We start from the raw sequence: 57671 nt of genomic DNA on the forward strand, positions 1-57671 counted from the left end.
AGTACAATTGACATTCCTTGCCTCTGCCCCTCGTAAATCGTCAGTCGTAACTCGTAAATCCCTTCATCATTGAAATTCGATATTACTTACCCTTCCCAAAAATCCCAGGTCCCTAATTTAATCAGCTACCTCTCCGAATTGCCCCTCGTAAATCGTCAATCGTAACTCGTCAATCCCTTCATCCCTTCCCTGTTTTTGGCGGACCCTATTTCTCACTCTTTGACATCCCTCGGCCAAAAACGATTTCAACGTTCTGGCTTATAACCCAGGGTTGAAACCCTGGGCTATTATATCATCCGCCCTTACAGGACTGAGGTTTCCCCCAACAAAGACAGACTGTCGACTTCTTCTTGATTCATTATTCATCATTTGAAATTCGATATTCATTTCCCTTCCAGAATTCACCTTTCCTAGTACAATTGACATCCCTTACCTCTGCCCCTCGTAAATCGTCAATCGTAACTCGTAAATCCCTTCATCCCTTCCCTGTTTTTGGCGGACCCTATTTCTCACTCTTTGACATCCCTCGTCCAAAAACAATTTCAACGTTCTGGCTCATAACCCAGGGTTGAAACCCTGGGCTATTATATCATCCGCCCTTACAGGGCTGAGGTTTCACCTAGCATAGACAGACTGTCGACTCCTTCTTGATTCATTATTCATCATTCGAAATTCGATATTCATTTCCCTTCCCAAAAATCCCGGGTCCCTAATTTAATCAGCTACCTCTCCGAATTCCCCCTCGTAAATCGTAATTCGTCATTCGTAAATCCCTTCATCCCTTCCCTGTTTTTGGCGGATACTATTTCTCACTCTTTGCCATCCCTCGGCCAAAAACGATTTCAACGTTCTGGCTTATAACCCAGGGTTGAAACCCTGGGCTATTATATCATCCGCCCTTACAGGGCTGAGGTTCCCCCTAGCATAGACAGACTGTCGACTCTGTCAATCCCTGATTAGTGTTGACCGTTTTAAGATTGATTTTCGTTGTTAAATATATTCATAACTCCTTCTTGATTCATTATTCATCATTCGAAATTCGATATTCATCACCATACCAAAAATCCCGGGTCCCTAATTTAATCAGCTACCTCTCCGAATTGCCCCTCGTAAATCGTCAATCGTAACTCGTCAATCCCTTCATCAGCTCTTCAATCTCCTCTGCTTCTATGGGGATATTGCGCATCAGGTCAAAATAGCCATTTTCTTGAATGACGATGTTGTTTTCCAACCTGATCCCTAAACCTTCTTCTTGGATATAAATCCCCGGCTCAACAGTGAATACCATTCCTGGCGTTATCGCCTCATACATCGTTCCCACATCATGCACATCCAAACCTAAGTGATGTGATGTGCCGTGCATAAAATATTTTTTGTACGCAGGCCATTTTGGATCTTGGTTTTTGATATCCGTTTGGTCTATCAAGCCTAAACTCACCAACTCAGCCTGCATGATCAAGCCTACTTCTTTATGATAGTCTTGTATATTGACTCCTGGTCTTAGAATATCCATAGCTAAGCGCTGAACCTTTAGCACTGCATCATATACCGCTCTTTGTCTTTTGGTAAATCGGCCATTCACCGGGATGGTTCTGGACATGTCAGCAGCATAATTGCCATATTCCGCCCCCACATCAAAAAGGATCAAGTCACCATCTTTGCAGACTTCTTTGTTTTCAATATAATGCAACACGCAGGCATTGGCGCCTGAAGCGATGATGGGTTCGTAAGCAAAGCCTTTGCTTCGGTTTCTGATAAATTCATGGATAAATTCCGCCTCGATCTCATACTCAGTCACTCCTGGCTTGACAAAAGAAAGAATCCTTCTGAACCCCTTTTCGGTAATGTCACAAGCCACCTGCATCTGATCGATTTCTTCCTTTTCCTTTACGGCTCGTAATTCATGCATCAATGGCGCCACCCTCTGATAAGTATGCAGCGGATACCTGTCTCGGCAACTTTTGATAAATCTGGCATCGCGTGTTTCCACCACCACACCAGCCCTCAGGTGTTCGTTGGTATTCAAAAATACATTTTCATTCAAAGCCATCAACTTGGAAAAGACACTTTCAAAATTGTCAACCCATTGGATATTTTCAATTCCTGAAGCCTCCATCGCTTCTTCTTTGGTGTATTTATGCCCCTCCCAAATGGCAATGTGTTCGTTGGTCTCCCTCAAAAAAAGTATTTCACGCAGATCAGGATCCGGAAAATCAGGACAAATCACCAAAATACTTTCTTCCTGATCTATACCAGAGAGATACAGAAGATCATTGTTTTGTCTGAATTTCATCGTTCCATCAGCATTGGTCGGCATGATGTCATTGGAATTGAAAATGGCCAAGGATTTTGGGGGGAGTTTGTCGGCCAGTTTTTTTCTGTTTTTGATATATACGGTATTAGAGATTGGGGTATATTTCATGGTTTTGATGGATATTTATCGATATTAAATGGATAATAGGTAGATATTGAAATATAGTAGAAATACATTGAAATAGTAGCCTACACCTTTCCGTCTAAGCTGGCCTTTTGTGGCAATGATATTCTCTATGGATATTAATTGAAATATGGTAGAAATAATTAGAAATATGTTGAAATAAAACCAATCTTCATTAGTGAAAATCAGTGCTATCTGTGGTTTTTATTCTTGTTAGTTCTTCATTTAAAAATACTTTGAACTGTATAGGGCCAATTTCCCCTCACTAAGCAAAGATAATTTAATCTAGTAAAAAGGAGGTGTAGTATCCTGTATATATGAGATATCTTGTAATCCCAGAAACACTTTTATTTTTGTATTTGAATCAGTTGCGCAAGCTGGGTGTTTATGTCAGAGGTCAACAAGGAATCCAGTTTATCGAAAAAAAGTTTGCATGCAGTATAACCTAAAGGAGTTGCCCAACGGCATCAGAATAGTACATCAGGAAATCACCCACACCCGAATGGTGCATTGTGGTTTTGTGCTCAATATTGGAAGCAGGGATGAGACGAAAGAAGAAGAGGGCTTGGCTCATTTTTGGGAACATATGGCCTTCAAAGGCACCCAAAAAAGAAAAGCTTACCACATCATCAATAGATTGGAGTCTCTTGGCGGAGAATTGAATGCTTACACCACCAAAGAAAAAATTTGTTTTTATTCCAGTACCTTGTGGGAACATTTTGGCAAAGCGGCTGAGCTGCTTTGTGACATTACTTTTAATAGTACTTTTCCCAAGAAACAGATTGAAAAAGAGCGTCAGGTAATTTTGGAGGAAATGTCCATGTACAGGGATTCCCCTGATGATTCTATCCAAGATGAATTTGATGAATTGGTCTTTGAGGGCCACGCTCTTGGGCGAAACATATTGGGTAGTGAAGAGACTGTGGGTTCATTTACGCAACAAGACTTCTTTGACTTTATTTCCTCCAGGTTGGATACCACTCAAATTGTATTTTCTGTCGTTGGCAATATCACTTTCAAAAAGGTTCTCCAAAAAGTTGAAGGATTTTTATCCAATATACCCATGAAAAGGAGCCTTTTTGTCCGAAATGATTTTTCCACCTACTTACCAAAATTCAAAGTAGTGGAAAAAGAAATCACCCAATCTCACTGCGCTATCGGAAAAACTGCATTTTCCATGCATGATTCAAGGAGGTTTAAGCTGTATCTGCTCAACAATATCCTAGGTGGTCCGAGTATGAATTCCCGCCTCAATTTGGCCCTAAGGGAGAAGCATGGCTATGTATACAGTGTCGAGTCTCATTATCAGACCTATTCTGACACAGGATTCTTTGGGGTCTTTTTTGGAACAGAACCAAACACACTCAACAGGGCAAAAAAAGCGGTACTCAAAGAGTTGGAGAAACTGAGAGAGAAAAAACTAGGAGTAATGCAACTTCACATGGCAAAGGAACAAGCCATAGGTCAAATGGCTATGGCCGAGGAAAATTACGCAGCACTCATGCTGGTTTTTGGTAAAAATCTCCTGGATAAAGGGAGAATTGATTCCTTGGACACTATCTTTGAGGTCATAAGAAAAGCCAGCGCCGAAGAGCTTCAGGATATTGCAAACGAAGTTTATGCAGCTGATCAACTTAGTTTCCTTACTTACCTACCTGTCTGATTATGGAGTTTATTGCACCGGAATTACTTAAATATTGTGAGGACCATTCAAGTCATGAGGATGAGGTGCTTTCTCATATTGCACGGGAAACCCAAGCGAAAGTAATGATGCCGAGAATGCTATCGGGGCATCTTCAAGGAAAAACTTTGGAACTGATGGTAAAAATGCTTCGCCCAAAAACCATCCTAGAAATCGGCACCTATACCGGCTACTCTGGGATCTGTATGGCGAGAGGTTTGAAAGAAAACGGTAAATTGATTACCCTCGATATCAACGATGAACTGGAAGCCATGGTCAGAGGTTTTTTTGAAATGGCAGGATTGACGGATAAAATCGACTACCAACTGGGCAATGCTTTGGACCTCATCCCTCAACTGCCAGGTACCTTTGATTTTGTGTTTATCGATGCAGATAAAGCCAATTATATCAACTATTATAATCTTGTCGTTGATCGGGTGAATCCCGGTGGCATCATTTTAGCGGACAATGTTTTATGGTCAGGCAAAGTGTTGGTAGAGGAAGGAAAAAAAATAGATAAAGACACCAAAATCATATTGGAATATAACCAAATGGTTCAAGAAGATCCCAGGGTAGAAAATGTGTTACTGCCCATTCGGGATGGATTAATGATGGCAAGAAAATTATGAAAAACGATACTACGCTAAAGCTTACCGGACTTTTAACTTTTCCATTACTCTTTGCATTGGTATTTTTGGCTTCCGCCCAGATCCCCCAGGTTCCAAGGGAAATTCAATTTGCAGACCTCCTTGTCAAGATCAATGAACAAGCCCGAAGGGAAATTCAATTGGATGTGGATGCGCTTTACAGAAACCCCTCTTACTTTCGTATTAAGGCGGAGCGTGCAAACCTTTTTATGCCTTATGTAGAAAGAGAACTCAGAAATGCAGGCGTCCCAGAGGACTTGAAATACTTGGTCATTCAGGAATCAGGTTTGATTTCAGATGCAGTCTCTTCATCTAATGCTGTCGGTTTTTGGCAGTTCAAGCAAGGGACAGCAGAAGAGGTCTTTTTGAGGGTAGACAACCAAGTGGATGAAAGAAAAAACATAGTCTCATCATCAAGAGGTGCTGCACTCTATTTAAAGAAGCATAACAATACATTCGACAATTGGATGTGTGCATTGGTGTCCTATCAAATGGGTCTTGGAGGGGCCAAATCTTATTTTGGCACTCAATATAATGGAAAAAGGGTTGTTGAATTGGACAGGAACTCTCACTGGTATTTCAAAAAATTTCTAGCACATAAAGTTGCTTTTGAAGGTCAATTGGGGATGCTTGTAAGCAATACCGGATACTTGGAGGAATTAAGAATCCAGGGACCTACCACGCTTAAAGCCATAGCACCAAGACTAGGTGTGACTGAAGCGCACTTAAAAGAATATAACAAATGGGCAGTCCGGGGAAATGTGCCCGGTGACAAGCCATATTCAATTGTATATGTCAAAGAAGGACTTCCACAGGCCAACCCAGCCGTGATACAGAGAGAAGTAAGCACTCAGAGTTCTCAACAAGTTCAACAAAATGTCGTGACCACTGCAAGTACTTTCCCAAGGGTCACAGGCAATACGCAAAGGGCATCGCAGCCGGATCAGATCCAAGTAAACAATATTGACGGAGTATTGGCTGAGAAAAATACGAGTCAAGAGGTCTTTACTGACAATATTGGCATCAGGGAGAGAAGATTTAGACGTATCAATGACCTAGATAAGAATGAACCTGTAGAAGCAGGCCAATATTATTATACCAAACCTAAAAAAGGAAAAGCCGAAGTTGAAGAGCACGTAGTACAACCAGGGGAAACACTTTGGTCTATCTCCCAAATGTATGGAATTAAACTATCGGCACTCAAATCCAAAAACCGAATCAGGGAAGACAGAGACTTGAGGGCAGGTATGATTTTAAACCTACAGCAACCTAGAAAACGAGGAGAAGAGATTCCTTTTGTTCCTGCTTCTGAATACCAAAAAATAATGGCTTCAAAAGAGGAAACGACTGTTGCTACTCAACCCAGACCTACTGTAAGCAGTTCCAACACTTCAAATCCAGCTGGCTCAGCGAACAACACTCCTTCCCAAACTTATAATAGCCCCGAAAAAATCGTTCACACAGTACTCCAAGGTGAAACGCTTTTCAGGTTGAGCCAAAAATACGGCGTATCTGTGGATGATATCAGAAAATGGAACAACCTTCCTGACAATACCATCAAAGTTGGACAAAGGATTACCATCAACAAACCTTAATCCACCTTCTCTATACATCATGAATATCAGAGTCTTTCTCCTATTTATTATACTTGGTTTTTCCCAAAAACAACTTGTCTTAGCTCAGGACAACCTACAGCTTGCCGATACCTTGTTGATAAGCGGTGATACCATCATTATGTTGGGAGATTCTATTATCATCAAACAAAAGGTCAAACCTGTCTATTGGGAAAAAGGAGGCAATTTTAACCTGAGCATCCAACAAGTTAGCCTTTCCAATTGGAATGCAGGCGGGGTAAGTAATATGGCTTTCAATACAGGACTTGTCATGTTTGCCAACTATAAAAAAGACAGGGTGATTTGGGACACAAAATTGACAGCCAATTTCGGTTATAACAGAATCTCCGAAAGGCGATTTAAGACACGAAAAACCAATGACAACTTTATTTTTATCACCAAGTACGGCAGGGAACTAACATCAGTATGGTACCTGTCAACACAAATAGATGCGAGAACGCAAATGTTAGCGGGTTATAGGTACTTTAGGCCTCCAGGAGCTGAAGAAGATGCAAGAAACAGGATCTCTGATTTACTGGCGCCCGCCTATATCCAATCATCTACCGGTCTCAATTACCGCAAAGAGTATGACAATAAAGACAAGATATCTTTGATTGCTTCCCCCTTTACGGGCAGGTTTACGGTAGTAATGGATGACTCACTAAGTAATGCTGGTGCATTTGGCGTGATTCCGGGAGAAATGGTGAGGGCAGAAGCAGGTATTTCATTTGGTTCTACCACAGACATTCAAATCCTGGAAAACATCAGATGGAGGGCAGATATGAACCTATTCTCTAATTTTGAGAAACTAGGCAACTTTGTAGTCAATTTCAACTCAGTCGTTTCCATGAAAGTAAACAGATTCATTACAACCAGAATTGAGACGGTGTTGATATATGATGAAAGTGTGTTTATCCAGCAGGAACAGGGACCTCCCCGGCAGGCGATTCAGTTGCAGAACATGATTAATTTTGGGATTGGGATTGACTTCTAGAAGTCTGTTTCAAGCCCAAATCTCTTCTGCAATTCTTTGAGCGCCGGAGACTTCTCAAGCAAAAAAGAGAATTTATCCGAATTGGTGTATAATTTTCTTACTGAAGGGTCTTCTGATTCTTCTGTGATTTCGGCATGCATGAGCAGAGAAGCATTGTTGAGCTTTTTTCTCAAGAACTTCAATACTTCTGGTTTGAATTTTTGAAAAACATCCTCCTGAATATCACCGATCAACTTGAATTTTATTTTTTTACCCTCTAGAACAAAAGGTTGTTTTAAAACAGTGATCTCAAGACTTTTCCCCTTCTTTTTATAATCCTCAATAATTTCTGAAAGAGCTTCCCTAATAGTACTTTCATCAAAATCATCTTCCCCTATTACCGCTACCTCTTGTTCCGGAGTTTGGTTGGCCACATTTTCGGCTGATATTGAAATACTCTTTTTATCCTCTACGTTTTTTCTGGCTGCAGAAATACTCGTTGGGATTGAAAGTGTTTTTAGTACTGGAGATTTTTTGGAAGCAAATGGATTGGCATCCTTAAATAAAGCGGGAGCAACGTCAGTACCTGGACTACTTTCTTTTGAATCAGTTAAGCTTTTTTTTTTGACTCTTCTTGAGCGAGTACTGCCAAGGAAATAGCTTGTGGTAATTTGGCCAGTTTCATCAAGGCCAACTCTACATGTAGTCTTTGGTTTTTACTAGCCTTGTATTGTATGTCACATTGATTGCAAATGTTAAGGGCTGAGAGTAAAAAGGACATACTGGACTCTTGCGACTGCTGCAAATAGCGTTCTTTAGCGCTATCAGAAACCTGAATAAGCTGTACTGTCGCTGCGTCTTTGCATACCATCAAGTCTCTCAAATGCTCAGTAAGCCCAACGATGAAATTATGCCCATCAAATCCTTTTTTTAGGATTTCATCAAAAATCAAGAGAACATTGGAAATACTTCCCGCAAGTAAAGCGTCGACAACCTTGAAGTAATAATCATAATCAAGTATGTGAAGATTGTCGATGGTCTCCTGATAGGTAAGCTTATTCCCTGCAGAATAAGTGACTATAAGGTCAAAAATAGAAAGTGCATCCCTAAGAGCTCCATCTGCCTTGGTAGCGATCAAGCGGAGTGCTTCGTCCTCATATTCGATTTTTTCCTCTTGCGCGATATACTTGAGGTGTTCTGTGATGTCGTTAATTTGAATTCTGTTGAAATCAAAAATCTGACACCTTGAAAGAATAGTTGGAATGATTTTATGCTTTTCTGTAGTGGCCAAAATGAATATGGCATACTTGGGAGGCTCCTCCAATGTCTTCAAAAAGGCATTGAATGCTTGGTTGGAGAGCATGTGCACCTCATCAATGATATATACTTTGTATTGTCCCTGCTGCGGTGCGTACCTTACTTGCTCCACCAAGTTGCGGATATCCTCCACAGAGTTGTTGGAAGCAGCATCAAGTTCGTGTACATTGAAAGACGCATTGTTATTGAATGCCTTACAGGAGTCACACTCGTTACAGGCCTCAAAATCAGCCGTAAGATGTTCACAGTTTATGGTTTTGGCCAATATTCTGGCACAAGTGGTCTTACCCACACCTCTAGGCCCGCAAAATAGAAATGCCTGAGCGAGGTGATTATTTTTGATGGCATTTTTCAAAGTCGTAGTGATATGCCCTTGGCCTACTACACTTTTGAAATTGGAAGGTCTATACTTTCTAGCTGAAACAACAAAATTTTCCATCACCGCAAGATATAAAATTATTATAATTTAGAACCCGCTCTTTGCGGCAATCTACTGATATTTTTCGCTAACAGCTTCATTTTGAACCGGATTAAAAATCAAATGAAATCCCTGTGTTGAAGGAAAAAATAAATGGAGTAATCGGCACGATAGGTTTATCCTCATAGCTGAAATTAAAACTATTGTTGAAAGAAAAACGGTCCGTGATTTTTGTATTCAAATTGAAGTTTCCATTTACCCTGTTTCGGAACGCTTCGATCTCCCTGTCACGGCCTACTTGATAATAAATCACGGTGTTGAAATCCACAAATTGATTGATTGTCCACCGCAGTGAAAAATAATTGGAGTTCTTCAAGAACTCCACATTGACAAAATTTTCTTCAACAGGGTGAAACCAAGTTTCATTTTCATACAATGCCCCAAGCCCTATTATAAAAGTGAGTCTTTTACTGTCTATGAGTTTTTTACGCAAAGTACCTCCTGTTATCCATCTTGGAGCCAATCCCCTGAAATTATCAAACGAATACTGTACAAAAGCTTCCAGGTTATTTTTCTTATCATAATTGAATACTGTTCGGCCATGAATAAGCCCGAAATTGAGGAAATCATTGTCATTGATCCTGAGGTAATCAAAATTTGAAACGAAAATATAAGCATGTTTGCCCGGATGATACATAGAGTTAATATCCCATTTGTACCCAAATAAATTCACGGGGGCATCTGCTGCTGCACTCCGGTTAAATACATTCAACCCGGCTGTCGTCTTTATTGAAAGGTTTTTTGCGGTATCACTTTTGATCCGATACCTTTCAATGTTTAGAATTTGAGAAAAGGCACTAGAAGAAATAAAAAAGAGAATTACAAAGGGAATCAGTTTCAAAACAATAGTTGATTTGGTTTCTGCAAAGGTTTTGATTTTTGGCTTGGTATCCAAAAATCCAAGAAGAAGAGAAAGGAATACTTGTATACTGTATTCCCTCTCTTTTCTCACTAATCTTCTAAATCACCTGAAAACCATGAACATAAGGATCATCATCATCTAATATAATGGTGTTGTACCCATAAATCTTAGCCCAACCTTCAATGCTTGGAATAATGGCTGGCTTACCAGCAATCTCAACTACCTCTTCTATCCTTCCTATAAACTTAGATCCAATAAAACTTTCGTGGATAAATTCATCTCCTGGTTTCAACAATCCTTTGGCAAACCACTGTGCCATACGGGCCGAAGTTCCCGTACCACAAGGAGAACGGTCGATGGCTTTTTCGCCATAAAAAACAGCATTTCTAGCTGTACTGGATTCATCTAGCGTTTTTCCCGTCCAAAGCACATGCGAAAGTCCTTTGATCTGAGGATATTCGGGATGAACAAAGTCGTATTTTTCATTCATTTTTTGCCGGAGATTTCTAGCCATTGAGACCAATTGTTCTGCCTTGAAATTCTCCAAGCCAGAAAAGTTCTCTTGGGGATCAACTATACAATAAAAATTGCCCCCATAGGCAACATCAACAGTAAGTTTACCCAGTTCCTCACTTTCAATTTCCAAGCCTTCGGCTGCCAAAAAACTTTTCACATTGGTCAATTTGACAGAAGTGACTTTCTTTCCTTCTTGCTTGTATTCTACCAAAACCAGTCCCGCAGGGGCTTCCATTCTTAGGAACCCGGGTGTTTTGGGTTCAATCAAACCTTCCTCTATGGCAATGGTAATCGTACCAATAGTCCCGTGACCACACATAGGCAGACAGCCTGAAGTTTCGATAAAGAGGACTGCAAAATCATTATCAGGGTCATGTGGTGGAAAAAGCATGGACCCAGACATCATATCATGTCCTCGGGGCTCAAACATCAATCCTGTCCTGATCCAATCAAGGTTTTCTAAAAAATATTGCCTTTTTTCGAGCATGTTATTTCCTTTCAAAAAAGGAACTCCCCCTGCCACCACCCGCACAGGGTTGCCACAGGTATGTGCATCAATACATTGGAAGGTTTTTCTCATATTTTAAATTGAAATACGGTAGAAATAAGATTGAAATAAAGTGGATATATGGTTGAAATACAGTTGAAATATGATGGAAATAGAGTGGATATATGATTGATCTAAATTGCTGGCCTATTTCAATAATATTTCGCGAACCTGTCTGCTGACAGGTAGAACATATTTCTATTGTATTTCGCAAAGCGTATCTCTACAATATCTCGCGAACCTGTCTGCCGACAGGTAGAGTATATTTATACAATATTTCAGCAATGCTATTTTTCTACATTATTTTCTAAAATCCCCATCCATCATTCTCCAAATACCTAAAGGGTTCTCATCTTTCAAGGCATCAGGAAGCAAATCTTGCGGCATATCCTGAAAGGCGATGGGTCTTGCAAAACGTTTGATGGCACCAGAACCTACTGAAGTATACCGACTGTCTGTAGTAGAAGGGTATGGTCCTCCGTGCTGCATTGCATGACCTACTTCAACTCCAGTTGGAACACCTTTAAACAGTAACCTGCCACATTTTTCTTCCAATAGGTTGATCAAGTCAATTTTATTGGACAATTCCGCATCCTCTCCCCAAAGAGTAATGGTCAATTGTCCATGAAGCCGCTGTGCAATAGCGTAGAGTTCATTGAAATTTTCATAGACAACCATGAGTGCAAAAGAGCCAAAAACCTCTTGTTGAAAATGGTCATCTTCCAGCCAATCTCCAGCTTTGATTTTGGCTAGTGCGGGATAGGCTTTGATCAAGTCTTTGGCCTTTGCCACCTGAACCCATTCCAATTCCTTCCGTTCTTTCATGCTCTCCAAGGACTTGTAGTAAGCTTCTGCAATACCTTCATTCAGCATAGGCGCCGCAGCGATTTCTTCTAGCTCATTTTTGACAGCCTCAGCAAAAGTCTCAGCATGCACACTTGGAACCATAATCAATCCAGGATTGGTGCAAAATTGCCCTGCTCCCAGTGTCAGAGAGCCCACAAAAGCTTTTGCCATGGATGCTACATTTGCTCCAAGCTTCTCCTTCAGTGCAATGATCGGATTGACAGAGCCCATTTCAGCAAAAACAGGAATGGGTTCCGGCCTTTGACTTGCAAGGTCAAACAATGCCTTCCCTCCCGTAAATGAACCTGTGAACGCCACTGCTTTGGCTATTGGGTGCTTCACCAAAGCCTGCCCCTCTGCGATCCCCCCTTCCACATGGGTGAAAACCCCTATCGGTAAATTAGAATCAATTACGGCTTTGTGAATCACCTGAGCCACCAATTTGGATGTCTCAGGGTGAGCCGGATGACCTTTGTAAATAACAGGGCAACCCGCTGCCAAGGCAGAAATGGTATCACCACCAGCCGTAGAAAAAGCCAAAGGAAAATTACTCGCTCCGAAAACAACAACAGGTCCTAGTGGCGTCAATATTCTACGAAGATCAGGTTTTGGCGCCGGCGTCCTTTCAGGATCTGCATGGTCAATCACTGCCTCTACCCAAGTCCCTTCTTCTACTAGCTTCGCAAATAGCCTAATCTGACCGGCAGTCCTGCCTAGTTCGCCAGTGATCCTACCTTCAGGAAGATTGGACTCCTCAGAAGCCAAGGGAATCAGACTTCCCTTTTCTGCTTCCAAACCATCAGCTATTCTTTTCAAAAAAGCAGCTTTTTCTTTTCCTGTTATCTTTTTATAGTATAAAAATGCTTCCTGAGCAGATTGGAATATTTTGTCGAAATTCATGGTGATTTTAGTTTAAAATTGAAAGTAATTGGTATTTCAAGTGTTTGAAATATAATTGTAATAAAGTAGATATAGGGTGGAAATACAATTGAAATAAGGCAGAAATACAGTGGAAATATTTCAATATATTTCACTGACGGCACATTTCTACCAAATTCCCTTTCCTTCCCCGATCAAATTTTCGGCCTATGCTCCAATCCTCTCTTGATTATATTCTCTACTTTCGCCCTTTCTTCTCCTACCAAGGTCAAGCGTGGTGCTCTTACCCACTCTGTTCCTATGCCTGCCATTTGTTCAGCGAGTTTGATATATTGTACAAGTTTTGGATGGATATCAAGTTCCAATAAAGGTAAAAACCAACGGTATATTTTCAAGGCCTCTTCATTTTTACCTTCCTTTACCAAGTTATAGACAGCCACAGTTTCATTAGGGAAAGCACAGACTAGACCAGCGACCCATCCATCTGCTCCCATCACAAGTTCTTCCATGGCAAGGGTATCTACGCCGCAGAGCAATTTGAAACGGTCTCCAAACCTGTTGCGCATACGGGTGACATTAGATATATCTCTCGTAGATTCCTTGATGGCTTGTATATTATCACATTCAGCCAATTCCTCAAACATAGAAATGGTCACCAAGGTCTTATAATCCACAGGATTGTTGTAGATCATAATTGGTAAATCAGTACTATTGGCTACAGCTTTGAAATAGGTCACCACTTCTCTATGGTCCGCAGCATATCGCATGGGAGGTAAAATCATCAAACCTGAAGCCCCTAGCTCCTTGGCCTTTTCTGCCCAAAAAATAGCATCTCTGGTTGCGCCTTCAGCAATATTAAGGATGACGGGAACCCTACCATTGATATACTTCACTGTTTCACTGGTGAGTTTGATTTTTTCTTCAAAAGAAAGTACAGAGGATTCCCCTAAAGTACCCCCGAGAATTATCCCGTTTACTCCTGCCTCTAATTGGGCATCAATGTTTTTGAAAAACATGTCCATATCCAAGCTACCGTCTTGATGGAATTTAGTCGTTACTGCCGGAAATACGCCTTTCCAATTCATATGTATACTGTTAAGGTTAAATTCAATATTTTACTCAAAGTTAAACATAAACCAAGCCTGATCTCCACACAGAATTAATCCAAATCAATACTATATTGATTATAATGGTAATATATATCTTAATTTTCATTAATATTATACCACTATAACCATAATATTAAGAACATCAGCATAAGTCCACAGTTGAAAAAATATGACCCGCAAAATCATATCCTTCCAAATACCTAAATCCAATAAGGAGTTTGTTCGCTATCAGGTGGATTCGGGAAGGTATTTTTATGACAAATTACACCAACACCCACAGTGGCAACTGACAATGATCAAAGAAGGAAGTGGTCAGCTAATGGTTGGAGATTACTTGGGCAGGTTTGAACCTGGAGATATTTTTCTCTTTTCTTCTAATATGCCTCATGTATTTCGTTCAGACAGTGCATACTTTGACGAAAATGGCGAAAAGCATTCTTTGGGCTATACCATATTTTTTGATTTTGACGCATTGGGCTCAGAGGTTATGGAGGTAGACGAATTAGCTGGCCTAAACCAATGGCTTCAACAAACTAAGGGGAGTTTTGCTATTCATGGTCAAAACAAAAAAACATTAGGTAATAGTATCGCTGATTTTGCCACTAAAGAGGGTTTGGATAAATTATTGTCTGCTTTTCAGATTTTGCGAATGCTTCAACAACCGGATATCTTATCATCGCTCAATCAAATTATCCTTCAAAAAAACTATACCGAAACTGAAGGAAAACGAATGGGGCAGGTGATGTCTTTTATACTTTCAAATAGTCATGAGACCATAAGTCTACAGGAGGTATCCAACAAAGCAAATTTGAGTAAGGAAGCATTTTGCCGGTTTTTCAAAGAAAGGACAGGTAAGACCTTCACAGAATTTCTGACCCAGGTCAGAATCCACCAAGCTTGCCAATTATTGCAGGAAAAAGACCTGAGTATTTCACAAATTGCCTATCAATGTGGCTTTCAGAATCTTTCTTATTTCAATAGGGCTTTCAAAAAAATTCAGGAAGAGACGCCCAAGGAGTTTAGAGGACGAGTATCTAAGCTTGGTTCGACGGTGTACTCAATTTAAATCATCCCTGCAAGTCTAAAAACATATTCTAGATTTGCAGGGATGATTAATGAGTTTTTATTTCAATAAAAGGTATCAGTTTTATCCAAAACCCTCCCCATGAATATCAGAATCTTAAAAAGACTTTCTCAATTAGTTAAATAGATGATTTACCAATCTTAAATTTCAACTTTTCATCTACTTTTATTTCCGCTATATTTCATTTTACTAACCACCAAGTACCTCAAACATGAAAAACCTCTTTCTACTTTTATTTGGCTTTTTGATCATTCAATCATCTTTCGCTACCGAATTGTATCCTGCCATCAGCAGCTATCAGGCTGACCGGGGAGCTTTGGCCAGAAAATACAACAATCCCTTATCAGATGAATATTTTCAGCGCTTTGACAAACTCTATAAGGACTGGCTTGACGCATTGAACAGAATGCCTTATGATTCCTACTCTTTGGATGGCAAAATGGATTACCAACTTTTTAAAAATCACCTGGAAAAAGAACTTTTCTTTCATGGTTTGGCCTATGAAGATTTCAAAAAAATAAGCCATGTGACAGACTTTAAAAATGACCTTGAAAAATTCTATCAAACCAGACGTATGGCGGTCAAGCCTGACGCCAAAGCATTGGCAGCTACTTTTACCAAAGTGGAGAATGACATCAAGCTCAAGTGGGCTACGATGAAAAAATCAAAGCCCTTTGACTCTTGGCAAAAAGCTGAATTGGCTTCACAAACTGTCGAGGCTTTAAGAAAAAGTACGGAAGAGGCTTATAATTTTTATTATGACTACGATCCTGAGTTTACCTGGTGGATGAAAAAGCCCATGGAAAGCTTGAATGAGGTTTTTAGAGCTTACGGTGCTTTTTTGAAAGAACACTTTGAAAATACACTTGTCAAAGACGACGGATCTGGAATCATCGGGAAACCTGTCGGTAAATTGGCGATCGAAAAAGAACTCACTTTCAATATGATCCCTTACTCAGCGGAAGAATTATTGGAAGAAGGTGAAAAACAATATGCTTGGTGTGAAGCGGAAATGATCAAGGCTTCAGAAGAATTGGGCTTTGGCAAAGACTGGAAAGAGGCTTTGGAACACGTGAAAAACACTTATGTTCCAGCTGGTGAATGGCCTCAGATGGTGGCTGAAATGTCAGAAGAAGCTATAAAATTTCTGGAAGACAGAGATTTGTTGACCATTCCTGACATGGCCAAGGAAACCTGGAGAACTACGATGATGTCCGCTGAAAGACAAAAGGTAAACCCTTTCTTCTTAGGTGGTGAAAGCATTATAATATCATATCCCACCTCTACAATGACTCAGGAAGAAAAAATGATGAGTATGCGCGGCAATAATCCTCATTTTTCAAGAGCCACAGTCCAGCACGAACTGATACCGGGCCATCACCTTCAGCAATTTATGAACCAAAGACACTTTCCTCACAGAAGGGTGTTCAATACTCCTTTTTGGGTGGAAGGTTGGACATTATACTGGGAATTCAACCTTTGGGACAAGGATTTCCCAAGAAATGCGGAAGACCGAATAGGCATGTTGTTTTGGAGGATGCACCGTGCCGCCAGAATTGTGTTTTCTTTGAACTACCACTTAGACAAATGGACGCCACAAGAGTGTATCGACTTCCTGGTGGATAGGGTTGGGCATGAGCGCGCCAATGCAGAAGCAGAAGTCAGAAGATCATTTGAAGGCAGCTATGGCCCACTGTATCAACTGGCTTACATGATCGGAGGACTACAAGTCTATAGTTTGAGAGATGAAATGGTGGAAAGCGGCCAAATGACCGAAAAGGAATTCCATGATTTTTTCATCACCCAAAATTACACCCCAATAGAGCTGTTAAGGGCAAGAATGAAAGAGGATTTGCCAAAAGATTTCAAAAGTACTTGGAGGTTCCTAGATTAATAAAATTTCAAGTTGGATATTTTGAACTTTAACAGAAAAGAAACAAAAACCTGACTCTGGGTCAATTCCGATATTAATAGATATTTAAGATACTATTGGAAATTCTTTCCACCTTTGTCGGGATTGGCTCAGAATAAGCTATGATTTAGAAAGAGGTCATTTTTGCAAGATGACAGCCCTATGGTCTTTAGTATAATAAGTGAAGCCAAACAATGTCTCGTTTACTTCTTTTACAATCCTTTTAACAGTGACCACTGTAATGAAAAGTGAATCCTTTTCAGTTGGTATTGACTGAGCATTATGGAACAAATCTTCCCCTCTGATTTCAAAAGTATTTCCTTGTGGCATCACAGGATAGCTAGTGGAAATGGAATTTCTTAAATTGTCCGGATTGAGATTGCGCTTAGGAATGATATTTAACTGAAGAAAAACAGAATCACTTTCATTATTCTTTTGAAACCGGATTAAATTACTGCCTTCCAATCTCAAAATCGGATCATATTCGGTTATAAATGCCGGCTTTGGGAGTTCATCGAATTTCAACACAAATTTCTTGGTTTTTTTTAAATCTATAAATTCCCACTCTAAATAACCTGGAATGCGTACTTCCCCAACAAAATTCCAAGCACCAGATAATCTATAATCCTCATAATCACACCCTTGATCATCGCTTCTGCACATGGCAACTCCGTTTACTTTAATGTTGGCAGCGGCATAATTTACAGTACTCCTAAACCTCTCTCTTCCTGAAAAAAAACGCGTCTCTCCATCCATACCCAGCAGGGCACCTTCCGTATAGGAAAAGCGAGCCTCAGTATGCATGTCCCACGCAAACGCAGGAGGCACTGAAATGTCCGATTCTCTCACATAAACTATCTCTTCACTAAGGTCTTCTAAATCAGGATAAAATGAATTTGGAGGTATCGTTACCTCCTCATCCGTATGATTACACGAGGCAAAAATGAATAAGCCTAAAAACAAAATCCAACAAATTCTCATAATAGGTATTTTCTCTCAAAAGTAATTATTTAAATTTATTTTTATAATTTTCGGATTTAATAATTCATTAATAAAATTATAAATGATTTAAATTAATAACCAATGGTTTTGATTCAGAGATTGATTTGTCTCTCTTGAAGCAATGAACTATATTAGTAAGGAAGTTAGATTTAAAATACAATCATGACAGGTGGAATAGGTTTTTCCAGACAGGGAAAAGATTCATTTAAGCAAAACCGTGATCTCCGGATTGCAAGACCCGGTCTGAAGGATAATCCGTATACGTCACACAAAAAAATATCTATTCAAGAGGCTGGCAATAAGTTCGATGAACTGAAAGCATGGAAAAAAGAGGAGGAAAAGAATAAGAAACACATGAGAAACATGGTTTATCTTGGCTTTTCCTTCCTATTTATTATTGTGCTGATTTTGGTTCTAATGTGAAAATCAATCTTTTCCCTGCCACTTACATTTCCAACTGCCTTCTATACATCTGAATGGTATTTTCCAATCCATAATACAATGCATCGCAGACCAATGCATGGCCAATAGATACCTCATCTAAAAAAGGGATCATTTTTTTGAGGTATTGGAGGTTATGAAGATCTAAATCATGTCCTGCATTTATACCAAGCCCGAGCTCTCTGGCTAAATTGGCTACTTCCACGTAAGGAGCTACTGCTTTTTCCCGATCTTGATGGTACTGAGACGCATAAGGCTCGGTGTATAGTTCGACCCTATCTGTACCCGTTTGCTTGGCAGGTTCGAAATACTTGCTTTCCGGATTGATAAAAATCGACACTCTAGTGCCGTACCCATGAAGTTCTGCTACTATATCCTTGAGCATTTCCAAGTGCTTGATGGTGTCCCAACCTGAGTTGGAGGTAATGGCATCCGGTGGATCAGGCACTAAGGTGGCTTGGGCAGGTTTGATGGTTTTGATGATCTCCATAAACCTTTTGTCAGGATAACCTTCAATATTGAATTCAGTTGTGACTACCTTGGCCAGATCCATAACATCTTGTCTGGTTATATGCCTTTCATCAGGTCGGGGGTGTACAGTGATCCCCTGTGATCCAAATCTTTCAGCATCCAAAGCTACCTTTACCACATCAGGATTATTTCCCCCTCTTGCATTTCTAAGGGTGGCTATTTTGTTAATATTTACACTTAGTTTGGTCATTTTCCTAAATTAAAAGATAATTTTGAGCAAATTTACACCTATAATACAAACAACAAGAGAATGAGTTTAAAGGCAAGTGTAGAAAGTGAAATAAAAAAAGCCATGTTGGCAAAAGACAAAGACAGACTGCGTGCATTGCGTGCCATCAAGTCTTTGATTTTATTGGAAGAAACAAAAGGAGGTGCTGCAGAACAACTTTCTGAGGAAGAAGAGTTGAAGCTATTGACCAAAGCTGCCAAGCAACGCAAAGACTCCGCTGATATTTATGAGCAGCAAAACAGAAAAGACCTGTATGAGGTTGAAATGGCTGAATTGACCATTATCAATGAGTTTTTGCCACAGCAATTGAGCGAAGAAGAATTGGAAGCTGAGCTCAAAAAAATAATCGCCCAAGTAGGTGCGGAAGGTCCCAAAGACATGGGAAAAGTAATGGGTGCTGCATCAAAAGCCTTGGCCGGAAAAGCAGACGGAAAAGCAATATCTACAAAAGTAAAGTCATTACTTTCCTAATTTAAATCCTTTGGGAGCTCTTGATATTATCATATTGGTCTTTTGCATCTTGGGAGCTTACAGTGGCTACAGACAGGGGCTGTTTATCAGCATCCTGTCCATTGTAGCATTCATTTTAGCGGTACTCCTGGCTTTCCATTTCATGGATTGGGGAGCCCAGGTTCTGGCTTCAAGGGTCGATGAAATGACATTTGCACTTCCATTTATCGCCTTTATAATGATTTTTTTAGGGGTGATCCTGATTATCAGGGGTCTTGCTTTTTTGGTAAAAAAAACACTCGATTTTACCATTTTCGGATCCGTTGACAGCATTGCTGGGGGGATTCTGGGAGTGGTGAAAACTGCATTTATCTTGAGCCTCTTTATTTGGATTGCAGATGCATTTGAATTTAGTGTGACTGAGGAAATGAAACTCGAATCCAAATCATACGCTTACGTACAGCCATTGGCGCCGGCTATTATTTCAGCAATGGACCAATACACCCCTATCATCAAAGATACTGTCGCCGGCATTCAGCAAATCGTAAAATCTTCTTCTGATGGTTTTATTGATTGATAATTTTGACTCTTTTTCCCATATCCTAGCAGACTATTTTCGACAATTGGGGCTTGAATTGAAAATTGTCAGAAATGACACACCATTAGAAAGTCTCAAAGAACAAACATTTGAGGCCTTGATTCTCTCGCCTGGCCCTGGCACCCCAATTCAATCCGCCAATTTGATGGAAATTTTAGATTTTTTTGCTGATCAAATCCCTGTATTGGGAATATGCCTGGGACATCAGGCAATTGGAGAGTATTTTGGAGGACAACTGGAAAAAGGAGAAAAGCCCGTGCATGGAAAAGTGCATACAATAATTCAAACAAGTGACCACCCTGTGCTCAATGAAATCCCTGAATCTTTTAATGTCACTAGGTATCATTCCCTGCAAATAGTGGACATTCCTGCCTGTTTGGAAGTCATTTTGGAAACAGAAGAGCATGAAGTAATGGCCTTTATACACAAGACCCTACCCATCATGGGAATCCAATACCATCCCGAAGCTCACCTCACAGAATTCGGCTTGAAAATTATCAATAACTGGCTTCACTTTTCAAATATAAATGTCAAAGGATCAAAAATTCAAGAGTATATTGATTCTGTAAATCACCAAAACTAAACCCTAGTTAACTTTTTGGGGTTTTATATTAAGATTCAATTTAATATCTTTAGAACATGCAGGCATACGAATTTATAAATAACTTGATCCCTCCCTTGAAAGTCAACGACAAAGCAAAAATGGCTTTGTCCTGGATGGAGGAAATCAGGACTAACATACTGCCTGTTGTAAAAGACGGTAGTTTTTTGGGTTTTTTATCCGACGAACTCATTTACACCCTCAACAATCCCGATATGCGTATCGGGGATTTCGAGTTTGATTCACCTACCTGTTTTGTCTATTTGGATAAACATATATATGATGTCATCAAGACTGCTTCTGAAAATGGAGTAAATATGGTGGCAGTAGTAGACAGAGAAAATCAATACTTAGGGGTGGTGACAATGGAAGATGCCATAGGAGCTTTTGCCGATACCCTATCTATTCAATCACATGGCGCTGTTGTAATTTTGTCAATGTTTATGACAGATTACAGTTTGTTTGAGATTGCCCGAATTATAGAAACTGAAAACGCTAAAATTCTTAGCAGTTTTATATCCAATGACCCATTGGATGACAGCAAAATAAAGTTAACCCTCAAGCTGGATAAGTCTGAATTGAGACATATTAAAGCCACACTGGAAAGGTTTGGTTACAAAATCATAGACCATTATCAAGAAGAAGCAGGCGTAAGTGAAGAAAAAGACAGGATAGGCAACCTGCTTAGATTTTTGGATATCTAAAATACAGCACATGAAAATCTGTCTACATGGAATCAATCTCCAAAAGGAGTTTATTCCATTTATAGAATTATTGATAGAAACAATGACCAGCCGGGGTATCCGGATTTTTTATACAGAGAAATTTGGTAAATCTCTTCAAAAACTGGTATTGAATATACATGGAGAAATCACTGAAATCGAAAAAAAACAAATCCAGGAAATGGATTTTTTGTTTTCTGTTGGCGGCGATGGAACCCTTCTGGACACTATTACTTTGATTGGCAAATCCGAAGTCCCTGTCTTGGGCATAAATACAGGTAGGCTGGGCTTTTTGGCTACAGTAGCCAAAGAAAATATAAAGGATGCTATAGATGACCTTCTGAAAAAAGAGTTCACAATCGAATCAAGGGCATTATTGGAAATGGAAGCTTCCAGACCTGTCTTCAACGGAGCTGATTTTGCATTAAACGAGTTTACAATCCACAAGCGGGACACCTCTTCGATGATTACTGTGCATACCTATATTGATGGTCAGTACCTCAATAGTTATTGGGCTGATGGTCTTATTGTAGCGACTCCAACAGGTTCGACCGGATACTCATTGAGTTGCGGTGGTCCGCTGATAACACCTGGGGCCAGAAACTTTGTCATCACGCCTGTCAGCCCGCACAACCTGAACGTCCGTCCAATAGTCGTCTCTGATGAAAGTGAAATCAGTTTCAGAATAGAAGGACGCTCCGAAAAGTTTTTGATTTCTTTGGATTCCAGGTCCACCGCAATAGATGCAAGCGTGGAACTCAAGGTGAGAAAAGCTGCTTTTGCAGCCAAACTTGTGAAATTTTCCAAATACAACTATTTTGATACCCTGAGACAGAAATTAAATTGGGGTTTTGATATGAGGAATAGATAGAATTTTCTGTGATAATTAACTATGTTTGAAGCGCTTTTATGTATTCTATTTGAGAAAGCATCAAAGCTTGTTAAACTTAACAAAAATTAACCCTACGAATACTAAAGACGGTTTTGATATCGTTTAGTACTTCATAAATTGCAACGTCTTGAAAAAAGTCAATTTCCTGTTTGGTCTAATTACTGCTCTCTTGATTCTTTCGGGATCAATCGCAGTTAACGAAGCAAAAGCGCAACAGTACGATTTCGGTGGAGGCCTAGGCGTCGCTGCCTATTCCGGTGAAATCGTCCGAAGGTTAGATCAGGGGAAATTGGGGCTTCAAGGAACGTTATTTGGCAGACGAAATTTTGACAATGTATGGTCTCTACGGGCCGGCCTTTCTTTTGGAAGGCTCACAGCAGCAGACAGTGTGACCCGATTAGATCCCGCTGCCATCTACAGAGATGCCGGCTTTAGGGGCAATGTCTTGGAAGCCTCCGCAGTGATGGAGTACCATTTCTTAGACTTTACCCATCCCCAAGCACAATTCAGGTTTTCACCTTATGGCTTCTTTGGTGTCGGAGTGAGCTATTTCAGTGCCGAAGGACAGGCCTATTTCGGGGATCCCGAGGCAGGAAGCTATTCCTTGACTACACCTATCATACCTTTTGGTGCAGGGGTAAAGTACCGATTAACCGACAGGTGGACACTTGCTGCAGAATTGGGATTCAGGGCGACGTTTACGGATCTTTTGGACAAAATAGACGGCACCCAGCCAAGTATACCAAGATTCCAGGACCCGGCAAATCCAAGCCGTCCCTTTGGAAATAACACGGGAAATTACAGTGACAACGATTGGTATTATTTTTTAGGCGTTACAATCAGTTATTCCTTCAGTTCGGTCAAATGTTACGCTTATTAATTAATTGAGCAATAGGCTAGATTATTGAAAAAGAAATAGCATTTTTGTACCTCCAAAATAGGAAATAAATCCTTAAATGAAGGAATGAAGGAATTATTAGACAGTAACAATATCCCTCAACATATAGCGATTATCATGGATGGAAATGGGCGTTGGGCCCAGAAAAAGGGAGCGATGAGAATCTTTGGGCATAGAAATGCACTTACCGCAGTCCGCGAATCCATTGAAATGGCAACAGAATTGGGAGTAAAACACCTTACACTTTACGCATTTTCCACTGAGAATTGGGCAAGACCAAAAGAAGAAATTAATGCTTTGATGGAAATCCTGGTCAATTCTATCATAAAGGAAGTACCTTCCATGATGGAAAATAACATTACCCTTTCCTCCATAGGTGATATTTCCAGTCTCCCAAAAGGTGCTCAGGAAAAACTCCAAGAAGCATACGAAACAACAAAAAACAATACCGGTCTGACAGTCTACCTTGCTTTGAGTTATTCAGGCCGATGGGAGATCCAGCAAGCTGTAAAAGATATTGTCAAAAAAGTAGTCGATGGCCAGATGGGCATTGAAGATATTACACAAGCGCAGATCGCTGCGCATTTGAATACAAAAAATATTCCTGACCCGGAACTCCTGATCAGGACTAGTGGAGAGTTGAGAATTAGCAATTTTCTACTCTGGCAACTGGCCTACTCAGAACTGTATTTTACAGATGTGCTGTGGCCGGATTTTAGAAAAGAACACCTGGTGGAAGCTATTTTGGATTACCAAAAAAGAGAGAGACGATTTGGCAAAACAGGTGCTCAAATTAAATCAAAAGGTTGATGAAAAGAAGTACGATTATCCTTTTTCTGTTGATGATATCTGGCATCGCTGAAGCTCAAATTCGTTTGGGTCAAAGTAGATTTTCCAGTTCCAAACCCGTTGATATTTTGGAACTCAACTATTCCAAACCTCAGAAATTCAGGATTGCAGAGATCAAAGCGGTTGGATTAGCCACCCTCGATGAAGTTGCTGTGGTATCCTTGTCAGGACTTAGGGTAGACGACCAAATATCTGTACCGGGTGACGCCATTTCCGGTGCGCTTAAAAGACTTTGGGGTCAAGGTATCATCGGTGATGTCAAAATCTTAGTCACCAAGATAGAAGGTGATGACATCTATCTATTGCTCGAACTTACAGAAAGACCTCGCTTTAGTCGAGTAGAATTCACTGGAGTCAACAAAACACAGGAAGGTGAACTAAAAGATAAAATCAAGATCCGTGGAAGGGTTGTCAGAGACGATGTATTGGCCACTTCTCAAAGGAATATCAGACAGTATTTCGTGGATAAAGGCTTTTTGAACACTGAAGTAAAAGTGATTCAAGAAAGAGACACAACGCTCCCAAACAGTGTCAAAATCAAATTTGACGTGGATCGCAAGTCTAAGGTGAAAATCAATGAAGTGCTTGTTTTTGGCAACGAAGAAATTTCTGACAAAAAGGTCAAAGGAAAACTGAAAAACACCAAGGAGCATCCTAGGCTACATTTTTTCAGAGAAATGGCCTCTCGTATCACCAACACAACTCCACAGTCAGCAAAAGAAGCAATCGTATACAGAAATCCTGTGACTGACGAGGAGATCAAAAGGTATATGAATAAGAATTTTAAGCTTAATTTCTTCAATGCTTCGAAGTACGTAGCCAAAGATTTTAGAGAAGACAAAGATAATCTCGTCAGCTTCTACAACTCCAGAGGTTACAGGGATGCTGAAATTTTAGCTGATTCCACATTTAGACATTCAGACAATACCATTAATGTGGTTGTCAGCTTGGAAGAAGGAAAAAAATATTATTACCGAAATATCACTTTTGTAGGCAATTACCTCCATGAGGATCAAATTTTGCAGAATAGATTAAACATCGAAAAAGGAGATGTTTATGATAAAGAAAAATTACAAAAAAGGCTGAATTACGATCCACAGAAAGGTGATGATGTCAGTTCACTTTATCAAGATGATGGCTATCTTTTCTTCAACATCGACCCTGTAGAAGTAATGGTACAAGGAGATTCCATCGATTTGGAAATGCGGATCTTTGAAGGCCCTCAGGTAACTGTAAACTCAGTCAGCATACAAGGAAATGAAAGAACTTCTGACCACGTAGTAATGCGTGAGATCAGGATTTTGCCAGGCCAGAAATTTAACAGAAGCCTTTTGGTAAGGACTATCCGTGAACTTTCTCAACTGGGTTATTTTGATCCGGAAAAAATCGAGCCTGACATGAGGCCAAACTTTGAAGATGCTACAGTGGATATCACTTTCATCTTGGAAGAAAGACCAAATGACCAGATAGAACTTTCTGGTGGTTGGGGTGGATTCTTCGGATTTGTCGGGACTGTAGGACTTGTATTCAACAACTTCTCCCTCAAAAACATAGGGGACTTCTCCAAATGGAGACCACTTCCTGTTGGAGATGGACAGAAGCTATCATTAAGGGTTCAGGCCAACGGTAGAACCTTCCAGAATTACAGCATATCCCTGACTGAACCATGGTTTGGAGGTAAGAAGCCAAATGCCCTGAGCTTTAGCTTTAATCACTCTGTCCAAAGATCTATTGACTTTAGAAATCCAGGACAGGATTTAGGAGCTTTTAGGATCACAGGAGCTACCTTAGGCCTTTCCAAGAGGGTAACATGGCCTGATGACTACTTCATGGTCAGTCATTCCTTGCAGTATCAGGTTTATGACTTTGATAGATTTGGAACTACCTTTGGTCTAAGTTTTCCTACAGGAAGAGCAAACAGCTTCACGTTCAACAATACCATTGCAAGGAATAACATTGACAACCCTATTTATCCTAGATTAGGATCCAATATCTCGCTGGCAACTTCATTTACACCACCTTATGCTACATTGAATCAAAATGTGGATAGAGAATCTCCAGATGAAGAGAGGTTTAAATGGTTAGAATATCACAAGTGGATGTTTGACGCTACCTTCTACACACCAGTATTCGGATCTTCCAAATGGGTAATCAGTGCAAGAACACATATGGGTTTCTTGGGCAGCTATGGTGACAGAATCGGTATGATTCCATTGGAAAGATTTGTTTTAGGGGGTGATGGTATGAACTTCAACAACTTTGCCCTTGGACAGGAAATCATAGGACTAAGAGGTTATGAAAACCAGGTAATCACACCAGGTGGAGGTCCTTTAAGGGGACAAGGACAACCTTTTGGAGGTGTTGTTTATAACAAACACGTAATGGAATTAAGATTCCTTGTTTCGCCTAATCCTTCCGCAACTATTTTCCTATTAGGATTTGCTGAAGCGGGTAATAACTGGGGAAGTTATGCAGATTATAACCCTTATAATTTGAAAAAGTCAGCAGGTGTCGGCGCGAGAATCTTTATGCCCGCCTTTGGTTTGCTAGGTCTTGATTGGGGTTATGGGTTTGATTCGATTTCGGAATTTGACAATCGTCAACAAGGTCCATCTGGCGCACAATTTCACTTTACAATTGGTCAGCAATTCAGATAATGATGCATAAATCATTTAAATTGTTAATTTTGTCCGTCCTGCTCGGAAGCCTGATGACATCGCATCATGCAGTGGCACAGACATTCGGCTATGTGGACTCAGAATTTCTTCTAAATAAACATCCTGACTATAAACTCGTACAGGATGAACTAGAGGCCTTAAAAGACGAATGGAAAAAAGAGGCACAAAATTTGGATCAAGCAATAAAAGAAATGAGATCCAGCCTCAAAGCTGAAGAAGTTCTTTTGACAGAAGAGATGTACCAAGAAAGATTGGAAGCCATCAAAGAAAAGGAAAAAGAGGCCGTGGCATTTAACAATAGGGTATTTGGACTGAATGGTCAATATTACCAAAAACAAATGGAGTTAATGCAACCACTTCAATCCATCATCTTTGATGCCATTGATAAGGTCTGCAAAAGATTCAGACTGGCAGTGCTGTTTGATAAAGCAGCAGGACCTACAATGATCTATACTGATCCCAGACATGATTATTCGGAGTTTGTCCTCCAAGAATTAGGTATTGAAAACTAAATATTAAAAATAGAACCAAAAATGATGAAAGTAAAAGTTGTCCTCTCCGCAATTGCTTTGTTTTGCATAGGATTTGTAGCTCAGGCACAAGATTTGAAAATTGGGTATACCAATGTAGAATTGATCATGGACCTAATGCCAGAAATGGAGCAGATAGGTGCTGATATCCAAGATTACCAATCTCAGCTTCAAACCAACATCCAAACAAAAGCTCAGGATTTCCAGAGAAAAGTACAGGCTTATGAGCAATCCGCTCAGACTATGACTGAAGAAGCCAGAAACCAAAAGGTAAATGAGCTTCAAAAATTACAACAAGAAGTTCAAAAGTATGAGCAAGACGCCCAAGTCTCTTACCAGAGAAAACTTGGTGAATTGTTGGAGCCAGTACAGGAAAAAGTATTCAATGCCATCAATGCAGTAGCCGCTGAAAACGATTATACTCACGTATTTTCAGAAGCAGCTGGTAATTCTCCAATCTTGCTTTACACAAGAGATGATGACAAATTTACCGAGTTGGTATTAGCCAAATTGGGCATTGAAGTTCCTGCAAGACAGAACTAGAAACCGAAATTCTAAAAAAGACTATAAACCTGCTTCTTTATTGAGGCAGGTTTTTTTGTGCTTTTGAGGTCCGAGCTGGCCTTTATGAAAATTTTTCAAAGACTCAAAATGAGCTAAAAGCCCTACACTCAAAGATCCGAAGGTACAACCTTCGGAAAACGCAGTCTTTCAGACCAGTATCTTCTATATCCTAGACCTCCAAGGTTCTAAAAACCACCACTATCTAAAGATAGTGGAAATTGTTTTGGGTTTGAGTTTGGTGATTACATTTAGGAGATGCCGCCGTTCGTGTCTTCACGAATGGCTAAAAATAGCTCTTTGGTGCTTGAGGTCAGGGGCTTCAGCTCACTTATTAAGATCTCTCCTGCGTACCAATGACGTATCAAACATTTCACGCAGCGATCGCAGCGAAATCGCAGCGGCCGCCGCGAGAAAAAAATTGTCATTCCCTTTCTGTAAATGCCAAATTTTAAATACTCGAAATGACAAGGTGAAGCCCACTTAATTTTAAACCTGAAAATGAGATTTGACGGGACTTTTTTCTTCTCGTCTCTCGTATCTCGCATCTCCTTATCACCCCTTTAACTCTTGGCTCTGCACTCACGTTCTTCATCCTTACTTCACATCTCTGTTTTTGGCGGAATGCATTCTTCTCTTTTGACCATTCTTCGGCCAAAAACATAAAAACATTAATATTTCAAAATCCTAGGGTTAAAACCCTAGGCTATTATATCAGTCGCCCCTATGGGGCTTGGCTAAAATTGCTTTTCTTCAAAAACAAGTATAGAAAAAATATGATTTAAGAAGGGTGATTTACATGGCTCATTTGTTAGTAGACCTCTACTCTGTATTTCTTGTATCTCGCTTCTTCTCCCCCGAAATACTTGGGGACAAGCTTTCATCCTTTCTACTCGCTCTCGCATACTCTCTTTTCTCCATCCAGACCTTCGGGGTTTTGGAAACCCCAAAGGTCAACATCACCCCATATTAATTCTTGTCTCTTACACACGATTTTCAATTCTTGTCTCTTGCATCTTGGCTCTTTTAAGGTAAGTTTAAACTTTCATTTAAACCCATGGCCAAAAAGAAATTCAAAGATGTCATCAAAGCCCCAGGCACAGCCATATTGGTTGATTTTTATGCTGATTGGTGTGCACCCTGCCAGACCATGACTCCGATCTTGGAAGAAGTGGTTGATCAATTGGAAGGAAAGGTGAGGTTGTATAAACTGAATGTGGATAAAAATCCCCAAGCCAGTCTTCAGTTTGGCGTAAGGTCAATTCCCCACTATATACTTTTCAAAAATGGCAAGATTCTTTGGAGAAAGGGTGGCTATATGACCAAAAGAGATTTGATTCAATCCCTCAAAGGATTTATTTGACATAAAAAAAGCCGTTGGCAATGCCAACGGCTTAATTGATTGTATTTATTCCATTTTTACTTTTTCCAGGTAGCTTTTCCGCCTTTTTCAGAGTCTACATTGATGGTATAATTACCACCACCGGAGACAATCCATCTTACTTTGACAACTCCCATTCCAGGGATATTGTCCACATGGATTTTTTCAGGCCCTACCTTTTGTTCCTTGTATTTTTTGAAGTCTGCATCTTCCACTACAAAACCAGCGACTACTTTCGCACCTGATATACTTACATAATCCGGTCTTGCGATTTTGTATTTAAGATCCTGACTGGAATGTGTTGGAATCAACCTTTCGTTGTAAATAGTGGCAACTACTTCTTTCAATCCACCACCCAAATCAGTTTCTTTCACATCAGATACAGAAAGTTTAGGGGTATGGTAACCATGAAGAATAGTAAAGGCAGAGTTTCTATGTGCATCTTGCTCCATCAAGAAGCCTGGATGCAACCTTCCAAAATTCTTTTTAAAACCACCAATTTCGATTCTTCCATACTGCGGGTGGTCATATTCCTCCCAGTTGACAAAAGCATCTCCAAAAGTCAGGTACCTGTCTACTTTCATTTGCTCGTCTTGGTTGTTTCTGCCTGCATTTTCATGGAAATACAAGTAAGAAGTCATCAACTCATTGGAGTAGGTAAAAATACCTCTACCTCCATAAAACCAGTCTAGCTGACCTCCAAATACAGAATATAGATCTTTGTAAACCACCAAGTATTTGTAGCCCGGCATAAATTCCTCACCTTTTTTGGCAATGGCATCATAAATACGGATATCAGTGGCATTGTAAGTGCCTAGGTCCTCTTCTGCACCCGGCCCTCTCAATATCATACCACCATAGTTGTGGTAACTTTGTGCGCCTGCAATATTTGGATGTTTCATGACAAACTCCATTACGGCCCTGTTTTCAGGTACTGCAAAAGGATACTTCCAAGCACCTCTCTGAACGTAATCCGGCTGCCAGTTCCAGCCCCAATCCCTATTTGGGTCATAGTAGCCTATACCATCTTCGTTGACTTGACCATCTCCATCTCTGTCAATGCCTTCATAACCCAGCATTTCATATTCTCCCTGCTCATCAGCAGCCACCATGATCAATTTTCTCGGATCCATCTGGTCCTTGACGAATCTTCCAGTAGGTGATTTCCTGATCATAAATGTGATATGCCCATCACCATTGAGATCATCAAATGGATCTTCGCCCGCTAAGCCATCTCCATCATTATCCAATACGATCATTCCAGATCTTGGAGAGTTTTGCGTGTTTGCCTCCTTGATAAAATAGTCATGCGCATCAGGGTTGATGGTAGGTGCGATGTAGAATGTTTTATCCTTAAGCAATTCTGTAATGAACTCTAGGTCGCCATACATTTCTGCAAGGTACCATGCTGTATAAAGCGTGAACTCCGTACCCTGAATTTCATTGGAGTGAATGTTTCCATCAATCCACATGGCTGGTTTTTCATCAGCCTTACCATGATTGAAATCGGTAACGGTAAGCACCCAAATGTCATTTCCTTGATAAGACTTGCCGATACTCTCCAACTTCACTAGGTTGGGATGTTTTTTGGCCATGTCCCTCATGATCTCTTCCAGCGCTAGGTTGGTATGATACCTGTTCCAAGACACCTGTACTTTAGGATCGTGGGGCGTTCCCAACGCTCTGAAGTACCTATCTTGTGATACTTGCGCTTCAGAAGTTTGTATAGAGGTGAAGCTCACTGCCGCACCAATAAATGCTGTATATATCCAGTTTTTAAATTTCATGATTTTGTCGGTTTTAAAGTTTCACATTCAAAGTTGCGATACCGGTATGTGCTGCACCTGCCTTGATTTCTACATTTCCTGAACCTTTGACGATCCAGCTCAAAGTAGTTTTTTCATATGCACCCAACTTGTCAATCAATTTTATCTTGTCACCTGACATGATGTCTTTGGTCTCTCTGTTGATATCCACTCGGACTTTTCTCAACCACCTTGATTTTTCACCCATTTCTGAATGCGTAGGAAGCTGAGAATTGTTAAAAAGGTCGGCTGTGATTCTAGTAAGGCCATTTCCTAATTTCTCAGTCTGGAGGTTGTGAAACTCTAACTTTGGACTTACTTCAGCCAATTTTAGAATAAAATCAGTATGTTCTTGCGCGATAGCGGCAACCTCAGAAAAAGGTGGATTGTACATCACAAAAGGCTTGATCCCCCCAACTTCCACAGTTTGGTTTGGCAAGTCAGGATGATTTACTTGTGTCCATGGAACAAAAGCATCTACGCTATTTTCAGATGCCCAAGCGAGAAAATTAACTTCAGGACTGGAGGATGATTTACCATCTTCACCTTTGACTTCAGGTACCCACCATCCTGGTGTGCTAAAGCTCAGTCTTCCAAAATGGAAATACGCCCATTGAAAGAAGTCCCCGTCTGTACCTTGATTATTTTGGTTAAATGCTTTTTGCGAAACCGTACTGTTGTACATCTCTGACACCATGCTATTGATGGCTACATCTTTTTCCAACATAGAAGTGATAATCCTTTTTTTAGCATCTCCGGCATTATACTTCAATGGAGCGGATAGGTTGTTTGCCGGACTGAATGTCACAAAAGCAAAAATATTCCATTGCTCAAACAAATAATCTAAAAGCGCCCTGCTTTCTGCCTGAGAAACTGCAAAATCACCTGCCAATGGCGTGAAAATCGGGAATTTGTATGTTTGGTTTCTATTGAAAGCAATGCCTTCCTCAAGGTCCTCTCCAAATTTACCGTCTTTGTCCATATCACGGCTTTCTGGATATACCATATAGCTTCCTTTTTGCCCTTTAGACGCGTTGGCTTTTACCATTACCCTTTCATCGTCTTCTGCTGGCATATAATCACCCATTGGGCTCTCTACCCTCATCATGGTAATAAGTCCATCATTATTCAGGTCCACATATCCATCTTCGGACAATCTGCCATCTCTATCATGATCTACTTTTGCAGCATTACCTCTTCTTTCATATTTCAAAGAAGCGTGGTATTGCTCATAAGCATCCGGAGACATATTTGGGAAGATATAGAACGTATTTCTGTCCAAAGCTGCATCATTTTCATTGACAAGTTTTTCGGCAAATTGTAATGCCAACTCGACACTCAATACATGAAAGCCTTCTGAACCGCCTACTACGGCAATACCCGGCTTGTTATCCATGTCACCTTTACCGATTTTCAATACCCATACATCCTTACCGCCTTCAGTTTTGGTGAGGGACTTTAAGGTAGCTGTGCCGTTACCGGCAACACCCTGAAGTCTCTGGGTCATCTGGTTGAGTGTGGGATAATCACTCTGAGCCAGACCGACCGATTGGAAAGAGAAAAGCATCCCTACTCCCACCACCAGTGATAAATACATTTTCTTCATAAAGTATATTTGATTTAGTTCTGATTGATTTAAAACCTTTAAATAAGTTAAATCTAAAGGCTAATGATACAAAAAATCGCTGGTTAATTAAAAGCGCTTGGTAGTTAGAGATGCAGCCGATTTTGAATGGTAATCACTTTGGATAAATGGAGGAGAAAAAAAACCATTTGTAAAGCAATTGTAAAGAGGCTATAATTAAAGCGTAATATTCCTTATTTTGCCTAAATCTAAATCTGTGATATGTTTTCAAAAATAGCACTCGCCATAGCCTTTTCTCCTAGATTGGAGGCACTACTTGCAGAAGCCAAAAGAATCAAAACGATATTTGGCGCTGAGCTTTTATTAATTCATGTAGGTGAAAAAACTACTGAATTTGAAGACAAACTTCATGATTTGCTTGAAGCACAAGGACTTTCCGGTACGGATATCCAAACAGTATGGGAAGAGGGTAATCCTGCTAAAAAAATCATCAAAGTATGTGAACAAAACGATGTAGACCTCTTGATTGCAGGAGCTCTTAAAACAGAAGGTTTTTTTAAATACTACATTGGATCAATTGCACGAAAAATAATTCGAAAATCAAAATGCTCAGTTTTAGTGTTGATTGAACCTATGCTAAAACCAGAACCTTTTGACCGGGTTGTCATCAATGGCACACAGCAAGAACAAACGCCATTTGTCATCGATCAAGGCCTGAAATGGTGTAAAGCCGATAAAGCCAAACAAGTCTACATTGCCAATGAAATAAAAATGTACGGGCTTCAAATGGCCACTGCAAGTGAGGGTGGAGAAGATGAAATAGCATCCACAAGACGAAAGCTTGTGTCAGAAGAAATCATCTATGTAGAAAATATACTTAAAGATCTCGACAAAGGAGACCTTAAAATCAGCATCAAAATAACTTGTGGCAAATGGGCCATAGAACTGGCCAGGTTTGCTTCAGATGTGAAGGCCGATTTGTTGATCGTAGGTGATGAAGGTAACCTTGGGTTTTTCCACCGACTTTTCCCACATGATTTAGAAGAAATCCTCAGTGATCTTCCATGCAACCTTTTAATTGTCAAAAAATAAAAAGGAACTATGGAAAACTTATCACATCAGGATGTAGTAAACCTGTTTCTTCAGCTTGCGGCAATGTTGCTGCTCGCTAGGGTATTTGCTGAAATAGCCCAGCGGTTCAAACAACCTGCAGTAGTTGGAGAGTTACTTGCTGGAATATTACTGGGACCTACCATACTGGGAACATTAGTTCCTGATTTGCATGAATACTTGTTTATGAGCAATCCTAGTGCAAACCTGGCTTTGGACGGGTTTGTACAGATAGCGGTAGTTTTGCTTCTATTTATAGCAGGCCTCGAAGTGGAATTGCATTTGGTTTGGTCACAAGGCAAATCAGCTTTGAACATAAGCCTCTTAGGGTTAATCGTTCCTTTCGCTTTAGGATTTGTATTTCCATACTATTTCTCTGATTTTTTCGGATTGGCAGACGGAGACAAAATGCTGTTTTCTCTATTTATGGGGACCGCCATGTCCATTACAGCATTGCCTGTAGTAGTTAGGATTTTGATGGATTTGGATTTGTTCAAAACTAAAATGGGAATGCTGATCGTGGCGTCCGCAATGGTAAATGACATCATAGGCTGGTTGATATTTTCAGTGATTTTATCATTTATGGGCAAAGGAAGTAGTCTGTCTCTGTTCCAGACCATAGGGATAACACTTGCTTTCACTTTCTTTATGTTGACTCTAGGAAAGATCATCATCAACAAAGTTTTGCCTTGGATAAATAAAAAGCTGGCTTGGCCTGGAGGTGTATTGTCTCTTTCTATGGCCTTTTGTTTCTTGGCTGCAGCATTTACAGAATGGCTGGGTATCCATGCGATTTTTGGAGCATTCCTTCTAGGCGTGGCCTTGGGCGACTCTGAACATATGTCGGAGAGAGCAAAAGAAATTGTCCATCAGTTTATCAACAATATCTTCGCTCCGCTATTCTTTGTATCTATTGGATTGAAGATTAATTTCTTTACCAATTTTGAGCTAATGTTGACACTAGCTGTCCTGGTAATATCATTTGCAGGAAAGATCATTGGGAGTGGATATGGCGCATCGAGAGGTGGATTCAGCTTCAAAGAGTCCTTGGCTGTAGGTTTTGGCATGAATGCAAGAGGAGCCATGGAGATCATTTTGGGGCTCATTGCCCTCGAAAATGGGTTAATTGATGAAAAATTATTCGTCGCTCTTGTCATAATGGCCATCATTACAAGCATGAGTAGCGGACCATTGATGAAATGGGCTTTAAAAACAGATATTAAAAAGACTTAGATAAATCACATCAATCCTTCCAATCAAACAAACAAGCAACTCAATTATCAGAATCCTGCAAATGAAACTTTGTATCCCAAGATCAAAAATATAATTTAACCATTTACCAATTCTGTGAAAACCTGTTAAAAAAACAGCTTATTATCCGTTTTGGAGAGATTTTTGTATTTTTACCACTGAATCAAAATTTAAAAGATATGAAATCAGTAAGTTCAATAACCAAATTATTTGCTCCAATTTTTGTTTTAACATTGTTTTTTGGGTTCAATGCCACAGCACAAGAAGTGATGCCACAGCAAATGGAAGTACAGGAAGATTTTCCAGATGAAGACATTAAGAAGTTTGTGGCGGTCAATCTTGAAGTAATGCCAATTCAAGAGAAGTACCAGGAAAAAATGATGGAATCTATCGAAGGAAGTGGTTTGACAGTTCAGAGATTTGAAGAACTCAGCACGGCGCAACAATCAGGTGATATCAGAGAAGCATCTGAAGATCCAGAAGAATTGGCTTCATATAATAAAGCGGGGCAAGAAATCATGCAGATACAATCCGAAATGCAAAATGAGGTAGTTGGACATATTTCTGAAAGTGACTTAGGACCTGAAAAATTTCAACAAATATATATGGCTTACACACAAAGTGAAAAAGTAAGAGCAAAAATCGATAAAATGATGGCTGACGCCATTGAGGATTAAGAAAACAACTCCACTATTACTGAGGTCCCGAAATTTTCGGGACTTTTTTTATGCTTAATAATAGCCAATACCTATCCCTGATAGGTGCAAACCATTAGATATTTTTAACCAAAGGGTTTACTTTTGGGTTCTAGAATAGTTTACATCACTCAAAATATACTCATGAGCAAAAATAAAGCGAAAGTAGGGGTCTTACTTGTCAATCTTGGAACACCTGACAGTACCGCTACGGCTGACGTCAGGAAATACCTAAGGGAGTTTTTAATGGATGGCAGGGTGATTGACTTTCCATTTATTCCTAGATGGATGTTGGTCAACTTAATTATTGCTCCATTTAGATCTCCAAAATCAGCCAAAGAATACAGGAAAGTCTGGACGGAAAGGGGTTCCCCCCTACTCTTTCATACTGAGGATCTCAGGGATAAACTTACCGAAAAACTTGACCCAAGCACCTATGTGGTAGAAATGGCTATGCGCTATCAAACACCAAGCATAGAACAAGGATTGGAAAACCTCAACAAAGCCAATGTCAAGAAAATAATTGTATTACCTCTTTTCCCACAGTATGCTTCTGCTACAAATGGTTCCGTTGTAGATAAAGTTATGGAAATAGCCCGAGGATGGCAGATTATTCCAAACATTACCTTCATTTCCAACTTTGTGGACCACCCACTTTTCCTACAAGCTTGGGCAGAAATCGGCAAAGAGATGATTGAAGCACAGGAATACGATAGGTATTTATTTTCTTATCATGGACTTCCGGAAAGGCAGATCCGAAAAGGTTCTGTAGATGGTTATTGTCAATTGTCCGACAAATGTTGTGGAAATTATACCAAAAAGAATCAATTCTGCTACCGAGGGCAGTGTTTTCACACTACAAGACTCTTGACTGAAAAGCTTGGACTCCCAGAAGAAAAGGTCATCACTTGCTTTCAATCAAGATTAGGCAAAGACCCTTGGATTAAACCCTACACAGAAGACATCATCAAAGAATTGGCCTCTCAGGGAATAAAAAAGGTGTTGGTCTTTTCTCCCGCCTTTGTTGCAGACTGCCTTGAAACTACTGTGGAAGTAGGTGGTGAGTACAAAGAAGAATTCGAGGAACTCGGTGGTGAGCAATGGGATTTGGTACCAAGCTTAAATTCCAGTGATACTTGGGTGGAATGTGTCAAAGACTTGGTCTTGACCAATACCTAAGTTAATTTTAGGCTTTGATTCTTCAACACTCATCATGTCTTCCAAAAAACCTTTGTACCAGACCAGCTGGTTTCTTTTTCTGGGAATTCTTTTTGTTTCTTTCAACTTACGCCCCTCTATTACAGCTGTAGGTCCTTTGATACCTTTTATCAGAGAGGACCTACAGCTAAGTAATGGTTGGGCAGGTTTTCTGACAACCTTCCCATTAATTACTTTTGCCACCTTTTCTCTGTTTTCTGCCAGAATAGGAAAAGCATTGGGAAATTCACAAGCAATCATGCTTGGCATGGTTTTGATCCTGGCAGGCACCATAATCCGCGTTTTGGGGGGATCTCTGGTGTTGTTTTTAGGAACTGGCTTGACAGGAATAGGAATCGTTATTTGTAATGTATTACTCATTCCCTTGATCAAAAACCGTATTCCTTCCAAAATCGGCATTGTTACAGCTTCATACACCACTGGAATGACCTTTTTGGCAGCTGTTGCTTCAGGTATTTCTGCACCTTTGGCTATTGACCTTGATCTTGGCTGGAGAGGATCCTTGCTTTCATGGTCGATACTCTTGGTTCTAGGAATTTTGGTTTGGTTGCCACAGATGCGCTTCCAAACAGCTGTCAATCATGCTGAACAGAATGAGTTAAAAGTAAACGTCTGGAAATCAAGACTGGCGTGGAATGTAAGTATGTTTATGGGAGTTCAATCCCTCTTGTTTTTCACTTTGATTGCTTGGCTACCTGACATGCTCATTTCAAGGGGTTTTTCTGCGGTAGAGGCTGGAGTCATCGTTTCTTTGATGCAGATTATCGGTTTGATCGGTTCGTTTTTGGCTCCTATTGTAGCTGTCAAATTCAAAGATCAGGTATTACTGATCAAAGTATTAGGGACAATGTATCTACTCGGTTTTTCAAGCTTATTCATTCATGCAGCATGGGTAAATTACATAGGTTTGGCTATTGTGGGACTGGGATTGGGCTCAAGTGTATCCCTTGCGTATACTTTAATAGGCTTGCGAACTAGGCTTGAAAAAACAACGGCGTCACTTTCAGGAATGGTGCAATCTACGGGCTATTACTTGGCAGCCTTGGGACCTCTCCTGTTTGGAGTGGCATTCGATGTATTTCAAAATTGGAATTTTCTGATATACCTGACGCTGATTTGTTCAGCTATGTTTATTTATTTTGGAGTGAGAGCGGGTAAAGCTGTTCAGATATAAATTATATTGATTTAAGGAATTGTTTAATTATTGAACTGAATTCCGCATTGAAGGCCAAGTCGATATTAATTGATACTAGATATTAACTTGATATTGATTAAATGCAGGCCTTGAATTTGAAAAAACAATTACTGGTAAAATGGGGGGTAAAAAGTAAGGCCTCATTGCTGAGGCCTTTTGTAATTATTGATTGGCTAGTACTACTTTTTCTTTGAACTTTTTGATTTGTCTTCTCAGTGCTTCCACCGCTTCGTCGGCAGCTGCTTCGAATGAGTCACTCTGTTGCTTTGCAAACAAGGTCTTTCCAGGTACGTTCAATTTGATTTCGACTATTTTGTTGGCATTTTTTTCATTTTTATCTAATCTCATAAAAACTTCACCGTCGACGATACGATCGTAAAATGTATCCAATTTATCAGCTTTCTTTTGAATGAAGTCGATAAGCTTGTAATCGGCATCGAAATGGATGGAATGCATTTGAAGTTTCATAATTTTCTAATTTAAAATTGAACATTTATTACGCTTTAGGATGTGCTTGTTCAAACACAGCCTTAAGTTTTTCCATTGAATTGTGTGTATATACTTGTGTGGCCGCCAAACTGGCGTGTCCAAGTAAATCCTTAACGGCATTGAGATCTGCACCCTTATTGAGCAGATGGGTGGCGAAAGTATGCCTGAGCAAGTGTGGACTTCTCTTGGAAGTCTGGGCAAAAAGATCAAGATAATGTTTTACTATACGGTATATCTTCATAGGGTATGCCTGCTCTTTTTTTTTATTAACGATAAAGTAATCACTCTCGCATATATTTGAAAAAGTTTCTTCAAATACTTTTTCATACGAAATAATATTCTTTTTTAGGGCATTTGTGAGCGGAATAATTCTTTCCTTTTTTCTTTTCCCAAGTACTTTTACACTACTCTCATGAAGGTTGATATCTTTCCATTGCAGCGCTATCAATTCAGAAAGCCTTACACCAGTAAGGTAGAGAAACTCCATGACCATCCTGTCTCTTTGACCATCAAAATCTTGTTCGTATACCATCTCGTCGAGAATCTTATCAATGGCAGATTCCTGAATAAATTCAGGGAGTCTCTTTGGTGTTTTGAGAGCTCTGATTTTATATGTAGGGTCCTTGCTGATAATACCAAACCTCATCAAAAACTTGTAATATGATCTCAATGTGGCAATCTTTCTATTAACACTGGTCGGGTTAAGATCCGCTTCAACCAAATCTATGACCCATGCCCTCAATTCTGAATGGTTTGCATTTGTAATATCCTCAATCCCGAAAGCGGTCAAAGCAAACTCGGAGAACTGCTCCAAATCCTTTTTATAGGCCAGGACTGTGTGAACACTTGCCCGTTTTTCGAATTCCAGATAATTGATAAAGGATTCCAGCATGCTTTTGGATTTGTTACTTTCAATATAGGAAATTACTCAGGAATCTCCGATTGAAAAGTGATGAATATCATTCAGCATCAAAATAAGAATCAATCCTTTTTGGGTAGAGGCTCTTCCGGATTATAAACGGCATCCATAGAGGCCGCGGTTTCTTCTACTGTATCAGTAAAGACAAGTAAGAAAATGATGGGTTTTTTCATGGTATCACTTTAAGATTATTAAAGCTACCCCAAACTCAGTAATTAAAAGACCAACCTGACTTAAGAAATGTTAAGTCTAAAAAATAAAAAAAGCGTACCCACTTTCGGTAGGTACGCCGTTTGAATTATCTCAAAAAGATAACAAACAATTACTGATTAGCTTCTGTCTGTAGTCTTTGTTTATAAGCTGCTTTGATGACTTGTTCTCTTCTTTTGATAGAAGGTTTTACAAAGTGCTGTCTTGCTCTCAATTCACGAACAGCTCCAGTCTTATCAAACTTCTTTTTGAAACGCTTAAGCGCTTTCTCGATAGATTCGTTTTCTTTTACGTTGACTATGATCATATGTATACACCTCCTTTCAGGGTTGCAAATGTAGGGATAAATTATTGATTATTAAATTTTGACCCTATTATTTCAAAATAAAAAGCCTCTTTCGGATGAAAGAGGCTTTCAAACACTTTATTTAAGATTTATCCTATGACTTTTTCAGCCAGAAGGACAACTTTATTGTCATTCACTTCTACTACACCACCATCAATCACATGTACTTTTTTCCCTTCCTTAGTAGTATAGGAAACAGCGCCTTTTGTCAAGGCTGACACTAAAGCTGCGTGATTTTTCAACACTTGAAATGAGCCGTTGGCACCTGGAAAAGTAGCCTCTTCGACTTCACCTTCAAATATTTTTTGGTCAGGTGTGATAATCGTCAATTGAATCATAACTAATTATTTTGCTTAAACTGTTTATACAGCTTTTAAATTATCTTACTTCAGCAAGCATTTTCTCACCTTTGGCGATAGCATCTTCGATAGAACCTACCAAGTTGAATGCTGCCTCTGGCAAGTGATCCAATTCACCATCCATGATCATATTGAAACCTTTGATGGTATCTTTAATGTCTACAAGAACTCCTTTTAGACCTGTGAACTGTTCAGCTACGTGGAATGGCTGAGAAAGGAATCTTTGTACCCTTCTAGCTCTATGTACCACAAGTTTATCTTCTTCGGACAATTCTTCCATTCCAAGAATGGCAATGATATCCTGAAGTTCTTTGTATCTCTGAAGAATCTCTTTTACATTTTGCGCACAATCGTAGTGCTCTGCACCAAGAATGTCCGGAGATAAAATCCTTGAAGTAGAATCCAAAGGATCCACTGCTGGATAAATACCTAGTTCAGAAATTTTTCTGGAAAGTACTGTAGTTGCATCCAAGTGGGCAAATGTTGTTGCCGGAGCGGGGTCAGTCAAATCATCAGCTGGCACATAAACTGCCTGTACAGATGTAATTGAACCGTTTTTGGTAGAGGTAATTCTCTCTTGCATGGAACCCATTTCGGTAGCCAAGGTTGGCTGGTAACCTACCGCAGATGGCATACGTCCAAGAAGTGCTGACACTTCAGAACCTGCCTGAGTAAATCTAAAGATATTGTCAATAAAGAAAAGAATATCCTTACCGGCACCATCTCCTTCACCATCCCTATAATATTCTGCAAGAGTCAAACCAGTCAAAGCTACTCGAGCACGTGCCCCAGGAGGCTCGTTCATTTGACCAAAGACGAAGGTTGCTTTAGACTCTTCCAGTTTTTTCAAATCTACTTTGGAAAGATCCCATCCACCTTCTGTTTCTAAGGAATGAAGGAAATCATCACCATAAGATACAATTCCAGACTCGATCATTTCCCTCAGAAGGTCATTACCTTCACGGGTTCTTTCACCAACACCGGCAAATACTGAAAGACCAGAATAAGCTTTTGCAATGTTATTGATCAATTCTTGGATCAATACAGTTTTACCTACACCGGCACCACCAAAAAGACCGATTTTACCACCTTTAGCATAAGGCTCGATCAAATCGATTACTTTGATACCTGTAAATAATATTTCTGTTGAAGTCGAAAGATCTTCAAATTTTGGAGCTGATCTGTGGATAGGCAATCTTTTGGAAGACACTACTTCTGGTAGACCATCGATAGCCTGACCGATCACGTTGAATAGTCTTCCTTTGATGGCTTCTCCAGTAGGAACAGAGATTGGAGCTTCATTATCGACAGCTTCCTGACCTCTTACAAGTCCTTCTGTAGCGTCCATCGCGATGGTTCTTACTCTGTCTTCACCTAAATGCTGCTGAACTTCCAAGATCACTTGGTGACCATCTTCTCTGGTGACAGTCAATGCATCCAGAATGTTAGGTAATTTACCTCCTTCGAAAGAGATATCCACTACGGGACCAATTACCTGAGTTATCTTACCAATATTTGCCATTTGTATTTTATTGTAAAAAGGATTGATGCTTTTTGAATTTGGTGCAAAATTAATTATTAATGCTGAATACCAAAGGATGTTTGGAAAATTAATCCCTGTATTTATCCTTTTTTTATTTCATATTTTCAAATACCCCCAGAACAGTATTTAAAATGGAAATACATCAAAATCAAAAGTTTAGAATTTTAGCATCATGAATATCTAAAGTATCCTTTTCCCAAAAAGAAAGACCTTACTCCAATAGGGATTGGCAAGATTATCTTCTGTAACGCCCAAGGAAGTGGATGAATGAATAAAAATAACCCTTCCCCTCTGAACTTCTGTGACAATACCTGCATGACTCACTCTTCTTTTCCTCTTTCCTGTTGCAAAAAACACCAAATCCCCTTTTTCCAAATTCCTACCTGACACATTCTTGCCCAATTTGCTTTGCGCCTCAGATGTACGCGGCATGTTGATCCCTACACTTGCATAGGCATGGAAAATCAGGGCAGAACAATCAATCCCCGAACGTGTAGTTCCTCCATACCTATATGGTGTCCCTCTATATGACCTGGCAGTGGAGATTACTGTTTCGGCCTCCCTATTTTTGGCTTTCTTACTGGAAGCACAGGAGCTCGAAACAATCAGGATAGATAAAAACAATACTAAATAATTGAAAAATTTTATTGCAGTTTCCTTTTTGGAATAATTCATATTTGAATGAAATATAGTTATATTCAGTTGTAAGTAAATCGATCAGAAATACAAAAGTAATTGATCCCTTAAATTAACGCTATGAACCTCAAAAAATCTATCTATTTCAGTTTTGTTGTTGGAGTTTTTTCCTGTAGCTCTCCATCAAATAATATTTCATCCTATACAACGAGCTATAATTCTGAAAGTGCAACCGTAATACAAGGTGTCAGCTTATTGGGAGACACGCTTACGTCCAGGATAGATTCATCGTCCCAAAGCGATCAGATACGTAATCTTCAAGCAGCCGAGAAACAATATTCTGAAGACCCTTCAATGGAAAACCTTATCTGGATTGGCCGAAGAGAGGCATACCTAGGCAGGCATGACCTTGCCATAAGGACGTTTACCAAAGCCATAAAAGAATATCCTCTAGCATTTGAACCATTGAGACACAGGGGGCACAGATTTGTCACAGTGAGAAAATTTGACCAAGCAATAGAGGATTTTGAAAAGGCAGTTCTATTAATGGAGGGGAAAGAATTGATCATAGAAGAGGATGGAATGCCAAATAAATTAAACATCCCACTTTCGAATATTCAATTCAATGTATGGTATCACCTGGGCCTGGCACATTACCTCATAGGAGACTGGGAACAAGCACTTGAGGCCTACACAGAATGTCTGAAAGTATCTGATAATGACGACCTGATGGTGGCCACTCTGGACTGGTACTACATGACATTGATGAAAATGGGGAAAAGCGAAGAAGCAAAAAATGCAATCGCTGTAGTATCTGATAAAATGAACATTATCGAAAATGATGCATACCATAAAAGAATCTTGATGTACAAAGGACAATTGGATCCCAAAAATCTTTTAGATGTCAATGCGGACGAGCAAGATCAAAAGTTACAATATGTCACACAAGGTTATGGACTGGGCAACTATTACCTAACAAAAGGAGATACAATTCAGGCAGAAAGCATATTTCAGAACGTTATTGAAACTGGATATTGGGCTGCATTTGGTTATATTGCATCAGAAATGGAATTGGCAAAATTGAAAGAATGAGTAGGGAAGATTTCAGACGTTTAACTTTACACAAAAAAATTCAGATCCTGTATACGGATGCTACTTTTGTAGTCGCCATCAGGTATTATTCCCACAAGGTCAATCTTTACCTTTGGGAGAATGAATACGTCGAGGTTTTCTATAACCACAAATTAGATAAAATTGACAAAATCGATTTTTTGAACAGACGACATTCTCGCATGAAATTCTACCTTGATCAAATTCAAATATCAATTTGACCTGAATCAGCTTTTGTCTTCAAAGCCTGATGAATTTTAAGCACTTGAGGGATCAATAGCTTATTTTCCGTGTTTTTGATGACAAAATCAGCTTTTTCATTTTTTTCTTCGTCCGGTAGCTGTTTGTCAATAATGTCGTTGATTTGTTTTTCGGTGCGTTGGGGATCCCGCATCAAAACTCTGGAAACTCTTAATTTCAAAGGAGCGCTGACGTTGATAACCTGATCTAGTTGCTTGTAAGACCCTGTTTCAAAAAGAAGGGCAGCTTCTTTTAAGACATAAGGAGCATTTTGAAGGGCTACCCATACTTCAAAATCCTTACCTACTGCAGGGTGTACCAAAGCATTGATCTGTTTGGTTTTTTCAGTATCTGCGAATACCTTTTCCGCAAGATATTTTCGATTTAGTTCGCCTGATTCAGAAAAGCTCTCTTCTCCAAAACTCTCTTTGATCTTACTGATGAGTATAGGGTCATTTCCCATCAACCATTTAGCCCTATCGTCGGCAAAATAAATAGGAACACCCAATATTGAAAAAATCTTGGCAACAGTAGTTTTCCCTGAACCAATACCTCCTGTAATGCCAACGGTCAATGGTTTCTTATTCGTCATATTTCAGCTTGAGCACAGAAGGATCGATTTCAATGTTTTCTAAAAAAGGGGGCTTTGGGTTTACTTGTACCGTAACAGTACTGTCATTTCTGTTTCGGTTGTAATAATTTAGCACAGCTTCAAACTCAAAATTATTCAAATCCTGCACCCTTCTTTCATCTATCCTGTACCTCATCACAATAGATGGTTCTTCTGCAAGAGACACACTGTTAGGGAAGTTCAATTTTTTGATTTTAAGGCGCTTGTTTCCTTCAAGCATTTGATATACATCAAATTTAACATGGACGCTTTCTTCATCCAAAGTCAAGAACTCTCTCAAATCATCAGATAATTCAAGCGGAAGGATTTTATTATAATTCTTATTGATCCTAGTTTCTCCTAAAGATACTGTGATCATTCCATCGAGCTTCTGTAAAACCGAAGTGGGTCCTTTAATATTGACAATACTAGGGTCTAACTCAATATCTCCTGCGATATTGTAGTTTCTGGCAAGCAAGTTGGACGTTGTATCCAGCTGCACCTTAATTTTTCTAGTCACTACCTTATCAATATTGAATGTAATGGTATCCGTAACCATCGAGACCAAATTGGTAGGATTGATTGACTCAGCAAGACCTCTTCTTATTTCAGAGGTGAGAATATAGTTTTTGGTAGAAGGATTATTGATTTCAATCAAAAACGGTGCTTCATTTACTTTAAAGTACTTCCGCAAGAGGTCCCATCCATTGCCATTCACCTCCACTTTGATTCGGCTGGGCAATTTCTCTACAGGCATGAATTCCTCAGTATCAAATACGATCTCAATAGGATAGTCTACCAATGTGGTGTAATTATCCTTATTGAGCGCATTTAAAACCCAAAAAGTGGCGGCTGCGAGAAAACACAGTGCCGCCACTTTGAGGTTTGCAATCTTCTGCGGAGAAAGATTGGAAAATCGTTTTTTGATTGTAGCCAAGGTGGATCTTATTTAGTTCCGATAGCTTTTTTGGTGTATTCAGCCGAAATAGCTGATTTTTCTACCTTAATCTTCATTCCTTTATCCAAGTCCACTGTGATGGTGTCACCATCCATGGAGCTCACTTTGCCATGAATGCCACCTATGGTTACCACAGTGTCGCCTTTTTTCATAGCTTCAAGGAAATTTTTTGTTTCTTTTTGTTTCTTTTGCTGTGGCCTGATCATGAAGAAATACATGATCAAAATGATGGAACCAAACAGGAACACTTGTCCCATAATACCGCTGCCTTCAGCTTGCAATAAAATCCAAAGTTTCATATACTATCTCTTAACTGGACCTGCTTGTCCAACGGCTCCCGCCTGTGATCTAGGTGTAACATTTCCTTTCATTCTCAATCTTGTCACGCTAGGATTGGTATTAGCCTGAATCGTAACTGTCGGGGCTTGAGTTCCCGGTTTTGCTGTAGAGTTAAACACTACTTTTACAAATCCTTCATCACCTGGCTTGATTGGAGTTTTGGTCCAGTCAGGACTTGTACATCCACAAGATGCAGTTATGTTGGATATCACCAAAGGAGCTTGTCCATCATTGGTGAATTTGAAAATGTGCTCTACAACTTTCCCTTCGTCAATGGTCCCGAAGTCAAACTCCATTTCACTGAAGCCAAACTGACCCAGTGTAGATGGATCGGCAGGTTGACTGGAAGTTACGTTAGCTGGTGTAGCTGGTTGAGCAGCTTCAAGTCTTGATAATTTTTGCTCTAATTCTGCAATTTTGTCAGATTGGTCTGCACTTTTTGTTTCACATCCTACTGAGAACAGCGCTACTGCAAGCGCCATTACAGATAATTTAATGTATTTCATATGTTTATAATTTGTTTTTCAATGGTCACCCCGATTAGTAGGGGCAGGTTATGTAATCTTCGCATTTTATCCCTCATAGCCCCGATAACTATCCCTGGGGAGGGCATCATACTTTATGTCTTTCATGTAATACCAGCCTGCCACAGACAGGATCGATTTCATGATAATAAGGGTTAATTAGCTTCTCTATTGATTTGTTCAATTAATTTATTCACATCGCTTAGTAAGTTTTCCGCTTTGTTTTTAGCATCAGAGATAACTTTATTGCCCTCTGATCTCGCTTCATTTTGAGGAAGATTTTTACCTTCTCTTAAGTCATTGATCAGTACTTCCAACTCTTCACTATACCTTGAGAGCTTATAGGTGAGTTTGTCTCTGGTATTTTTACCTGTATCAGGTGCAAACAATACACCAAGGGCAGCACCTATGCCAGCTCCTGCGATGAATGCGATCCATGTGTTTGAATTTTTGCTCATTTCTGTATTTTTATTTGTTATCTAAAAGACCTCTTCCACTCTTACGGATATGACCACTTTCAGTTAACTCTTTGGACAAAACATCCAGCAAACCATTTACAAATTGCTTGCTTTTGGGTGTGCTGTAAGTCTTTGAAATATCTATGTATTCGTTGATACTTACTTTTACCGGTATGCTGGGGAAATTTTTCATTTCCGTGATTGCCATAGATAAAATTATTTTATCTGTCTGGGCAATCCTTTCAATATCCCAATTTTGAGTTCTTTTTGCGATCAAATCTTTATTTTGGTCGTCATTTTGAATTGTCAAGTTAAAGATATTTTGGAAGAATTCCTTATCATCTTCCCAGTTGAGTGCTATTTCTGGAAGTGGTTCATCTTCAGAATCAAAGTTTTCCTTTACATTTTTAAGCACTTTTGAAGCCAAACTTCTAATTACTGACTTATTTTCAGTCCAATTCAGGTCTTTTTCTGAAAAGAAATTAAGAATGGCGTCAGTTTTAAAGATGACTTGTTTGAGAATATCATCAACAATCAAGAAGTCATCTTCCAAACTTGGTGAGGAGTTCTTCATATATGTTTGATACCCTTCCAATGGTTTCACGTAATCTCTGTACCATTCTCTGATCTCAAGTTCTAAATCATCGATATACGCCCCATGTCTGGTCACAGCGCTATTGAAAATTTCAGATTCCTTGATTTTCATCAAGATCTTATTTTGACCCAAATTGAGCCCGTTTTTTTCAACATGAATGACATCTTTGGACATTTTCATTTTCCTGCCAGCTTCGGCTGATACGTGTTCTGCAAATGCAAGCAAAATCTGGATAGAAAAAAGGTATAGTTGTGGTAATCTCTCCGCCGAAGAGACCATATTATTGGCTAAAAAATCAAAATCTTTGTTATTGGCTTGCTTGAAAGCATTAATCGCTTTTTTGGCTTCTACCACAATTTTCGGATTGCTGTATGTATCTGACTCAAAAATATCATTGTTGAGATTTTTGATAAACAGGTCTGTAGCCAAGGCAGCCTCCTTTTTCAGTAAAGGTTTATCTTGGACTTCCATACTATTCAGGTCAGGCTGAAATGCATCTTTGATCTGATCTTTGGCCAAGTTGAGATTTGAGGCCTTACACTGTTCGTAAGCGTAAAGATTTTGGAAAGCCTTGACTCTGAGAATTCTTCTGTTTAACATACCCGAAATTAAAGAACGTAAATATAATACTAATTGAGTTGGATGGGGAATGAAAGTCCCCTTTTCCCGATTACGAGATAAACCACCTGCAAATGTACAAAGTTCATTCACAAGTGGTTTTGATTGTTTGGTTTATCAATATGGCAATTTGACTTTGCCCATAGATTCAATTCTATTCCAAGCCATTTCTATTGCTGCTTGTTGTGCTGGGATATTTTCTGTTTCTGATTTTGACAAGATAGCTGTACAGATATCATATATTTTATCAGCATGTAGGTAAGTCAACTCCCTGTTATAACCACCTACATACTCAGCATACACATTGATCAAACCACCGGCATTGATCAAGAAGTCAGGAGCGTAGACAATGCCTTTTTCCAAAAGAATTTTCCCATGCTTTTCTTCATCCTGCAGCTGATTGTTGGCAGCACCGGCTATTACTTGGCACTTCAACCGATCGATCGTTTGGTCATTGATAGTTGCTCCTAATGCGCAAGGTGCATAAATATCCATGTCCAAATCATAAATCACAGCTGGATCAACGACCGTAGCACCTGTTTCTTTGGCTACTACTTTCAATCTGTCTTCAAAAATATCAGTGATATAAACATCAGCCCTTTCTTTCACTAGGTGTTCGACCAAGTATTTACCTACCTGACCAATCCCTTGTACAGCGATCTTTTTGCCAGTAAGACTATCCGAACCATAAGCTTTTTTGGCAGCTGACTTCATTCCAAGATATGTGCCATATGCTGTGACAGGAGAAGGATCTCCACCACCGCCTCTTACTTCAGGAAGTCCTGTCACATATTTGGTTTCCATGGCGATATATTCCATATCGCTGGTTTTCATATTTACGTCTTCTGCAGTGATATACCTACCTCCTAGGCTGTTGATAAACCTGCCAAACCTGCGCAAATAAGCCTCATTCTTGAGCTTTGGATCACCGATAATCACAGCTTTCCCACCTCCCAAGTTCAAACCTGAAATGGCCGCTTTGAAGGTCATCCCTCTTGATAGCCTAAGGACATCTGTGATAGCTTCCGCTTCTGAGGCGTAGTTCCACATCCTGGTTCCACCCAAGGCTGGACCTAATACAGTATTATGAATTCCTATAATGGCTTTGAGCCCCGTGGGTTCGTCATAACATATGACCAATTGCTCATGCCCCAAGGAAGTGATCTGTCCATAGATTGATCCTTCCCTCACTTTTTCCTCAGTATTTACTTCTACCATGTGAACTTGGAATTTTTAATTGTGTTATATTTGGGATTGCTGTCTTGTATTACACAGGCACAAAATTATATATTTTGTTTGGCCTTTACTAATGCAATTAATAGAGTAATAAAAAACTTATCAAGTGATTTAAAAATTTTTCTTCTGTGAAGCCTCTCTTACGTCTAAATAAATATCTACTCAAGTACAAGGGATACATCCTATTGGGAATCATTTTCACTGTGATTTCCAATTTCTTTGTAATAATCCCTGCCCAGTTAGTAAGAATAGCAATAGATTATGTGGTTGAGAGTTTTTCATATTTTCAAGTAATCGAAGGCGAGACCTTGGGAGGTTTTGCCAGGTCCCAATTCCTAAAATACATACTTATTTTCGGTGTACTGATCTTGGTAATGGCTCTGTTGAGAGGCTTTTTCCTTTTCTTGATCCGGCAGACCATCATTATTATGTCCAGGCTCATAGAGTTTGACATGAAAAATGAAATTTTTGAACATTACCAAAACCTGCCACTTAGCTTTTATAGAAAAAACAGTACCGGCGACCTGATGGCAAGAATCACTGAAGATGTCAGTAGGGTTAGGATGTACCTGGGCCCTGCCATTATGTATGGCCTAAATTTACTGATCCTCTTTCCTATGGTCATAGGCTATATGCTCAGTGTCAATGTAGAACTCACACTTTATTCATTGATTCCACTTCCAATCTTATCGATCAGCATTTATTTTGTCAATAATCTGATCAATGAAAGGTCCGAAAAAATACAGCGAAGCCTTTCTAACCTGAGCACTTTTGTTCAGGAAGCTTTTTCAGGAATACGGGTTTTAAAAGCCTTTGTAAGAGAAGAGGACAGTTCTGAGCAATTCAAAGAGGCCAGTATCGATTATAAGGACAAATCCATCAGACTGACTTTGGTACAGTCATTATTTTTCCCTCTTATATTGGCTTTGATCGGTTTCAGCACTATACTGACAGTATACATAGGAGGGATTCAAGTGATAGAAGGCACTATTGGATATGGAGTAATCGCGGAATTTATCCTTTACGTCAATATGCTGACTTGGCCTGTGACCTCTTTGGGTTGGGTGACCAGTATTATTCAAAGGGCAGCTGCCTCGCAAGCTAGAATCAATGAATTTTTAGATGAAAAAAATCACATTGTCAGCACTGAAAATCTCAAAGAAAACATCAAAGGTGATATCAGGGTACATGATTTGAGTTTTGTCTACCCAGACTCAGGAATAAAAGCCTTGGATAAGGTAAGTTTTTCGATCAACTCAGGAGAGTCATTGGCCATCATCGGTACTACAGGATCAGGCAAATCTACCATTGCCAATCTTCTTATGCGAATGTATGACCCTACCGAAGGTCACATATTGATTGATGACAGGGATATAAAGGCTTATGACATTGCTTCTCTCAGGAAACAAATAGGATTTGTACCTCAGGATGTATTTTTATTCAGTGACACCATCAGCAATAATATTGGATTTGGCCTTGACAACATTCCCGAAGGTGTCGTAGAAAAAGCTGCTAAGGATGCTGATGTGTATGAAAACATCAAAGATTTCCCTAAAGGATTTGAAACCAAATTGGGAGAACGCGGGATCACACTCTCAGGAGGACAAAAACAAAGGGTGTCTATTGCCCGGGCGATTGCCAAAGAGCCAAGCATACTACTTTTGGACGACTGCTTGTCTGCTGTAGATACCAAAACAGAAAATTCAATCCTCAACGCATTGAAAAAAATCATGGTCAATAGGACCTCGATCATTATTTCACATAGGGTCTCCTCGGCCAAGCTTGCAAATAAAATCATCGTCCTCGATGATGGGAAACTTGTAGAACAGGGCACACATGCTTTTCTCTTAGAGAAAAAGGGCGTGTATGCCGAACTCTACGAAAAGCAAACCCAAAGTCCAGAAACAGTAGAGGACTGATTACTCCCTATTCTTGGCAAAAAAGTCGAAACCTATTTTTTGGGGATTACCCATACTTGAGGTATGCTCGAGCTTTTGATGGTAATTGATCACCATAATGTCATGAAACGCCGGCGCCAATAAATCATTGCTGAGTGCTGACAAAATGAGATCTTCTATCAGGCTGCGCATTTTTTCTTTGGTCACAGGATTGTCTTTCAACTCAGGAAAGTTGAAAACAATTTTTCTATCTCCTTCCAGGAAAAACTTGTTTTCCTTATTGATCAAAATCCTGCCTATCAAATACCCAGGGTCATCCAACCTCCCAAAGGTCAGCGTGTCACTCAAAAAGTTGTAAATCAAAATCTGTCCGAAATAATTGAGATCGGGGTCGCTTTTCAGGTATTTTGATTTTGCCAGATAAGTATCATCTGGAAGCTTGACAATATTACTCTGCAAAATAAAAACCAAGACATCACCGCCAACCCTGAATATAAATTCATAATCGTTGATCTTTTCAACTTTGATGGGAATGGGCTTTTCTCCCTTATCAGCCTCTTGTAATTCAAGCGTGACATCCTTGCAAATCTCCTCTAACTGAGCAAAAAGAGAAACAGCACTGTCGAACAAATTATATTTGAGTTTACTGGTGGTTTGAAGCTTACTTAGTATATTGGTTATCATTGCTTTTGAGTTATAATTTAACGGTTGAATATATGTCAGACAAAAAATCAGGATTTGATGAAGTGGAATCACTCCTTCAGGAAATCGGTGCTAAAATAGAAGAATTAATCGAAAAAGGTAAAGAAGCCGGAGGAGAGGTAAAAGAAGATATAGAAAATAAAATCAATGACCTGAGGGACGAAAAAACCACTTTGGAAAAGGAGTTTAAAAAAGGAAAAGCCAAAGTAGAAAAATTGTATAAAGAGAAAAAAGAGGAGTATGAACCTCAGCTCAGTGAGTCTGCCGTCCATTTCAAAGAAGGATTCAAACAGATATTGGAAGGAATCAGAACGTTGTTGGGTTCGAAATAGAAGTTGATTTTCTCAGATTTATGAGCTCCCCCTACGATTAAGCGGTTTTTTATGTATTTCCTGAATCCGTAAGGCCAAAGGCTAAATAAAGCTTTATCTTTGCGGCATGAATTACCTTTCAGTAGACAATGTGAGTAAGTCTTTCGGAGATAAAAGACTATTTCAAAATATATCCTTTGGGATCAATCAAGGCGAAAAAGTAGCATTAGTGGGCATCAATGGAGCCGGCAAATCTACCCTGATGAAAATCATCATGGGAATAGAAGTGGCCGATGGAGGAGATATCGCCATCAATCAAAAGGTCAAAGTTTCCTACGTACATCAGAACCCAGTTTTCACACCTTCTCTCAGCATTTACCAAACCATTTTTGACAGTAGCGGAAGTGAAGTACTCAAAGTCATAGAGGCTTATCAAAAGGCATTACTGGATTCGGAAAAAGGCATAGATAATTCAAATGAAATGCAGGCGATTTTTGAAAAAATGGACCGCCTGGAAGCTTGGGATTATGAGTATCAGATCAATGAGGTACTTGGCAAACTAGGCCTGCATGATACCACAGTGGATGTTGGCAATTTGAGCGGTGGTCAACGAAAAAGAGTCGCTTTGGCAAAAGCCATTTTGGAAAAGCCCGACTTATTGCTTTTGGATGAGCCTACCAACCACCTTGACTTGGAAACGATCGAGTGGCTTGAGGACTACCTTTCGAAAGCCAACCTATCCCTTTTCATGGTCACTCACGACAGGTATTTCCTAGAGAAAGTCACCAACCAAATCCTTGAATTGGATCAGGGAAAAGTCCATAAATACATGGGAAATTATGGTTACTTTTTGGAGAAAAAAGCAGAAAGAAGGGAAATAGAAGCGACCGAACAAGAGAAAGTCAAAAGCCTGTACAAAAAAGAATTGGACTGGATCAGAAGACAACCCAAAGCCCGTAGCACTAAGGCAAAATACAGGGTGGACGCTTTTGAAGAAACCAAAGAAAGGGCTTTCCAAAAAAGGGAAGAAAGGGATATTGAATTGACGGTGACCAGTCAGAGGCTAGGCAATAAGATCATAGAAATTGAAAAAATGAACAAATCCTATGATGAGAAGACCCTCATCAAGGATTTCAGTTATACTTTTAAGAAGGGAGATAAAATAGGAATCGTTGGGCCAAATGGTGCCGGCAAGACTACTTTTCTCAATCTGATCACAGGGCAACTGCAACCTGACTCGGGAAAAATCAGCACAGGTCAGACCACTGCCTTTGGATATTACAGACAGGAAGAGGATTCTTTTGATGAGGAAAAGGCATTGATTGATATTGTCAAGGATATCGCTGAAGTAGTATCCACGGGAAGAGGTTCTTCGATTACAGTATCTCAATTTCTTACCCAATTTGGTTTCCCTCCAAAGCAACAGTACACACCTGTAGCCAAGCTAAGTGGCGGAGAGCGAAGAAGGCTCCAATTGCTGATGGTTTTGATCAAAAGTCCTAACTTTTTGATCTTGGATGAACCTACCAATGACCTCGATATTGTCACTTTAAATACCTTGGAAGACTTCCTGGATGAATTTCCAGGATGCCTCATCATCGTGTCCCATGACAGGTACTTCATGGACAGACTGGTGGATCACTTGTTTGTGTTTGAAGGTGAAGGAAAAATCAAAGACTTCCCAGGAAATTATACTGACTACAGGGAGTGGGATAAAGAACAAAAGACTTCAGAAAAAACAGTAAAAGCTCCTGTTGTGCAAGCTGCTCCAAGCAAACAAGTAAAAAGTGAAACTACAAAAGCGAGTTTTAAGGAGAAAAAGGAGTTTGAAGAAATCAATGACAAAATGGAGGCCTTGGGAAAAGAAAAGGCTATCCTGATTGGGAAAATTTCTGAGGGTTCTGAGGACCATGAAGAGATCACCTCATGGTCAGTGCGGATAAAGGAAATTGAGGAAAATCTAGAAGCACTTGAAATGCGCTGGCTTGAATTGAGTGAATTAGAGGGGATCAATTGATCCCCTTATTACTTTCTTTTCAAAAATTCTTGTCTCAACTCCTCATCAAACTTTTCTATAGCATAGCGAAGCATAGTCCTTGGCATTTTTTTCCAATGAAGTTCAAGAAAATCTACACCAGTCTTCAAGTCCCTATTGGCAACTTCCCTGATCATCCACCCTACAGCCTTTTGAATCAGGTCTTCCGAATGCTGAATAAGGATTTCAGCTATGGCCAAAGCGTCTTCAAAGTGGTGATTGCGGATAAAGTAAAATGTGCTGAGCATGGCTATTCTCTGATCCCAAAGTTTGCCTGATCTGGCCAAGTCATACAATAAGTCTTTTGGTTTATCGTGCAACCATGCACCTAAAATGCGAGGAGCCGAACTGTCTACCAAATCCCAATTGTTCACAGCAGATTTATTGTCCAAATAGAAATCAACCCAAGCCTCTTTTTCCTTTTCATTTTTCGATTTCTCATATTTCTGAACAAGAATGAATATTCCTGCCAACCTGACTTCATGGTAGGGCGAATCCAACAGCTTTTTTATTTCGAATGCGGTAATATCCTTCCAATACTTTTTAGTGATTTGCCTAAGTTCCGGGACTTTTACACCTAAAAACTGATCCCCCTCTCCGTATTCACCTATTCCTGTTTTAAAGAATTTTTGATGGAAAACTACTTTGGAAGGATCCGAAAATCCCTGAATTTCTAGAATAATTATATCAGATAGCAAAGTCATATCGAGTAGCTTCAAAGACGAAATTTGTTCAAAAAAAACAGCCCATCCAAACGGAAGGGCTGTATGTAATTTTTAAAATCTGTATTTGCAGAAGCTGGATCAAAAGTCCATATCTTCTCCAGAATCCTCTCTACCTCGTTCTTCTCTTCCGTTTCTGTCTTTGAAACCACCAAACCTGTAAGTAAAGGCAATTGTGCCAATTCTAGTTTCTCTATTCCACAATCGCGTTTGATCAAATCTTGGGTCTTCAGTCCTGATACGGAAAACCTGTGTATTGAAAATATCACTTACATTGAGACTAATTGTACCTCTATCATTCAGTACATTCCTCTTCACCCCAGCATTGACACTGTATAAAGGTTCGATTTCACCCTGTGGCAATACTATTGGCCCACGATAATTCGCCTGCATCTGAAAATTAGCGATTTTAGGAATTACAATATTGGTCAAAAGATTCACAGTCCAGCTAAAGTTGGAGTTTACAAAAGGCCTTTCCAAGTTATCCGCTATAATTTCTGAGTAAAAAAAGTTACCCGTCAATGTTGCATCCCACCAATCTGCAAGCTGAATTTGATTGATCACTTCTAATCCCGTATTGTTTCTCCTAGCTGCATTTTCCCGAGTGGTAATAGACACGTTGTTGTCAAATAGCTCGATGATTCTACTTTGAACATCAGTAGAAAACCTTTGGTACACTGTGGCCGACAAAAGATAATTTGTCCACCCCTTTTGATACCCAAATTCAAAGCTATTGGTATATTCGGGCATAAGCATAGGGTTTCCAATTTGCAAATTGAGGGGATCATTAACCCTGTAAAATGGTGTCAATCCCCATAACCTTGGCCTTGAAATCCTTCTACTGTAATTGATTATAAACTCTTCTTCATCTTTGATATTATAAGTAGCATAAAGACTTGGAAACCAGTCAAAATAGTTATTCACAAATGGCTGAGGCTGATTTCCCGAAATGGAAGTTGTCTCAGTATATTCTGCACGAAGGCCTGCCTGGTATCCAAATTTCCCCACTCTACTATTATAATTCACATAAGCTGCATATACATTCTCTACAAAATTGAATGTGTTTGAAATTGAATCAATCTCCTGAGGCAAAAAAGAAGTGTTCGCATCAGCTTGAAAAAATCTCTGACTTCTATCCCATTCACTTAATGTACCTTTAAGTCCAGTTTCAAAAGTCCCTCCATCTAAAAAAGGTTTGATGTAGTCGAATTGTAAAACGATCAAATTAGAAGTTTGATCTCTTGGTAAATCTTGTTGAACAAATCCTTCCTCCACAAGATTGCCCTGAGAATTAAAAAACTCCTGATTCCATGTATCAAAGTCTTCTCTTCTGTCAGTAGCAAACGAAATTGATGTATAGATTCTTTGACCCAGTGTGTCTAAATTCAATCCATAGGTAATTCCAGTTTCAAAGTTTGTGCTACTATTTGTATCGAAATTCTCTCTTACAAAAAGACTGTCCAAACTTTGCACACTGTTCAAAAACCGTTGATTTAAAATATTATCACCATTTCTTTCTCTGATATTGGCTTGGGCATAAAATCCTAAAGTAGAATTTTCTGTCATATTATAATCTAAACCTACTCTAGCCAGGTGGGAAATATTATAATTTTCTCCATAAGAATCCTGATTCAATATTGGAGATAGATTTGGAATATTAGAAATCCTGTTTGCATCTGATTCCCTGAAAAGCCTTCTGTTTTGGTAACTATAATTTGCAAAATAATTTACTTTTTCCCCTCCGTAATTAAGGTTGATGTTGGCATTATATTTATCTCGTGTACCTACCGAAACCTGACTTTGTCCATTAAATCCTAGTTTCTCATCTTTTTTGAGAATTATATTAATTATACCACCTACACCTGTAGCATCATACCTTGAGGAAGGGTTGGTGATTAACTCCACGCTTTCTATACTATTGGCTGGAAATTGAGAAAGGACTGCTTCAATACCATCACCGGAAATATTGGAAGGCCTTCCATTGATGTATATTAAGATATCCCCTGAGCCCCTCATTGAAATTTCTCCTTCATCATCAACTTGAATAGAAGGTAATGTCGCCAGTAATTCTGAAGCGGATGCACCTTGCGCCAGAATACTGTTTTCAACATTGTACCTCCTTTTATCAATGTCACTTTCAAACATGGATTGTACACCTTCTACTGTAACTTCTTCGAGATTTTGAGCATCAGGCCTAATACGTAAGTTCCCGACGTTTAAAACACTTCTATTTCCAATAGATATGTTTTTATACAAATTTTCGTAACCAATAAACCCAACTCTAAGAATATAATCTCCGCTTTCAGCCGGAAAATCAAATGACCCATCCAATTCTGTCATTCCTCCAGTTACCAATGAAGAATCAGAGGGATCTAAAAGCGCAACATTGGCAAATTCCATTGGGTTTTCAGAACCTCTTTCGAGAACCTTCCCTTTAATGTTGTAATTTTGACCTTGAGTGCTAAAGCTGACGAGAAAAAGCAATCCTAAAAATAATACAGTTAATACAGGTTTCATAATGTTTTATTGTGTGGTAAGCTAAATTCAAATTTACGAAATTTAATTCTGAATATTAAACTAATTTTTATCAATTATAGCCATAAAATGATTTAAAAAGACCATTTATACGTAAATTATTTTGTTTTTGAAAAGTTTTAAAAAACTATCTGTCTAAGTTTTTCCTAAACTTT

General features: G+C 39.5%; 56 protein-coding genes. 29 read left to right on the forward strand and 27 right to left on the reverse strand.

The features are described from left to right. Nucleotides 1-1117: 1117 nt before the first annotated feature. Nucleotides 1118-2422 (reverse strand): aminopeptidase P family protein, encoded by a 1305-nt coding sequence (locus CLW00_RS06610; RefSeq protein ID WP_106132870.1) that lies wholly within the window; start codon nt 2420-2422, stop codon nt 1118-1120. Between the two features lie 448 nt (nt 2423-2870). On the opposite strand from CLW00_RS06610, the gene CLW00_RS06615 reads away from it, so the two are divergent. Genes CLW00_RS06615 through CLW00_RS06630 form a run of 4 tightly spaced genes read left to right on the forward strand, consistent with a single transcriptional unit; the run spans nt 2871 to nt 7372 of the window. Beyond that, nucleotides 2871-4100, forward strand: coding sequence for a M16 family metallopeptidase (locus tag CLW00_RS06615; protein WP_106132871.1), 1230 nt, complete (start codon nt 2871-2873; stop codon nt 4098-4100). Between the two features lie 2 nt (nt 4101-4102). Further along, nucleotides 4103-4747, forward strand: coding sequence for an O-methyltransferase (locus CLW00_RS06620; RefSeq protein WP_106132872.1), 645 nt, complete (start codon nt 4103-4105; stop codon nt 4745-4747). Beyond that, entirely contained in the window at nt 4744-6360 is a 1617-nt protein-coding gene (locus CLW00_RS06625) for a LysM peptidoglycan-binding domain-containing protein (protein WP_106132873.1), read from the forward strand. The genes CLW00_RS06620 and CLW00_RS06625 overlap by 4 nt, the downstream gene beginning before the upstream one ends. A 19-nt stretch (nt 6361-6379) precedes the next feature. Next, nucleotides 6380-7372 carry a DUF3078 domain-containing protein gene (locus CLW00_RS06630; RefSeq protein ID WP_106133076.1) on the forward strand — a complete coding sequence of 331 codons (993 nt, stop codon included), beginning with the start codon at nt 6380-6382 and terminating at the stop codon, nt 7370-7372. Here CLW00_RS06630 and CLW00_RS06635 read toward each other — a convergent pair. From CLW00_RS06635 to CLW00_RS06660, 6 genes are all read right to left on the reverse strand, one after another. Next, nucleotides 7369-7785, reverse strand: coding sequence for a hypothetical protein (locus tag CLW00_RS06635; RefSeq protein WP_245917188.1), 417 nt, complete (start codon nt 7783-7785; stop codon nt 7369-7371). The two genes, CLW00_RS06630 and CLW00_RS06635, sit on opposite strands and share 4 nt — an antisense overlap. Nucleotides 7786-7961: 176 nt before the next feature. Continuing rightward, nucleotides 7962-9107, reverse strand: coding sequence for a DNA polymerase III subunit gamma/tau (locus CLW00_RS06640; RefSeq protein WP_106132875.1), 1146 nt, complete (start codon nt 9105-9107; stop codon nt 7962-7964). 91 nt (nt 9108-9198) lie between these two features. Continuing rightward, a complete protein-coding gene (locus CLW00_RS06645; protein WP_245917189.1) occupies nt 9199-10098 on the reverse strand; it encodes a DUF481 domain-containing protein in 900 nt (299 codons plus the stop codon). A 7-nt stretch (nt 10099-10105) separates the two neighbouring features. Beyond that, nucleotides 10106-11104 carry a 4-hydroxyproline epimerase gene (locus CLW00_RS06650; RefSeq protein WP_106132876.1) on the reverse strand — a complete coding sequence of 333 codons (999 nt, stop codon included), beginning with the start codon at nt 11102-11104 and terminating at the stop codon, nt 10106-10108. Between the two features lie 267 nt (nt 11105-11371). After that, entirely contained in the window at nt 11372-12817 is a 1446-nt protein-coding gene (locus CLW00_RS06655) for an aldehyde dehydrogenase (NADP(+)) (RefSeq protein ID WP_106132877.1), read from the reverse strand. Nucleotides 12818-12990: 173 nt separating this feature from the next. Next, complete coding sequence (locus CLW00_RS06660; protein WP_106132878.1) at nt 12991-13881, reverse strand: dihydrodipicolinate synthase family protein; 891 nt, start codon at nt 13879-13881, stop codon at nt 12991-12993. 193 nt (nt 13882-14074) lie between these two features. Between CLW00_RS06660 and CLW00_RS06665 the strand changes: the two genes are divergently transcribed. Together CLW00_RS06665 and CLW00_RS06670 are read left to right on the forward strand one after the other, a co-directional pair. Next, entirely contained in the window at nt 14075-14971 is an 897-nt protein-coding gene (locus tag CLW00_RS06665) for an AraC family transcriptional regulator (protein WP_106132879.1), read from the forward strand. 229 nt (nt 14972-15200) lie between these two features. After that, the gene (locus CLW00_RS06670) at nt 15201-16883 is read left to right on the forward strand and encodes a DUF885 family protein (protein ID WP_106132880.1); all 1683 of its coding nucleotides are present in this window, start codon (nt 15201-15203) and stop codon (nt 16881-16883) included. A gap of 156 nt (nt 16884-17039) precedes the next feature. On the opposite strand, the gene CLW00_RS06675 is transcribed toward CLW00_RS06670, so the two are convergent. After that, complete coding sequence (locus tag CLW00_RS06675; protein ID WP_106132881.1) at nt 17040-17882, reverse strand: hypothetical protein; 843 nt, start codon at nt 17880-17882, stop codon at nt 17040-17042. Nucleotides 17883-18065: 183 nt separating this feature from the next. Here CLW00_RS06675 and CLW00_RS06680 point away from each other — a divergent pair, with 183 nt between their 5' ends. Continuing rightward, nucleotides 18066-18326: a hypothetical protein gene (locus tag CLW00_RS06680; protein ID WP_106132882.1), complete on the forward strand. Its 261-nt coding sequence runs from the start codon at nt 18066-18068 to the stop codon at nt 18324-18326. 22 nt (nt 18327-18348) lie between these two features. On the opposite strand, the gene CLW00_RS06685 is transcribed toward CLW00_RS06680, so the two are convergent. After that, entirely contained in the window at nt 18349-19065 is a 717-nt protein-coding gene (locus tag CLW00_RS06685) for a pyridoxine 5'-phosphate synthase (RefSeq protein ID WP_106132883.1), read from the reverse strand. Between the two features lie 60 nt (nt 19066-19125). On the opposite strand from CLW00_RS06685, the gene CLW00_RS06690 reads away from it, so the two are divergent. From CLW00_RS06690 to trxA, 12 genes are all read left to right on the forward strand, one after another. Continuing rightward, the gene (locus CLW00_RS06690) at nt 19126-19575 is read left to right on the forward strand and encodes a GatB/YqeY domain-containing protein (protein ID WP_106132884.1); all 450 of its coding nucleotides are present in this window, start codon (nt 19126-19128) and stop codon (nt 19573-19575) included. 10 nt (nt 19576-19585) lie between these two features. Then, nucleotides 19586-20131, forward strand: a complete 546-nt coding sequence (locus CLW00_RS06695; RefSeq protein WP_106132885.1) for a CvpA family protein — start codon at nt 19586-19588, stop codon at nt 20129-20131. Next, on the forward strand, nt 20115-20735 hold the full coding sequence (locus CLW00_RS06700) for an anthranilate synthase component II (protein ID WP_106132886.1): 621 nt from the start codon (nt 20115-20117) through the stop codon (nt 20733-20735). Before CLW00_RS06695 ends, CLW00_RS06700 begins: the two co-directional genes overlap by 17 nt. A gap of 56 nt (nt 20736-20791) precedes the next feature. Next, entirely contained in the window at nt 20792-21457 is a 666-nt protein-coding gene (locus tag CLW00_RS06705) for a CBS domain-containing protein (RefSeq protein WP_106132887.1), read from the forward strand. A 10-nt stretch (nt 21458-21467) separates the two neighbouring features. Beyond that, entirely contained in the window at nt 21468-22346 is an 879-nt protein-coding gene (locus CLW00_RS06710; RefSeq protein ID WP_106132888.1) for an NAD kinase, read from the forward strand. Between the two features lie 148 nt (nt 22347-22494). Next, a complete protein-coding gene (gene porG / locus CLW00_RS06715) occupies nt 22495-23247 on the forward strand; it encodes a type IX secretion system protein PorG (RefSeq protein WP_106132889.1) in 753 nt (250 codons plus the stop codon). An 84-nt stretch (nt 23248-23331) separates the two neighbouring features. Further along, nucleotides 23332-24075: an undecaprenyl pyrophosphate synthase gene (locus CLW00_RS06720; protein ID WP_106132890.1), complete on the forward strand. Its 744-nt coding sequence runs from the start codon at nt 23332-23334 to the stop codon at nt 24073-24075. Further along, nucleotides 24075-26771: a BamA/OMP85 family outer membrane protein gene (locus tag CLW00_RS06725; RefSeq protein ID WP_106132891.1), complete on the forward strand. Its 2697-nt coding sequence runs from the start codon at nt 24075-24077 to the stop codon at nt 26769-26771. The genes CLW00_RS06720 and CLW00_RS06725 overlap by 1 nt, the downstream gene beginning before the upstream one ends. Nucleotides 26772-26773: 2 nt before the next feature. Beyond that, nucleotides 26774-27304: an OmpH/Skp family outer membrane protein gene (locus CLW00_RS06730; RefSeq protein WP_211300168.1), complete on the forward strand. Its 531-nt coding sequence runs from the start codon at nt 26774-26776 to the stop codon at nt 27302-27304. 21 nt (nt 27305-27325) lie between these two features. Next, nucleotides 27326-27865, forward strand: a complete 540-nt coding sequence (locus CLW00_RS06735) for an OmpH/Skp family outer membrane protein (protein ID WP_106132893.1) — start codon at nt 27326-27328, stop codon at nt 27863-27865. Nucleotides 27866-28682: 817 nt separating this feature from the next. Further along, nucleotides 28683-28856, forward strand: a complete 174-nt coding sequence (locus CLW00_RS21365) for a hypothetical protein (protein WP_170073180.1) — start codon at nt 28683-28685, stop codon at nt 28854-28856. A gap of 84 nt (nt 28857-28940) precedes the next feature. Then, the gene (gene trxA / locus CLW00_RS06745) at nt 28941-29246 is read left to right on the forward strand and encodes a thioredoxin (RefSeq protein ID WP_106132895.1); all 306 of its coding nucleotides are present in this window, start codon (nt 28941-28943) and stop codon (nt 29244-29246) included. A gap of 56 nt (nt 29247-29302) precedes the next feature. Here the strand turns inward: trxA and CLW00_RS06750 are convergent, their stop codons facing one another. Both CLW00_RS06750 and CLW00_RS06755 read right to left on the reverse strand, forming a co-directional pair. After that, a complete protein-coding gene (locus CLW00_RS06750) occupies nt 29303-31051 on the reverse strand; it encodes a M14 family metallopeptidase (RefSeq protein WP_106132896.1) in 1749 nt (582 codons plus the stop codon). Nucleotides 31052-31064: 13 nt separating this feature from the next. Beyond that, nucleotides 31065-32675, reverse strand: coding sequence for a M14 family metallopeptidase (locus CLW00_RS06755; RefSeq protein WP_106132897.1), 1611 nt, complete (start codon nt 32673-32675; stop codon nt 31065-31067). Between the two features lie 240 nt (nt 32676-32915). Between CLW00_RS06755 and CLW00_RS06760 the strand changes: the two genes are divergently transcribed. From CLW00_RS06760 to CLW00_RS06780, 5 genes are all read left to right on the forward strand, one after another. Continuing rightward, entirely contained in the window at nt 32916-33746 is an 831-nt protein-coding gene (locus CLW00_RS06760) for a universal stress protein (protein ID WP_106132898.1), read from the forward strand. Between the two features lie 9 nt (nt 33747-33755). After that, nucleotides 33756-34997 (forward strand): cation:proton antiporter, encoded by a 1242-nt coding sequence (locus CLW00_RS06765; protein WP_106132899.1) that lies wholly within the window; start codon nt 33756-33758, stop codon nt 34995-34997. Between the two features lie 197 nt (nt 34998-35194). Beyond that, a complete protein-coding gene (locus CLW00_RS06770; RefSeq protein WP_106132900.1) occupies nt 35195-35692 on the forward strand; it encodes a DUF4168 domain-containing protein in 498 nt (165 codons plus the stop codon). 162 nt (nt 35693-35854) lie between these two features. Continuing rightward, entirely contained in the window at nt 35855-36889 is a 1035-nt protein-coding gene (gene hemH / locus CLW00_RS06775; RefSeq protein WP_106132901.1) for a ferrochelatase, read from the forward strand. Nucleotides 36890-36923: 34 nt separating this feature from the next. Further along, a complete protein-coding gene (locus CLW00_RS06780; RefSeq protein ID WP_106132902.1) occupies nt 36924-38102 on the forward strand; it encodes a CynX/NimT family MFS transporter in 1179 nt (392 codons plus the stop codon). A 183-nt stretch (nt 38103-38285) separates the two neighbouring features. On the opposite strand, the gene hpf is transcribed toward CLW00_RS06780, so the two are convergent. The 6 genes from hpf to CLW00_RS06810 form a co-directional block, all read right to left on the reverse strand. After that, the gene (gene hpf, locus CLW00_RS06785; RefSeq protein ID WP_106132903.1) at nt 38286-38591 is read right to left on the reverse strand and encodes a ribosome hibernation-promoting factor, HPF/YfiA family; all 306 of its coding nucleotides are present in this window, start codon (nt 38589-38591) and stop codon (nt 38286-38288) included. A gap of 28 nt (nt 38592-38619) precedes the next feature. Beyond that, nucleotides 38620-39504, reverse strand: coding sequence for a tyrosine-type recombinase/integrase (locus tag CLW00_RS06790; RefSeq protein ID WP_106132904.1), 885 nt, complete (start codon nt 39502-39504; stop codon nt 38620-38622). A 349-nt stretch (nt 39505-39853) separates the two neighbouring features. Further along, nucleotides 39854-40048 (reverse strand): 30S ribosomal protein S21, encoded by a 195-nt coding sequence (rpsU, locus tag CLW00_RS06795; RefSeq protein ID WP_106132905.1) that lies wholly within the window; start codon nt 40046-40048, stop codon nt 39854-39856. Between the two features lie 128 nt (nt 40049-40176). Next, nucleotides 40177-40425: an ATP synthase F1 subunit epsilon gene (gene atpC / locus CLW00_RS06800; RefSeq protein WP_106132906.1), complete on the reverse strand. Its 249-nt coding sequence runs from the start codon at nt 40423-40425 to the stop codon at nt 40177-40179. Between the two features lie 40 nt (nt 40426-40465). Then, the gene (gene atpD / locus CLW00_RS06805) at nt 40466-41968 is read right to left on the reverse strand and encodes a F0F1 ATP synthase subunit beta (RefSeq protein ID WP_106132907.1); all 1503 of its coding nucleotides are present in this window, start codon (nt 41966-41968) and stop codon (nt 40466-40468) included. A 201-nt stretch (nt 41969-42169) separates the two neighbouring features. Continuing rightward, on the reverse strand, nt 42170-42664 hold the full coding sequence (locus tag CLW00_RS06810; RefSeq protein ID WP_106132908.1) for a C40 family peptidase: 495 nt from the start codon (nt 42662-42664) through the stop codon (nt 42170-42172). A gap of 81 nt (nt 42665-42745) precedes the next feature. On the opposite strand from CLW00_RS06810, the gene CLW00_RS06815 reads away from it, so the two are divergent. Both CLW00_RS06815 and CLW00_RS21615 read left to right on the forward strand, forming a co-directional pair. Then, nucleotides 42746-43717, forward strand: coding sequence for a tetratricopeptide repeat protein (locus tag CLW00_RS06815; RefSeq protein WP_106132909.1), 972 nt, complete (start codon nt 42746-42748; stop codon nt 43715-43717). Beyond that, nucleotides 43714-43956 carry a hypothetical protein gene (locus tag CLW00_RS21615; RefSeq protein WP_106132910.1) on the forward strand — a complete coding sequence of 81 codons (243 nt, stop codon included), beginning with the start codon at nt 43714-43716 and terminating at the stop codon, nt 43954-43956. The genes CLW00_RS06815 and CLW00_RS21615 overlap by 4 nt, the downstream gene beginning before the upstream one ends. On the opposite strand, the gene coaE is transcribed toward CLW00_RS21615, so the two are convergent. The 7 genes from coaE to CLW00_RS06855 all read right to left on the reverse strand — a co-directional run bounded on the left by coaE (nt 43941) and on the right by CLW00_RS06855 (nt 49295). Further along, on the reverse strand, nt 43941-44567 hold the full coding sequence (coaE, locus tag CLW00_RS06825) for a dephospho-CoA kinase (protein WP_106132911.1): 627 nt from the start codon (nt 44565-44567) through the stop codon (nt 43941-43943). The genes CLW00_RS21615 and coaE overlap by 16 nt on opposite strands. Then, entirely contained in the window at nt 44557-45522 is a 966-nt protein-coding gene (locus CLW00_RS06830) for a YbbR-like domain-containing protein (RefSeq protein ID WP_106132912.1), read from the reverse strand. Before CLW00_RS06830 ends, coaE begins: the two co-directional genes overlap by 11 nt. An 8-nt stretch (nt 45523-45530) precedes the next feature. Continuing rightward, a complete protein-coding gene (yajC, locus tag CLW00_RS06835) occupies nt 45531-45842 on the reverse strand; it encodes a preprotein translocase subunit YajC (RefSeq protein ID WP_106132913.1) in 312 nt (103 codons plus the stop codon). Between the two features lie 3 nt (nt 45843-45845). Continuing rightward, complete coding sequence (locus CLW00_RS06840; protein ID WP_106132914.1) at nt 45846-46388, reverse strand: DUF1573 domain-containing protein; 543 nt, start codon at nt 46386-46388, stop codon at nt 45846-45848. Between the two features lie 173 nt (nt 46389-46561). Beyond that, nucleotides 46562-46864: a YtxH domain-containing protein gene (locus CLW00_RS06845; RefSeq protein WP_106132915.1), complete on the reverse strand. Its 303-nt coding sequence runs from the start codon at nt 46862-46864 to the stop codon at nt 46562-46564. 10 nt (nt 46865-46874) lie between these two features. Then, entirely contained in the window at nt 46875-48059 is a 1185-nt protein-coding gene (nusB, locus tag CLW00_RS06850; RefSeq protein WP_106132916.1) for a transcription antitermination factor NusB, read from the reverse strand. Nucleotides 48060-48194: 135 nt separating this feature from the next. Then, nucleotides 48195-49295 (reverse strand): Glu/Leu/Phe/Val family dehydrogenase, encoded by a 1101-nt coding sequence (locus CLW00_RS06855; RefSeq protein ID WP_106132917.1) that lies wholly within the window; start codon nt 49293-49295, stop codon nt 48195-48197. Nucleotides 49296-49441: 146 nt separating this feature from the next. Here CLW00_RS06855 and CLW00_RS06860 point away from each other — a divergent pair, with 146 nt between their 5' ends. After that, nucleotides 49442-51232 (forward strand): ABC transporter ATP-binding protein, encoded by a 1791-nt coding sequence (locus tag CLW00_RS06860; protein ID WP_106132918.1) that lies wholly within the window; start codon nt 49442-49444, stop codon nt 51230-51232. Here CLW00_RS06860 and CLW00_RS06865 read toward each other — a convergent pair whose 3' ends face one another. Continuing rightward, a complete protein-coding gene (locus CLW00_RS06865; RefSeq protein ID WP_106132919.1) occupies nt 51233-51895 on the reverse strand; it encodes a hypothetical protein in 663 nt (220 codons plus the stop codon). Between the two features lie 32 nt (nt 51896-51927). Between CLW00_RS06865 and CLW00_RS06870 the strand changes: the two genes are divergently transcribed. Further along, the gene (locus CLW00_RS06870; protein ID WP_106132920.1) at nt 51928-52245 is read left to right on the forward strand and encodes a hypothetical protein; all 318 of its coding nucleotides are present in this window, start codon (nt 51928-51930) and stop codon (nt 52243-52245) included. Nucleotides 52246-52351: 106 nt separating this feature from the next. Further along, nucleotides 52352-54241: an ABC-F family ATP-binding cassette domain-containing protein gene (locus CLW00_RS06875; protein ID WP_106132921.1), complete on the forward strand. Its 1890-nt coding sequence runs from the start codon at nt 52352-52354 to the stop codon at nt 54239-54241. An 8-nt stretch (nt 54242-54249) separates the two neighbouring features. Here the strand turns inward: CLW00_RS06875 and CLW00_RS06880 are convergent, their stop codons facing one another. Further along, nucleotides 54250-54963: a DNA alkylation repair protein gene (locus CLW00_RS06880; RefSeq protein WP_106132922.1), complete on the reverse strand. Its 714-nt coding sequence runs from the start codon at nt 54961-54963 to the stop codon at nt 54250-54252. A gap of 99 nt (nt 54964-55062) precedes the next feature. Next, nucleotides 55063-57498: a TonB-dependent receptor gene (locus CLW00_RS06885; protein ID WP_106132923.1), complete on the reverse strand. Its 2436-nt coding sequence runs from the start codon at nt 57496-57498 to the stop codon at nt 55063-55065. Nucleotides 57499-57671 lie beyond the last annotated feature (173 nt).

Origin of the sequence: Mongoliibacter ruber (assembly GCF_003003005.1) — a bacterium.
GTDB classification, from domain to species: domain Bacteria; phylum Bacteroidota; class Bacteroidia; order Cytophagales; family Cyclobacteriaceae; genus Mongoliibacter; species Mongoliibacter ruber.

Coding starts and splice junctions, on each gene's coding strand:
- CLW00_RS06685 (WP_106132883.1), bottom strand. CDS start 19,065: ATGACCAAACTAAGTGTAAATATTAACAAAATAGCCACCCTTAGAAAT.
- CLW00_RS06880 (WP_106132922.1), bottom strand. CDS start 54,963: ATGACTTTGCTATCTGATATAATTATTCTAGAAATTCAGGGATTTTCG.
- CLW00_RS06790 (WP_106132904.1), bottom strand. CDS start 39,504: ATGCTGGAATCCTTTATCAATTATCTGGAATTCGAAAAACGGGCAAGT.
- CLW00_RS06855 (WP_106132917.1), bottom strand. CDS start 49,295: ATGGTAGAAGTAAATACTGAGGAAAAAGTGAGGGAAGGATCAATCTAT.
- CLW00_RS06865 (WP_106132919.1), bottom strand. CDS start 51,895: ATGATAACCAATATACTAAGTAAGCTTCAAACCACCAGTAAACTCAAA.
- CLW00_RS06750 (WP_106132896.1), bottom strand. CDS start 31,051: ATGAAATTTAAAAACTGGATATATACAGCATTTATTGGTGCGGCAGTG.
- CLW00_RS06660 (WP_106132878.1), bottom strand. CDS start 13,881: ATGAATTGGAAAGGCGTATTTCCGGCAGTAACGACTAAATTCCATCAA.
- CLW00_RS06700 (WP_106132886.1), top strand. CDS start 20,115: ATGGTTTTATTGATTGATAATTTTGACTCTTTTTCCCATATCCTAGCA.
- hpf (WP_106132903.1), bottom strand. CDS start 38,591: ATGAAACTTCAAATGCATTCCATCCATTTCGATGCCGATTACAAGCTT.
- CLW00_RS06665 (WP_106132879.1), top strand. CDS start 14,075: ATGACCCGCAAAATCATATCCTTCCAAATACCTAAATCCAATAAGGAG.
- CLW00_RS06630 (WP_106133076.1), top strand. CDS start 6,380: ATGAATATCAGAGTCTTTCTCCTATTTATTATACTTGGTTTTTCCCAA.
- atpC (WP_106132906.1), bottom strand. CDS start 40,425: ATGATTCAATTGACGATTATCACACCTGACCAAAAAATATTTGAAGGT.
- CLW00_RS06840 (WP_106132914.1), bottom strand. CDS start 46,388: ATGAAATACATTAAATTATCTGTAATGGCGCTTGCAGTAGCGCTGTTC.
- CLW00_RS06680 (WP_106132882.1), top strand. CDS start 18,066: ATGACAGGTGGAATAGGTTTTTCCAGACAGGGAAAAGATTCATTTAAG.
- rpsU (WP_106132905.1), bottom strand. CDS start 40,048: ATGATCATAGTCAACGTAAAAGAAAACGAATCTATCGAGAAAGCGCTT.
- CLW00_RS06735 (WP_106132893.1), top strand. CDS start 27,326: ATGATGAAAGTAAAAGTTGTCCTCTCCGCAATTGCTTTGTTTTGCATA.
- CLW00_RS06870 (WP_106132920.1), top strand. CDS start 51,928: ATGTCAGACAAAAAATCAGGATTTGATGAAGTGGAATCACTCCTTCAG.
- CLW00_RS21365 (WP_170073180.1), top strand. CDS start 28,683: ATGGCTCATTTGTTAGTAGACCTCTACTCTGTATTTCTTGTATCTCGC.
- CLW00_RS06640 (WP_106132875.1), bottom strand. CDS start 9,107: ATGGAAAATTTTGTTGTTTCAGCTAGAAAGTATAGACCTTCCAATTTC.
- nusB (WP_106132916.1), bottom strand. CDS start 48,059: ATGTTAAACAGAAGAATTCTCAGAGTCAAGGCTTTCCAAAATCTTTAC.
- CLW00_RS06780 (WP_106132902.1), top strand. CDS start 36,924: ATGTCTTCCAAAAAACCTTTGTACCAGACCAGCTGGTTTCTTTTTCTG.
- CLW00_RS06655 (WP_106132877.1), bottom strand. CDS start 12,817: ATGAATTTCGACAAAATATTCCAATCTGCTCAGGAAGCATTTTTATAC.
- CLW00_RS06875 (WP_106132921.1), top strand. CDS start 52,352: ATGAATTACCTTTCAGTAGACAATGTGAGTAAGTCTTTCGGAGATAAA.
- CLW00_RS06620 (WP_106132872.1), top strand. CDS start 4,103: ATGGAGTTTATTGCACCGGAATTACTTAAATATTGTGAGGACCATTCA.
- CLW00_RS21615 (WP_106132910.1), top strand. CDS start 43,714: ATGAGTAGGGAAGATTTCAGACGTTTAACTTTACACAAAAAAATTCAG.
- CLW00_RS06650 (WP_106132876.1), bottom strand. CDS start 11,104: ATGAGAAAAACCTTCCAATGTATTGATGCACATACCTGTGGCAACCCT.
- trxA (WP_106132895.1), top strand. CDS start 28,941: ATGGCCAAAAAGAAATTCAAAGATGTCATCAAAGCCCCAGGCACAGCC.
- CLW00_RS06615 (WP_106132871.1), top strand. CDS start 2,871: ATGCAGTATAACCTAAAGGAGTTGCCCAACGGCATCAGAATAGTACAT.
- CLW00_RS06670 (WP_106132880.1), top strand. CDS start 15,201: ATGAAAAACCTCTTTCTACTTTTATTTGGCTTTTTGATCATTCAATCA.
- yajC (WP_106132913.1), bottom strand. CDS start 45,842: ATGAAACTTTGGATTTTATTGCAAGCTGAAGGCAGCGGTATTATGGGA.
- hemH (WP_106132901.1), top strand. CDS start 35,855: ATGAGCAAAAATAAAGCGAAAGTAGGGGTCTTACTTGTCAATCTTGGA.
- CLW00_RS06625 (WP_106132873.1), top strand. CDS start 4,744: ATGAAAAACGATACTACGCTAAAGCTTACCGGACTTTTAACTTTTCCA.
- CLW00_RS06705 (WP_106132887.1), top strand. CDS start 20,792: ATGCAGGCATACGAATTTATAAATAACTTGATCCCTCCCTTGAAAGTC.
- CLW00_RS06725 (WP_106132891.1), top strand. CDS start 24,075: ATGAAAAGAAGTACGATTATCCTTTTTCTGTTGATGATATCTGGCATC.
- CLW00_RS06730 (WP_211300168.1), top strand. CDS start 26,774: ATGCATAAATCATTTAAATTGTTAATTTTGTCCGTCCTGCTCGGAAGC.
- CLW00_RS06845 (WP_106132915.1), bottom strand. CDS start 46,864: ATGAGCAAAAATTCAAACACATGGATCGCATTCATCGCAGGAGCTGGC.
- CLW00_RS06770 (WP_106132900.1), top strand. CDS start 35,195: ATGAAATCAGTAAGTTCAATAACCAAATTATTTGCTCCAATTTTTGTT.
- atpD (WP_106132907.1), bottom strand. CDS start 41,968: ATGGCAAATATTGGTAAGATAACTCAGGTAATTGGTCCCGTAGTGGAT.
- CLW00_RS06755 (WP_106132897.1), bottom strand. CDS start 32,675: ATGAAGAAAATGTATTTATCACTGGTGGTGGGAGTAGGGATGCTTTTC.
- CLW00_RS06690 (WP_106132884.1), top strand. CDS start 19,126: ATGAGTTTAAAGGCAAGTGTAGAAAGTGAAATAAAAAAAGCCATGTTG.
- CLW00_RS06765 (WP_106132899.1), top strand. CDS start 33,756: ATGGAAAACTTATCACATCAGGATGTAGTAAACCTGTTTCTTCAGCTT.
- CLW00_RS06810 (WP_106132908.1), bottom strand. CDS start 42,664: ATGAATTATTCCAAAAAGGAAACTGCAATAAAATTTTTCAATTATTTA.
- coaE (WP_106132911.1), bottom strand. CDS start 44,567: ATGACGAATAAGAAACCATTGACCGTTGGCATTACAGGAGGTATTGGT.
- CLW00_RS06710 (WP_106132888.1), top strand. CDS start 21,468: ATGAAAATCTGTCTACATGGAATCAATCTCCAAAAGGAGTTTATTCCA.
- CLW00_RS06675 (WP_106132881.1), bottom strand. CDS start 17,882: ATGAGAATTTGTTGGATTTTGTTTTTAGGCTTATTCATTTTTGCCTCG.
- CLW00_RS06720 (WP_106132890.1), top strand. CDS start 23,332: ATGAAGGAATTATTAGACAGTAACAATATCCCTCAACATATAGCGATT.
- CLW00_RS06885 (WP_106132923.1), bottom strand. CDS start 57,498: ATGAAACCTGTATTAACTGTATTATTTTTAGGATTGCTTTTTCTCGTC.
- CLW00_RS06815 (WP_106132909.1), top strand. CDS start 42,746: ATGAACCTCAAAAAATCTATCTATTTCAGTTTTGTTGTTGGAGTTTTT.
- CLW00_RS06610 (WP_106132870.1), bottom strand. CDS start 2,422: ATGAAATATACCCCAATCTCTAATACCGTATATATCAAAAACAGAAAA.
- CLW00_RS06760 (WP_106132898.1), top strand. CDS start 32,916: ATGTTTTCAAAAATAGCACTCGCCATAGCCTTTTCTCCTAGATTGGAG.